Genomic DNA, 57,671 nt, shown 5'->3' on the forward strand with positions numbered 1-57,671 from the left:
CGCCTGATCTCGGACGGCCTGGCGGCGTTCACGTTCTGGGGCTGGCAGGCAATCATCGTGGCAGCAGCCATCACCCTGCCAATGGGCCTGACTTCATCCAAGGAATACGCCGAACTCGAGTGGCCGATCGACATCGCCATTGCAGTGGTCTGGGTAACTTACGCACTGGTGTTCTTCGGCACAATCATGAAGCGCAGCACGCCACACATCTATGTGGCCAACTGGTTCTACGGCGCCTTCATCATCACCGTTGCCGCTCTGCACATCGGTAACAACATGGCCCTGCCGGCCACCGCCTTCAAATCCTACTCTGCATACGCCGGCGTGACCGACGCCATGATGCAGTGGTGGTACGGCCACAACGCCGTAGGCTTCTTCCTGACCGCGGGCTTCCTGGGCATGATGTATTACTTCGTTCCCAAGCAGGCAAACCGCCCCGTCTACTCCTATCGTCTCTCCATCGTCCACTTCTGGGCTTTGATTGCCACTTACGTTTGGGCCGGTGGCCACCACCTGCACTACTCCGCACTGCCGGACTGGGCCCAGACCGCAGGCATGGTTATGTCCCTGATCCTCCTGGCTCCTTCCTGGGGCGGCATGATCAACGGCATGATGACCCTGTCAGGTGCCTGGCACAAACTGCGCACTGACCCGATCCTGCGCTTCCTGGTGGTCTCCCTGTCCTTCTATGGTATGTCCACCTTCGAAGGCCCGATGATGTCCATCAAGACAGTCAACGCACTGTCCCATAACACTGACTGGACCATTGGCCACGTGCACTCCGGCGCCCTGGGCTGGGTTGCCATGATCAGTATCGGCGCCGTCTATCATCTGATTCCCAAGCTCTGGGGTCTGCAGGCCATGTACAGTACGGCCCTTATCAACGTCCACTTCTGGCTGGCAACCGTCGGTACCGTGCTCTACATCGTTGCCATGTGGGTTAACGGCATCATGCAGGGCCTGATGTGGCGCGCAGTCAACGAGGACGGCACCCTGACCTACAGCTTCGTGGAAGCTCTGGAAGCCTCCTACCCGGGTTACTTCGTCCGTTTCCTGGGTGGTGTCATCTTCCTCAGCGGCATGCTGATCATGGCTTACAACGTCTATATGACCGTTCGTCAGAAAGAAGCGGTTGCAGCTGATAACGCAGCGGCTCAGGCGGCGTAACGGGAGAGAGATCAGATGAAACACGAAATTATCGAAAAGAATATTGGTCTGATGATTATCCTGATCATCCTGACCATCAGCGGTGGCTTCCTGGTGGAAGTGGTGCCCCTGTTCTTCCTGAAGCAGACCAACGAGCCGGTAGAGGGCCTTGAGCCGCTCTCGGCTCTGGAGCTGGAAGGACGTGACATCTACATCCGCGAAGGCTGCCACGTGTGCCATACCCAGCAGATCCGTCCGTTCCGTGCGGAAACCGAGCGCTATGGTCACTACTCCGTCGCGGGTGAGTTCGTTTACGACCGCCCGTTCCTCTGGGGCTCCAAGCGTACCGGTCCGGACCTTGCCCGCGTTGGCGGCCGTTATTCCGATGCCTGGCAGCGCCAGCATCTGTATAACCCGCGCAGCGTGGTTCCGGAGTCCAACATGCCGGCGTTCCCCTGGCTGTTCGAGAACCGTGTCGATCATGAAAGTATCGATGACCGGATGACGACCCTGCAAACACTCGGTGTGCCCTACACGGACGAGCAGATTGCCGCTGCGTCCGCCGACATACAGGGTAAATTCGAAATCGAAGCGCTGGTCGCGTACCTGCAACAGCTGGGTACTGTGATTTCAGACAAACGGTGATCCCATGGATATCAATGAGCTACGCGGAATTCACACCCTTCTGGTAATGGCGGTCTTCCTCGGAATCGTCTGGTGGGCCTACAGTGCCCACCGCAAGAAGGCCAATGACGAAGCGGCGCACCTGCCCTTCGACGATGACGAAGTGGAAAAGCGTACTCTCGAACAGGAAAAGACGGAGAAGAAACAATGAGTACCTTCTGGAGCATCTGGATCAGTGTGATCGTGCTCGGTACTGTATTTGGCTGTGTCTGGCTGCTGTGGGCGACCCGCAAGAACCAGACCACTGATGTCGAAACAGACCGGACCATGGGCCATTCCTTCGATGGCATTGAGGAATACGATAATCCGCTGCCGAAGTGGTGGTTCTATCTGTTCATGGCAACCTGTGTGTTTGCCCTGGGTTACCTGGCGCTGTATCCGGGTCTGGGCAACTTCAAGGGCCTGCTGGGCTGGACTTCCACCAACCAGTGGGAAGCCGAAGTTGCCGCAGCTGAAGAGAAATACGGCGAAATCTATGCCCAGTATGGCGACACCCCGGTGCCACAACTGGCAACCAATGAAGACGCCCTGAAAATCGGTCAGCGTCTGTTCGCCAACAACTGCGCAGTGTGTCATGGCTCTGCGGCCCGTGGCCAGGTTGGCTTCCCCAACCTCACCGATGACGACTGGCTTTACGGCGGCACACCTGATGCCATCCTGGAAACCCTGCACAATGGCCGCATGGGCAACATGCCTGCCAAAGGCACCATGCCCAACATGACCAACGAGCAGGTCGATCAGGTGGTAAACTACGTGCTGAGCTTCAGCGGCCGTGAAAAGGACGCCGAAGCAGCCAAGGCCGGCGCCCAGGTCTTCGCCCAGGCCTGTGTGGCTTGCCACGGTCCGGATGGCAAGGGCATGCAGGCAATGGGGGCGCCCAATCTGACTGACAATACCTGGCTCTACGGCTCCACTTATGACTGGATCAAGGAAACCGTCATGAACGGCCGCCAGAACCAGATGCCGGCACAGGCCGGACGTCTGTCCGAGGACCAGATCCAGATCCTCGCGGCTTACGTGTACAGCCTGTCCAACTGAGAATGATCCGGCCAGGGTGCTTTCCTGCCCTGGCGCGGTCTTTTCAACCCTGTGTCTGCCCATGCGGGCACAGGCTTGAAAAGATCAGCAGACCCGCCGAGGCCCGCTCCCCGCTTTATCCTTTCATCGGGAGGTTACGATGAGCAGTGAGATTCCGGTCAAACAGGTTGACCCTTCGTCAGATTCCTCCAACAACAATAAAAAAGCCGAGACCGTCGAGCTCTACGCGAGCCGAAAGAAGATCTATGTCAAGGAAGTGAAAGGCTTCTTCCAGCGTATCAGGAATGTGAGCCTGACCCTGCTCATGGGCATGTACTTCCTGTTCGTCTGGATCACCATCGACGGCCAGCCGCTGATCCATTTCGACCTTCCTGCGCGGGAATTCCACCTCTATGGAATGACCTTCTATCCCAAGGATTTCATTTTGCTTTCGGGCATGCTGATCATCTGTGCCTACGGCCTGTTCTTCATCACCACGCTGTTTGGTCGGGTCTGGTGTGGCTATACCTGTCCGCAAACGGTGTGGACCTTTATCTTCATGTGGGTCGAGGAACGGATCGAGGGCAGCCGCAACAAACGGATGAAGCTCGACAAGGCACCGAATTCCGGTGCGAAAATTGCAAAAAAATCTGCCAAGCATGCAGCCTGGCTACTGATTGCCCTTGCAACTGGCCTCACGTTTGTCGGTTATTTCTATCCCATCCGGGAGTTGATTGCCGATATCTTCACCTTGCATGCCAATGGTTGGGCCTACTTCTGGGTGGCCTTCTTCACTGTCGCCACCTACCTGAACGCTGGCTGGATGCGTGAACAGGTATGCCTGTACATGTGCCCGTATGCCCGCTTCCAGTCAGTCATGTTTGACCCGAACACCCGGGTGGTTTCCTACGATCCGAACCGTGGCGAGCCCCGGGGCAGTCGCAAAAAGGGCATCGACCCGAACGAACTGGGGCTCGGCGACTGTATTGACTGTGGTCAGTGTGTCCAGGTCTGCCCCACCGGTATCGATATCCGGGACGGCCTGCAGTACGAGTGCATCGGCTGCGCTCTGTGTATCGACGCCTGTGACGAAGTCATGGAGAAAATGAACTATCCCAAGGGCCTGATCCGGTACACCACCGAGAATGAGCTGGAGGGCAAGCAATCCAAGCTGCTGCGCCCCCGCACCTTCGGCTACGGCATTATGCTGGCACTGATGATTTCAGCAATTATCTTCACCATTGCTACCCGGGTGCCGGCCCAGATGGATGCCCTGCGTGACCGGGGCGCACTGTACAGCTTCAATGGCCAGGGGAGGATTGAAAACTCCTATACCCTGAAGATTGCCAACATGACCGAGGTGCCCCAGACCTTCTCCATCTCCGTGAGCGGCCTTGAGGGCATCCAGATCCTGACCGACACCAGGGTAACCGTTGAAAGTGGCGAAAATCGCTCACTGCCGACCGTCGTGGACGTTCCACCGGAATCCATCTCTGAATCCAACAACGAGATCCGGTTCCAGGCGGTATCCGAGACAGATTCGTCATTGAAACTTGAAACTGAAAGCCGGTTTGTCGGTCCAACGCGCTGATTTGCAGAATTGGCCCCGACACACCGGTTAGAAAAGAGATGAAGCATTATGAGTGAACACGCTCCGGTCGCACCCTGGTACCGCCAGCCCTGGTTCTGGTTCCTGACCATTTTTCCGCTGGCGGCCATTATCTGGTGTACCGTCATGATCGTTGTTGCCAGCAACATGAAAGACACCATGGTGACGGATGACTACTCCAAGGAAGGGCGTGGCATCAACCTGGCCATTGCCCGTGACCAGCAGGCCTATGATATGGGCATGGTCGGTGAAATGAGCTTTGAAAAGCGCGAGGTTACACTGAAGCTCAATACCGAAGAGGGTCCGGCACAATTCCCCTATGTGGTCCTGAAGCTGTTCCACCCGACTCTGGCCGAGCGGGACCGCACCATTCAGTTCCGCAATGAGGGTGGCGGGTACTACTCCGGTACCATGCTCAACGACATTGAAGGCCGCTGGTATTACGATCTTCAGGGACCGGATAACACTTGGCGCCTGAAAGGGGAAGCCTGGTTGCCCTCCGAAGATGGCCTGACCATTCGGGCGGAAAAACCCGTCAAGGGGTGAGTGCCCTGGATTGTTTCCATTGCGGTGAACCCGCCGAGGGGAACCCGCCGATCACGCTGGAGCTTGAAGGCACCACAAGGCATTTCTGCTGTCAGGGCTGTAAAGCGGTTTGTGAGACCATCCACAACGAGGGTCTCACCGGTTTTTACGACTTCCGGACAGAACCGGCAGTAACACCCCGGGAACTGTCTGCCTCCGAGCTCACCCGTCTGCGCGAGCTGGACCATCCGCTGGTCCAGCAATCCTTTGTCTCGCCCGTCAAAAGTGGTCAGGAAGCAAATCTTCTGATTGGCGGCATCACCTGCGCCGCCTGTATCTGGCTGCTTGAAAACCACATGAAAAAGCAGCCGGGGGTACAGAGTTTCTCGGTCAACCACACGACCCAGAGAGCACGACTTGTCTGGTCACCGGACCAGGCCAGACTGAGCGACCTGCTGATCGCGATCCACCAGCTCGGTTACACCGCTCGCCCCTACCAGGCCGATGAGGTCGAGCAGCAGCTCAAGGCCGAGCACCGCTCCATGCTCATCCGGCTGGCGGTAGCCGGTATCGGCTCCTTCCAGAGCATGATGCTGGCCTTTCCCCTGTATTTTGAGCTGGTCAATGATCTCTCCCCGGAGTTTGTCTCCTTTTTCCGGTGGTTCAGCCTGCTGGTTGCCACCCCGGTGGTGCTCTACAGTGCCCGGCCGTTTTTCCGCAATGCCCGTCGCGATATCCGGAGCCGGTACCTCACCATGGACGTTCCCGTCGCCATCGCCATCGGCCTTGCCTACGCCGCCAGCGCCTGGGTGACGGTGTTCGGAGGCGATGAGGTCTATTTCGAATCGGTATGCATGTTCACCTTCTTCCTGTTGCTCGGTCGCTATGTGGAAGTCCAGGCCCGCTACCGGGCCGGCCTGACCGGCAATGCCCTGGCCGGTTTCCAGCCGGCGGTTGCCGCGAGGGTGAACGGAGACGAAACCGATATAGTTCCGGCCCACGACATCCGGCCCGGCGACGTAGTCCGGGTGCGGCCTGGCGAAACCCTGCCCGTAGACGGGAGCATCGTTCGGGGTGAATCCACCCTGAACGAGGCTGCATTGACCGGAGAGTATTTACCGGAGTCGCGGGGGCCCGGTGAAAAGGTCCACGCAGGTAGTATCAACGGCGAGAATCCCCTCGATGTACTGGTTGAGAAATCCGGCACCCAGACCCGGCTCTCCGGCATCCTGCGGGTCCTCGACCGGGTCCAGTCGGAGAAACCCCCGGTTGCCAGAATGGCTGACCGGATCGCGGGCAAGTTTGTTGGCCGGGTATTGATCCTGGCCCCGCTGGTCTGGATCGGTTGGTGGCTGGCCGGGGCAGACAACGCGTTCGATATCACTCTCTCTGTGCTGGTGGTAACCTGCCCGTGTGCCCTGTCCCTGGCCACACCCACCGCCATCACTGCGGCCACTATGCGCCTGCGGAAACTGGGATTCCTGCCGACCCGGGGGCACACCCTGGAGTCCATGAATACCGTCGATACGGTCATTTTCGACAAGACCGGCACGCTTACACGGGGCGAATTGAGCCTGGTGGGCCAGCAAGGTGTTGGCAGCCTTGATGACGACATTTGCCTGCGCCTGGCCGCCGGCCTGGAAAAATTTTCCGAGCACCCCATCGCCCGTGTCTTCCACGATCGCCCTGCAACAGCCATGGAAGACGTCCGCAATCACCTCGGCGGCGGGCTGACCGGGCGACACGGGGAGCACAACTACGCCATCGGCCATCTGGATTTTGTGGCGGAGCACACCAGCGCCCCTGTGCCGGAACCTGGTCAGCATACCGGCATGGAAATCTGGCTGGCCTCCGAAGCCGAATGGCTGGCTTGCTTCCGGCTCGACGACCAGCCCCGGGCGGATGCTGCCGAAACGATCCGGGCCCTGCAGGATCAGGGCATCCGCACCATTCTGCTCAGTGGTGACCGAAGTGGCCACGTGGCCCGTGTCGCCGAGGCGCTAGGCATCACCGAAGCCATTGGGCAGGCATCGCCGGAACAGAAACTGGAAGTGCTGGAAAAGCTCACCGGCGAAGGGCGCAATGTAATGATGGTTGGCGACGGTCTGAACGACCTGCCTTCCATGGCCGGAGCCGGCCTTTCGGTGGCCATGGGAAGTGCCGCCGACCTGACCCAGCTGAAAGCCGATGCGGTTCTTCTGAATGGCCAGCTCATGCAGTTGGTGGAAGCGCTCAATACCAGTCGACAGACCCGCCGGGTGATCCGTCAGAACATGATCTGGGCCCTGGCCTATAACCTGTGCGCCCTGCCCCTGGCGGCGGCGGGCCTGGTCCCTCCGTGGCTTGCCGCCATCGGCATGTCCGCCAGCTCATTGATCGTGGTACTCAACGCGCTCAGATTGGGCACCAGCCCCGGCCAGGCCCCGACGGAACCAACACCGGTTGGTACTCGGGCATTGTCCTGATAACGTAAAAGACACACTTCATGACGAGGTAAGTGCCGTGCAGATTGTAATGGTCCTCGTACCATTGATGCTCATTCTGGTTGCCGTGGGGATTGCCCTGTTTGCCTGGGCGGTCAAGAACGGCCAGTACGACGACGTGGAAGGCCCGGCTCATCGCATCCTCTATGATGATGACAAGGACATGATTCCCCGGGAGGCCAGAACCGACAAACCTGAACACGAAGGTGAAGAACCGGAGCAGAGTACCGGGGAGGAAGACCGGGACAGCACCGGGCCGAAGAGCTGATGACAGCAGACCTTTACCTGAGCTATCCCAGCGCCTTTCTCATCGGTCTGCTCGGCAGCACCCACTGCCTGGGCATGTGTGGCGGCATCAGTGCCTCCCTGTCCATGGCCCTGCCGGTGGGCCGGGGATTCCGCTTTCGCCAGTCGCTGATGTTGCTGGCCTTCAATTTCGGAAGAATCGGAAGCTATACCCTGATCGCGGCACTGATCGCGGTGCTCAGTACCGGGGCCGCCAGCCAGTGGACTTTGGCAGGGATGGTACTGCGTACCGTTGCGGGGCTTCTACTGATTTTCATGGGCCTGTCCATGGGCCAGTGGTGGCAGGGCATCCGATACGTGGAGAAGATCGGCGCCCCGGTCTGGCAGAAGCTCTCGCCCCTGACCCGACGCCTGATGCCGATCCACCATCCGGGCCAGGCGCTGGCGCTGGGCGCACTCTGGGGCTGGCTGCCCTGTGGCCTGGTTTACAGCACCCTGGGATGGGCTGCACTACAGCCTACCGTTACTTCGGCCGCTCTGACGATGTTCTTTTTTGGTCTTGGCACCCTGCCTTCCATGCTGGCGACAGGCTATGCGGCCAGCTGGGTGCGCGGCCTGCAAAAGCACCAGGCTGTCCGCAAGGTCAGTGGTGCCCTGCTCATCCTTTTCGGACTCTGGACGCTGCCCCTGTTCTGATAAGAGGGACACTAGATATTCAGCACGTCCAGGCGACCGAAATCCTGATTGGATTCCGGCTCCGCGGACTGGACCACCGCCTGGCGCTTACCGCCCAGCCGCTTGCCTTCCTTGAAGTCGTACAGGTTCGGATCCGCCAGGTGGGACGGTTCGACATTACACAGGGCCCGGAACATGGTTTCCAGCCGGCCGGGGTGCTGCTTGTCCCAGGTCTGGAACATGTCCTTGATCACCTGGCGCTGAAGGTTCTCCTGGGAACCACACAGATTGCACGGAATAATGGGGAACTCGCGCAGCGCCGCATAACGGGCAATGTCCTTTTCGCGGGCATAGGCCAGCGGGCGGATCACAGTATTTCGACCATCATCACTGTGAAGTACCGGTGGCATGGACTTGAGCTTGCCGCCGTAGAACATGTTCAGGAACAGAGTCTCGAGCATGTCATCCCGATGGTGGCCGAGGGCGATCTTGGTAACCCCGTGCTCTTCGGCAAAATTGTAGAGAATGCCCCGCCGCAGGCGCGAACACAGGCCACAGGTGGTCTTACCTTCAGGCACTTTCTCCTTGACGATGCTGTAGGTGTCCTTCTCGATGATGTGGTACTCGACACCCAGTGAAGCAAGGTATTCCGGCAGCACTTCCTCCGGGAAACCAGGCTGCTTCTGATCGAGGTTGACCGCAATCAACTCAAAGGATACCGGTGCACTTTTCTGCAGGTTAAGCAGGATATCCAGCATGGCATAGGAATCCTTGCCACCGGACAGACAGCACATGACCTTGTCACCGGCCTCAATCATCGAGAAATCAGCAATCGCCTGCCCCATTTCACGGCGCAAACGTTTCTGCAGTTTGTTCAGCTCCAGTTTCTGGCGCCGATCCTGCTCGGAAGCGGGCGACTGGTCAGCGGCATTGGCGATCATAGCTTCAGACATAACAACCACGTTCGTAAGATCAATGAGGATGCGATTATACGCATCACCGGGTTTCAGGGACAGGATACCGGATAGGGATATACTGCAACCCGGCGACGTAAGGAACAACACAGGAGTCCTTCCTTGTAGCCCCACTCTCCCCTACCATAGCCTCCATGACAGATAGCGCCCTGACCGATTTCAAGGACGCCAAAGCGTCCGGCCCCATTCTAGATCACCAGATCCAGCACCTGCTCGTAGCTGTGGAGCACGAACTGCGCAAAGCACCCCGGGGCACCAGTGAGCTGGCCCTGATCCGCTCCCTGCAGGCGCCCCCCTGGGAACTGATCGGCGACGTCAGCTTCCGCGAGCCGGAAAGGCTCTATCCCGTGCATTTCCTCCTGTTCCATGTGCTCTACCGCCTCCGGGACCAGTTGTCGGAGACTGGCGAGAGCCTGGAAATCTCGCCCCTGGATATCCGGCTGAAACCGCAGTCCGTCATTTCCGGCACCGGCCTGCCTGATCAGGAGGACGAGCTGCGCCGTTTTTACCTTGATCTGGACCGGTACCGAATGCCCGAGGAAAGCATCCGCAAAATGATGGATGACTTCTGGTCAGGGCGCCCAACACGCTCTCCGGAAAAGTCTGAACTGCTCCAGGCAGCACAGGTACTCGGTTTCGACGCTGTTCCGGGGGATTTTGCCACCGTCAAGCACCGCTTCCGGCGGTTCATTATGGAGGTGCATCCTGACCGCGGGGGTGACACAGCCTCAGTGCAGGAACTGAACCACGCCTTTAACGTGCTCAAAACCCACTTCCGGCTTTCAGCCTGATTTACCTCCAGACCAAGGGAGACCCATGATGGCAAGAATGATTGTCTTCGCTTTTCTCACATTGGCGCTCGGCCCATCGGTGCAAGCCGATCTGGTCATCCTCCAGTATCACCATGTCAGCGATGCAACGCCGCCTTCCACCAGTACCTCCGAATCCCTGTTCGAGGCCCAGATGGAAATGCTTGAAGATCTTGAACTGGAGGTAGTGCCCCTGCTCGACGGCACGCAGAACGCGCTGGAGGAAGACGCCATCCGGAACTCCGTCGCCCTGACCTTCGATGATGCCTACGAATCGGTTTATTCCACCGCCGCACCGTTGCTGGAAGCCCGGGACTATCCCTATACGGTTTTCGTCAATACCGATGCGGTCGGCCGTCCCGGCTACATGACCTGGAACCAGCTGGAGGAACTGGCAAGCCGCGAAGGTGTGACCCTGGCCAACCACAGCACCGATCACGGTCATCTTGCCCGGAAACCGGATGAGCCCGAAGATCAGTGGCAACAGCGGATTGAACACAGCCTGGATGGCGCACAGAAAGAACTGCAGCAGCGACTCGGTATCGACACCCCGATGTTTGCTTATCCATACGGGGAATTCGATTCCGCCCTGGAGGATCATCTCTCGGACCGGGGCTGGTATGGCTACAGCCAGCATTCCGGCCCCATTGGCGTCTATTCGTCCCCGACCCGGCTGCCCCGGTTTCCCATGGCCAATGCTTACGGCCAGCTGGGCAGCCTGAAGAACAAGTTACTCAGCCGTGCCTTTCCTGTCGATGCAGGAATCCTGCCTGACGGGGTGATCCCCAGCAATCCACCGATACTGGAGTTTCCGCTGCCGGAGAGATTGTCTTCCGACCGGCTCACCTGTTTTGCCTCAGGCATGGGCAGAATCGAGATCGAAACTCTTGAGGATGGAATGATCAGAGTCCAGGCGCCGGAAGCCTTCAACAGCCGCCGCTTCCGCTACAACTGCACCCATCCGGCCGGCGATGGCCGGTTCTACTGGCTGTCCCAGCCCTGGCTGGACCTGAGCCAGCCGGAGGACTGAAAGGCACTCTGGCTAATCCTCGGCAACCAGCTCAAGTCCAAGCTCACCAGTACTGACGTGGGGAATGGGTTTCGGACCCTGCCCGGTTTCGACCACGGTCTGGTTCCTGAGGTCATCGGACCGGGTGAAGATCACCATCCAGCGTTCACCCCGGGCCGGGAAAGCCGGTATCCAGGCTTGCAGGTAGGCGCGGGAATGCCAGCTCTCGGGTTCGAATCCCATCGCCATGTCAGTCACCACCCGCACAGGCCGCAGCTCCTCATCCAGGAAGGCCAGTGACGGCACAAACAGTCCATCGCGGACAAAAGAGCGCAGCCTGAAGACAAAATCGGGGTGCTGGCGCGCATCAGGCAAGGCAACAAGCGCAAAGGGGCTGGTGCCGGTGGCAAAATCATGCCTGTCCGACGCATCACCGATGTTCACTTCAAACTCGCGGCCACTGATCCAGGACTGGCGCTCAACTGTGCTGAGGTTCTGGCAACAGCTCACGGCAAACTGGCTGAAAAAACTGGCTTCCTCGTCCACGCCCAGAATGGCCATGGCATCCGGATCGTAACCCTCCACGGGTGCCTCCGGTACCGGAGCGGCACCGGGCTGGTGGATGGAGGCAGAGGTGATTTCAACGGGCGGCTGCACCCGCCCTTTCTGGACATCGGTGCGGGTATCCGGCGTGTAGTAGCTCACCCGGATATTGCCTTCGGCATCCCGCCAGGTGAAATAGGGCCTCGGCTCCCCGGGCCGGACATAGCCATCGCGGGCCAGTTGCTCGGCGTCGGGGTAGTTGTCCAGCGTATACTCCTCCTCCGGCTGGAGAGCCGGAGGCTTGGCCGGCTCCTGACCGGACGAATCGGCGTCCTGTGTCACTGCATCCGGCCCCGCTTCGTTATCGTGGCCCTCGGCAGAGGTTTTTTCGGGAATCGGCGAATAGCGTACCCGTCCCTGCTCATCCACCCAGGTGAAATAACCCTCCCGCTCGCTGGCCGGTGAACCGCCGATCTGGCATCCAGCCAGTGCGGCGGCAAGAGCGACAACCATCGGGATCTGGCGGCAGGCTTTACGGGTCACAGAGATTACCTTTCGATGTCCGCACAATGGTCAGAATTTCGTCCGGAAACTGAGGCCGGCCATGACAACCCGCAGCGAGGTCTTGATGTCCAGGCCGGCATAGGGGTTGTAGATGATATTGGTGATGTTATCGCAGTTGACGTTACAGCTGGTATCCGCCGGAATTGTCTCAATGGAGTGAAGGTAACTGAGATTCATGTCGATCTCGGTGTCCTTGTCCCACTTGTAGCCCATACCGACGCTGTACAGGTTGGCACCACCGAACGGCGCCATGACCTGACGCTGGTCGTCGGGAATGACCGAATCCCGGATCTCCACGCCGGCTCGCAGGTCCAGCCGTGAAGAGACATGCAGCTCGGCGCCGAAGGCCCAGTTCCACTGGCTCTTGAAACCCAGCGGCAGGCGCAAGGTGTTGGGTGTGGCGTTGTCCGGAGAAAGAATCCGGGCGGCATTCAGGAACTCCAGGTTACGGTCAAAGCGGAACACGAAGGCATCCCACTGGGCGTAGTCGGTCCAGCCGATGTCGGCATTGAGGGTCAGTTTCGGGTGGACATCCACGCTGATGCCGGTCTGGAAGTGCTGGGGATAAACCAGGTCCATACTGACGTTGCCTGCCTCCCGTGGCGCACCGGACGGCAGGCTGAGAATCGCCGAGGTGATTGCCCCCAGGACCGAGCCGTTGACGCTCTGCCAGAACCCTGACCAATCGTCTGTGTACTCGATCTCGAAGGTGCCCTTCATGTTCATGTCGGCCTCGGAGGTATAACTCGCCCCCCAACTGAACCAGTCCGTGGGCTCCCACATCACCCCGAGCGCGTAGGTGGGCGACAGGGTTTCCTGAACGTTGATATTCAAAGCACCGATATCATCCCAGGGCCCGACATTGCCTCCGCAAAGTGCCAGCCAGGGCTGGAGCGGCTCGTCCCCACTCTCGCAGTTGAAGGCGTCCTGCAGTATTTCGGCAACCCCCAACAGCATGTTCGGCGCCCGCATGTACTGGTCGGCAGCAATCCCCATGTGGGACAGGTGGATGCCTGCCCCCACCGACCATTCGTCATTGATCTCATAGCCAACCGTCGGCGACAGGTAGGTTGTCCGCTGTAATGCGGTGGCCTGGGGCTGATAGCGTCCGGGATCGTCCTTGTCGCGATAGAAACCGGCGGCCAGGGGCAGGTAGAAGGCGTTGGCAAAAGTCAGCTTTGATCCCGGCGGGTTGACACTGATCCCGGCCGAGGGTGCGATAGCCGGCCCCGGCGGTGCCCGGAGAATCCCGTAACCCGGCAGGTAAAGGGCGACATTATTGGTGTGACTATGGGTATTGGCGACAGGATCACGCTGCTTGCCGGTCAGCGGGTCCGTTTCCAGGCCGTCGATCCCGAAGATTTCATAGCCCTCCGGGGCCGTGAAATCGGCATCGATATCCAGGTAGACGCTCATCAGGTTCACTTCGAGCTGACGGCCATCCAGCCTGGTAAGACCCGCCGGATTGTAATGGATGGCCATCACGCCCGGCGGATCGGCCGTGACCGCATTGCCCAGTGCCAGCGCCTTGGGATGAATAGTCAGATTCTGAGCCAGCTGGGCCTGGGCGCCAAACGAGATGGTCGTGGCGATCACCGCCCCGAGGATCTGCCGTTTATGGCTGTTATGTCCCATGACTTCCTTCCCTTCCCGTGGTTCGTGGACCGCAACACTCACTCTTTGAGGCCAGAGAAGTTGATGGGCAGGGATACCCCGAGCGAGAAGTCGGGCGCGTCTTCGGTCAGGCCGATGCCCAGACTGGTGTTTACGATGGTGGTATCACTGACCCGGGTACCAAGCGACATGCTCAGGAAACCGGTCATCTGGTCCTGGGCCACGGCCTGCTCGCCGTTGGAGAAGGTCAGTATGGTTTCGTCGCTGTAGCTCAACTGGGCCGAGATGCTCAGGGAGATGTCGTAGGAAAGCGAGTAGGCAAAGCCGGCAGAACCGGACAGACCGAATCCGGGCTCGACCTCAACCAGCAAACGTGCCCCCCGGACCTGGTTCAGATCCTCGGCCGGCAGGTTGTAAGTGGCACTGACGGAACCGAAAACCACAACCGGATCCAGTACCTTTGAAAGACTCACACCCCCGCCTGCCGAGTAGTACCCGCTGCCCGTGGACAACTGTTCCTTGATGTCGATTTCATAGGGGCTGACGCCGGTCTTGGTGGTCAGCGTACCGAAAAAGGTGGTGGACATCTTGCCGGGCACATAGGCAAACGGCTGCCAGCGGCCGGTGAAGGACACGTCCCCGAAATCGTAGATGCTCAGCTCATCCTCGGTATCGTATTTGACCACCAGGGGGATACGGGTGCCGACGGTCAGGTTATCCAGCAAACCGTAATCGTAGGAAAAGGAATTGGTGAAGTTGTGGGTGGCCGACGGCACCACATCCAGGTTACGCACCGAACCATTGGTGATGGCCAGGTCCAGGCGCTGGTCCGCTGTATAGGAATAGTCGAACGAGTAGTTCAGCGAGTGGGTGCCCTTTTTCTGCAGAGAGTAGTTCTTCTCGGCAGCCTGGAACACTTCTTCCAGCTGTTTGGAGGCATCTTCGTCACCCTCCTGCCTGGCCAGCGCTTCCCTCGCCTGGTCCACGCTTCCCTCCTGTGCCAGCACCGTGCCTGGAAACAGTGCTGTGGCGGAAACAAGGATAAAACCTCGCACAAACCAACGATTCATCCTGACTCCCTTGTTTTATTTGTAGTGATTCTGTGCCGGGTCTTGCGCCCGGAGAATTAGTTACGGCGGTAATGCAGTTGTTTTCGGGTGTTTTCGACACTACCGTCCGGGTTGTTTTTCTGGCGTTCGAGCAAGTTGTTGATGCGTCGTTCCGTGGCCTCGTGGAACACCGGAATCCGTTCCAGAGCCAGCAGGGTCATTGTCTGGTCATCTATAAAGCGCAGGTCTTCTTCTTTCAGCTCGAGGTTATCCAGGGGTTTGTCGCTGCCGGGAAAGACAATAAACAGCACGTTGTCGTCCCACTTCTCCTCGAACTGGGCGAGGGTGAAGGAGATGTTGCCCACCGAGGGGTCCGCCAGGTAGACCCGGCCATCCCGGATGGTGCGCAGCACCACGAAGTGTTTGAAGCCGGCGTGATGGATTGGAACAATCGCCGGGTGATCAAGATCGATCAGATCCTCGATGGTCGCCCGGAAGCCGCCGGACGGATAACCCAGCGCCGTCACCAGCCGTTTCATGTCCAGCATGGAGAAAGCGCGGCGCTGAACGATCCGCTCGCTTTCGCCGTAATGCAGCAGGCCCTCCATCACCTGCCGTTCCGACAGGGTACGGCCGAGGTAGTAGTTGAGCACGGTGGTCAGGGCCGCACTGCCGCAGCTGTAGTCATAGGCCTGACGGACAATGTTGCGGTACTTCTGTTCGACCAGTGGCTCTACACGGAAATCGGAGCGCAACTTCACCGGACTTGCATCCACGTCCTGCTCGATCACAATAGAGCCCTTATCGAACGGCTCGACCAAGGTTGCTTCCTGCACCATGGTGAATGTAAGAATGGATCCGGCGAGCACCAGCAGCATGTCAGATGAAGTCCCTGTTTTTATGACCCGCAGCGTTCATCGGGTTACATGTTGTTACGGTAAGATACCGAAATACCGGACCCCTTAAAGATAACTGTGCCTCAAATCTGTCTCTGCAGAAGCTTCCTTGAAGTAACGTTTTGAGAACTGGTTCATGGCAGAAACAGCAACGCCCCCGGAGGCCATTGAGCCTTCCAGGGGGTGCTCAGCAAGGTTCAGGGGGAAAGCAGCCTCCAGATTGTCAGAGGGTAAAGACCACCCCGAGGAGGGCGTAACACAACAGCGTCACCACCACGATGCCCATCAGGTTGAGGGCAAAGCCGGCGCTGATCATGTCTCCGATTTTCATGTCGCCACTGGAAAACACGATGGCATTGGGCGGCGTTGCCACCGGCATCATGAACGCGCAGCTGGCGGCAATGGCGGCAGGAACGGTAAGCAACAGCGGCGATACCCCCTGGGACATGGCCAGCGCCCCCAGCAACGGCAGGAACGCGGCAGCGGTGGCGGTATTGCTGGTCACCTCGGTCAGAAAGATGATCACCCCCGCCACAATGGCAATGAGCAACAGCGTCGGCAGTGTTCCGGCCGCGCCCAGGGCGCCGGCAATCCACTCCGCGAGTCCGGAACTGCTGATAACACCCGCCATCGCCAGGCCACCACCGAACAACAGCAGGACACCCCAGGGAATGCCCTTGGCGGTATCCCAGTCCATCAGGAACTGGCGCTCACGGGTGTCTACCGGAATCAGGAACATGGCGATGGCCGCTGCGATCGCGATACCAGTGTCGCTGAGCCAGGGCATCAGCCCATCAGACAGCAGCGGTCGGAAGATCCAGGCGGCGGCGGTGATCAGGAACACCACCCCGACCAGCTTTTCCCCTTTGCCCAGCGGCCCCAGTGAGGCCAGCTCGTCACGGATGAGATCACCGCTATCGCCTTGGTGAGCCAGCCCGAAATCACACCGGGTCAGCCACCACCAGGCCAGCGCCAGCATGACCACCGTCACCGGAACACCCAGCAGCATCCATTGGGCAAAGCCCACCGAGATGCCCTGGTTTTCGCTCAGGTAAGCTGCCAGCAACGCATTGGGCGGTGTTCCGATCAGGGTTCCGATGCCACCGATACTGGCGGAGTAGGCAATCGCCAGTAACAGCGCCGTGGCATAGCGACGAACACCTTCAGGGTTGGAACCGTCGGCCATGGCAATCACGGACAGGCCAATGGGCAGCATCATGATTGCGGTGGCGGTGTTACTCACCCACATGCTCAGAAACGCGGTGGCGAGCATGAACCCGGCGATCTGGCGCTTCGGCTTGCTGCCCACCGTTTTCAGAGTCAGCAGGGCAATGCGACGGTGCAGGTTCCAGCGCTGCATGGCCAGGCCGAGGGTAAAGCCGCCGAGAAACAGGAAGATGATCGGATGGGCATAGGGGGATGTGGCCGCCGAAACGGACCCCAAGCCCAGCGCCGGCACCAGCACGATGGGCAGCATCGCCGTGGCGGGTATCGGAATGGCCTCGGTACTCCACCAGGTCGCCATCAACAGCATCAGGCCAAGGGCAGCCCAGGCTTCCTCGCCCATGGTTTCAGGGGCTGGGAAAAACAACGTCATCAACAGAAACAGGGCGCCGAGCACCAGGCCGATCAACTGACTTTTCGGCAGTCCCCGGGACTGGTTCGCGCCGTTTCGGGATTCAGACATAACAACAGGTTTCCGTCAGGTTCAATACAGGTCAGTTTCAACTGGGTTCAGGAGGCCACACGGGCAAGCTGCCGGTCATGGACACGGCCAAGCAGCACCAGCGCCAGAATAGCGCCGGACAGGGCCCAGGCCATATCCGACTGGGTATCCCAGACATAACCCTGGGTACCCAGGAAGGCCTCGGCCGCCTCATCACTCAGCAGCGCCACCCACCATTCGATCAACTCGTAGAATGCGCTGACGGCAAGACAGAAGCAGACGATGAAGAACGAGGACCAGCCGGACCGGGCGAAGACTTCCAGCCTGATGACCACCTCGCGGGCAATCATCGCCGGGATGAATCCCTGGGCAAGGTGTCCGAGTTTGTCGTAATTGTTACGCTCCCAGCCAAACCAGTCGCCCAGGTGACTGAACAGGGGCACTTCGGCATAGGTGTAGTGGCCGCCCACCATCAGGATGACGGCGTGCACCAGGATCAGCCAATAGGCCAGTGACGTCAGGGGAAACCGGAAATAACACCAGGCTACAAGAACAAAGCCGATGGCAGCTGGCAGCACCTCCAGGACCCAGGTCGCCCGGTCCTTGGGGCCAATACCCGACCAGACAAATACTGCCAGAAAAATTCCCACCCAGGCCAGGACAGCCACCGGTTTCTGAGCCATATACGGCACTCCCTCGTCGGTATTTTCGGGTTTATGGTCGCATTGAACTTTAGCCACCGGTCATCAGGATTCAACAGCGGACAAACCCCGACAGACAATCACTTTTATTGATTCAGCGGGCGCGGATACGGACACCCTCGTCCAGTTGCCGATCCGGGTGCCTTACCACCCGATCGCCGATTGTCAGCCCATCGAGAATCTCCGTTTTCAGCCCATTGCTCTGGCCGGTCTGCACCGGCTGGCGATGGACGGTATCGTCCCGGGCGAGGAACACCCAGCTCCGACCCTCAGAGTTGAAAATGGCGGATGACGAGACCCAGAGCACGTCCTCGGCAGACCAGAGTATGAAGCTGGCATCCACGCGGTAGCCATCACCTAGGGATTGCCACTGGTCGATGGGGCTGGTGATATCTGCCACCACCTGAACCCGTTGCTCCTCCACGCCCAGAGCCGAAATATCCTCGAACCCGACCGGCTCAACCCGCCGGACCACGCCTTCCAGCTCGGGCCCACCCCAGCCGCTGAAGCGAACCTCCATGCCGGGCTGCAGCTTCACCGCATCAAAACTGAGCACATCGATGACCACCTCCAGGGCCGCCGGGTCTCCGACCTCGGCTATCGGACTCCCCGCCTGGATGACACCTTCACTCTTGCGCACAACCGACAGTACCGCACCGGCGACCGGAGAGGTCACCGCCACCCGCTCCTTCGGCTGTTCGCCATTACTGCGGGCCGCCGATACCTCCAGACGGGTACGTGCCGCTTCCAGCTCGTGGGCCATGACTTCCTGGTCAAAGCGGGCCGAACGCAGAATGGCCTGAGCCCGATCCGCCGTGGTTCTTGCCTGTTCGACCTGTTCTTCGGAAACAAACCGGTTGTCGTTTCTGGCTCCCAGAGCCTCCAGTCGTTCAAGTTCCTGGCGGGCAAACCGGGCCTCCGCTTCGGCCGCCGCCACCTTCTGCCGCGCCGAATTCAGGGCAGACCGGGCCGACTCCAGTTTCGCCTCCGCTTCGGCACGACTTCTGGCATCCAGGATGGCCGATGGCATCGGATCCACTTCGGTCAGGGTCTGGCCCGCACTCACCGTGTCACCGACATCCGGCATGACCCGGTGCAGATAACCGGAAACCGGTGCCGAAATCAGGTACCGGTCCTTGACCCGAGCCTTGCCCTCCTCGGTGATAGAAACCTCCAGCGGTCCGCGACTGACCTCCGCCAGATCCACCCACACCGGATCCGGGCGGAAAGCAAAGGCGATCGCCGCCACCGCCAGCAGCGCCACCAGTCCCCAAAACAGCCATTTACCCGATAATCGTTTTTTGCTCACACTACCCCGCCCGGAAATCGCTCCATTTGATGTTCTCCCGATTGCTATTCACGGGTTTTGAGGACCGCTATCAGGTCCAGGTTACGCAGACGCCACCAGGCGATCACCCCCGAAGCGATGGCAGATACCACAACCACCGCCGAGGAAATACCCAGCGTTTGCGAGGTGATGGTCAGCGGTACCCGATACAGCTCGGTCTGCATCGCCGTGATAATGGCCCAGGACAAACCATAGCCTGCAAGCCAGCCCAGGGGGATTCCCAGAACCAGCATGACCGCCACTTCCGCGAGAAGAATGTGATTTACCTCATTGTGGGTGTATCCCAGGACCCGCAGGCTTGCCAGTTCCCGCCCCTTCTCAGCCAGGGAAATCCGCACCGTATTGTAGACCACCCCGAAGGCAATGATTCCACCCAGCATGCTGATGAAAAGGGTAAACGTCAGGAAGGTTTTTGCCAGTGTTTCGTAAAAACTATCCAGCATCGCCTGACGGATACTGATACCGAGTATGCGGGGGGTTTCCCGAAGTTCGCGGTAGGTTTCATGAGCTCGCTGGGGGTCAATATTCAGCAGAACCTGATTGACCAGCTCCCCTTCCCCCAGCGCACGATTCAGGGACGCCAGCCGCATGTAGGCACCAACCCCGAGGAATTCGCTCGTTATCCCGGCAACCGGCAATTCGACACGGCGGCGATCTCCCTCCAGAATCTCGATTTCAAGCGTCTGACCCGCGGTCACATTCAGCCGCCGGGCCAGGAAATCCGTCAAGAGCAAGCCGGCCTCCGGCAGGGGAACCGGCTTCATTTCACTGTCGATAACAAACTGGAGGCTGGCCTGATCGGGCATACCGGTGATTGCACCACGCCATTCCCTGTGCCCGTTCACCAGTCGGGCAGTCACCACCCGTCGCCCCTCCGCGTAACGGATACCCGGCTGCCTCTGGAGGTCATACACTGCCGGTGAACTGACCGGGTCAATCAGGGTAGCGGTGACGTCCTGTTGCTGGACCCGGGCAAATTGCGAATGCACCATCAGGGAAACCGCATCGAACTGGAAATTCCCCACCAGGACGATGGCGGAGGCCATGGCAATGCCGCTGACTGACAGTAGCGTTCGCCCCGGTCGCCGGAATAGTTGGCGGACCACCATCCGTGAGGGCTGACTGAATCCGCGCGGGGCAAAGAACCGTTCGGCGGCGGTGATCCGAAACCGAGCCGGCCCCTCGGGGCGCATACCCTCTGCCGGCGGCAGGGCGGCGGCGCGCCGGATAGCCTGCCAGCCGCCCAGCCAGGCCACCAGGAGGGTAACGACCGCAAGCAGCAGGAGCCAGGCCGTATCCAGCCGGAACAACAGCGACGGGAACCGGTAATAATCCATGTAGATCTCACCCATGGCCCGGCCCGCCCAGACACCCAGGGCTACCCCCAGGAACAGACCGATCACCGAAATGGTCAGCACCAGCTGACTGTAATGCCAGCCAATCTGCACATTGCTGTAACCAAAGGCCTTGAGTATGGCAATGATGTCCCGCTGGGTGCTGATCAACCGGTTGATGACCACATTGAGCAGAAACATGGCGACCGTCATGAAGATCGCCGGGAAAACCGTTGCCATGGTCCGCAGCTGGGCCAGCTCATCGTCCAGCATCTGGTGAGAGAAATGATCCTCTCGTCCATAGGCGCCGGTACCACCGTAGCGGTCCAGCACCCGATCCAGGTTGTCGATGACCGATGCCACCGGTACTCCGGGCTCTACCCGGGCAACCAGGCTGTTGAAGGCCCCTTTCATGTCCATGGCTGCAGCCAGGGCCTCCCGCCCCATCCACAGGACGCCATAACGGGGGTAATCCGGTAACATGCTTCCCGGGGCAAGCACATAAATGAACTCCGGAGACTCTGCGATGCCGGTGACCGTCAGCTCCTGGCGACGGCCGTTGATGATCCCGGTAAAGCGATCCCCCGGCTCCAGATGGTGGGCCTCGGCAAAACCCTGAATCACCACCACCTCATGGCCCCGGCCCGCCAGCGGCAGACGGCCGCGGCGCAGGAACAACTGGTTCACCTCCGGCTGGCCGTGCTCAGGCAATGACACAAGACGGGCGGACACCGGATCTTCAAACCCCGGCATCTCCAGTTTGGCGCCCCCCTCCACCCGCGCACTGAAACGGGAGATCCCGGGCATGGCGGCAATCTGCTGGGTGACATGCAGGGGCGCCCGCTTGAGCGAGGTGAACACCTCGGCAAACTGGTAATCGTCGTAATACACTGCGCGTGTGGAAACCAGGGACGAATAGTTGACCAGGGACAACACACACACCGCGACACCGCCGGCGATGACCAGGGCAATGGCCAGCACCTGCCCCCGCATCTGCCAGAGCTCCCGGCGAATCTTGGTGTTGAGTGAGGGGGTGGTCAGGGCCATGGCGTCACCAGGTCACCGGTGCAGAGATCCAAGTCGATGCTCCTGTTTTTGGCTGATTCAATCGCCGGCGCAGTCCACACACATCATGGTGTACGGCAATACCTGCAACCTGCGCGGATAGATTTCTTCCCCGCAGGATTCGCATTCATCGCCGACTCAGTCGTGGATGCAGCCCAGGATAAATAAACGCTTACAGTAAAGCATAAGCTGAACCCGGGATTGATGCTTGTCAAAACTGCGTCATAACTGCTCAGGCAGAATGGAGTTTCATTCAACCTGTATGCAAAGGAGCTGTAGCCATGACCAACGATCTGTTTGAAAAAGCCAACCGTCTGAATGAAACCCTCTTCGAGCAGTTTGGCAAGGCCGCGGAAATGCAGATGAACGCCTTCCGTCGTTATGCGGATGTCACCATGGAGCAGGCAAAAAAAGTGTCCGAAGTCCGCGATCTGGAGAGTCTGAAAAGCCTGACCGGGGACCAGGCGGAAACCCTGAAATCCCTGAGTGAGCAGTTCACCGCTGACTGGAAAGCCTGGCAGGACTACTTCAATGAAAGCCGCGAGCAGATCCAGAAGGTGTTCGAGAAAGAGCCGGAAGAAACTGCTAAACCGGGCCCGAAATCCGCCAAGTAAGGGATAACCATGTTCGGTCTGGATACGCTCGGTAAGGCTGTCGGTCAGCTCGTCAACGGTTTCGAAACCAACGTTCGTCAGGGGCAGCAGCAACTGGAGAAATTGCTTGGAGATGCTGGCGTTCTGGATGATGCAACCCTCTCCACGATAACGGAAATGTCGGATGCCTACAGGACGATGGCAGAGGACCTGCTACTCCATCCACTGCGGTTCGCTGGAGCGGAGCTGGATCTGGCTCGCAAGCATGCCGCGCTGGGGTATTACACCCTCGCCCGGCTGGTGGGCAAGGATAAACCGCCGGTTATCGAGCCGGAACCCGACGACCGGCGCTTCCAGGCCGAAGACTGGCGCAAACACCTGCCTTTCGATGTTCTCCATCAGGCCTATCTGATCAATTCCCGCACGTTCCTGGACTGGGTAGCCGCCATGGAAGGGATGCCGCAGGCAGGGCGGGACCAGATGCTGTTCTATGCCCGGCAACTGACCAGTGCACTGTCACCCTCGAATTTCCCCGCTACTAATCCGGAAGTGCTCCGGATCACCTGGGAACGCAAAGGGATGAACCTTGTAGACGGTGGTCGGCAGCTGATCGAAGACCTGCGCCAGAATCCCTCCCTCTTCAATGTTGGAATGACCGACCGCTCCGCTTTTGAGGTGGGACGTAACCTGGCAACCACCCCCGGCAAGGTGGTGTTCCAGAACGAGCTGATGCAGCTGATCCAGTATTCGCCGACAACGGAAACCGTCAGCAAACGCCCGTTGCTGATTGTTCCTCCCTGGATCAACAAGTATTACATCCTGGACCTGACCGCCAGGAACTCCTTTATCCAGTGGCTGGTGAACCAGGGCCAGACCGTGTTCATTATTTCCTGGCGCAATCCTGGCCCTTCCCTCCGGGACAAAGGCTGGGAAGACTATATGGAGCTGGGGCCATTGGCTGCCATGGAGGCGGTCACCGAAGCCACCGGCGAAGAACAGATGAATGCGATCGGTTACTGCATCGGTGGCACCCTGTTGGGCTCAACGCTGGCCTGGCTCAAGAAAAAACGCCGCAACCCGGTTGTCAGCGCGACCTATCTGACCACCCTGCTGGACTTCTCGGACCCGGGCGGCATCGGTGTATTTATCAACGACCATTCAATCCGGGGTATTGAACGGATGCTTGAGCGCAAGGGCTATCTCGATGGCCGCGCCATGGCGTTCACCTTCAACCTGCTGAGAGAAAACGAGTTGTTCTGGTCGTTCTGGACCAATAACTACCTGAAAGGCCAGAAGCCGGCGGCCTTTGACCTGCTTTACTGGAACACCGATGGCACCAACCTGCCGGCCAGGATGCACAGTTTCTATCTGCGGCAGATGTACCTGAACAACCGGCTGGTGCAGCCGAATTCCCTGAACCTGCTCGGTGAATCCATCAACCTGTCCGAAATTGATGTGCCCTCTTTTTTCCTGTCTGCCCGGCAGGATCATATCGCCAAATGGAAAACCACGTACAAGGGAGCCCTGGCCCACGGTGGCGATGTCCGCTTTGTGCTCTCCGGCTCTGGGCACATCGCCGGCGTGATCAATCCGCCCTGCAAAGAAAAATACGGCTACTGGACCAATGACACCCTGGTGCCGGACGCTGACGCCTGGTTTGAAGGCTCGGAACATCATTCCGGGTCCTGGTGGCCGTATTGGCTGGAATGGATTGCTGCGTTCACTGAAGAGACGGTTCCTGCCCGCACCCCGGGGGACGGAGATCTGCCCGTGCTTGAAGATGCACCCGGCAGTTATGTCAAAGTCAAAGCTGCGGACGCTGCGAAGTTGTGAATACCGGAAAGTCTATTGGTCGGCGAGGCAGGACGGGCGAAATCTGTTCTGGTCGTTCAGCTCTACTGTTACTGAGGAGGTAGTCAGGGCCATGGCGTCACCAGGTCAGGGTCTTCGGGTCCTGCCGTTCGGCATTGCGGGATTCGCCGCTGATCCTGCCGTCGGACATGGTGATTACCCGGTCTCCCATACCGGCGATAGAGGCATTGTGGGTAATGATGACGGTGGTGGTCCCGGTTTCCCGGTTGGCCTTGTCCAGGGCTTCCAGCACCAGTATGCCGGTTGCCGAATCCAGTGCTCCTGTGGGCTCGTCGCAAAGCAGCACCTGCGGGCGCTTGGCGATGGCCCGGGCAATGGCCACCCGTTGTTGCTCGCCACCGGAAAGCTGGGCCGGAAAGTGGTCCATCCGGGATTTAAGCCCGACCAGGCCTAACGCTTCTTCGGGCGTCATGGGGTCGGAGGCGATCTCGGTGACCGCCGCGACGTTTTCCCTCGCCGTGAGGCTCGGAATCAGGTTATAGAACTGGAACACGAATCCGACATGCTCCCGGCGGTAGCGGGTCAGCTCGGCATCGCTGGCACCGCTCAGGTCATGATCCCGGTAACGCACCTCACCGGCGGTGGGCACATCCAGCCCGCCTAAAATATTGAGCAGGGTGGATTTACCGGAGCCGGAAGCACCCAGCATGACCACCAGTTCACCGGAATAGAGATCCAGGTCGATGCCCCGAAGGGCATGCACCTGTACCTCACCCTGGTCGTAGACCTTGGTCACACCCCGGGTGTGGAAGACCGCTTCCCTGTTCACAGCTGGAATACCTGTCCCTGCTTCCGGGTGATTCAATCGCCGGCGCAGTCGACACAAAGCGTGGTGTACGGCAATACCTGCAATCTGCGCGGATCGATGTCTTCCCCGCAGGATTCGCACTCATCGCCGACACCGTTATTGATACGCTCCAGGGCATGCTCGATCTGGGTAAGCTCGGAGCGGGCCTCCGATTCCAGGGAGTCGACCACTTCATCGTTCTGGGTCTGGGTCGCCTGTTCTTCAAAGTCCTTGTCCAGGGCTCCATCCTCGCGGTTCTGGTGGGCGTGGTATCGATTCAGGCGGGCCTGAACGTCGGCTTTCAGGGCTTCCAGTTCGGATTTACGGTCAGTCATGGCGGGTTACTACTCCTTTGAGCTTCCATGGGACATTAACGCCTACCCTAAAGCATAAGCTGAACCCCGGATTGATGCCTGTCAAAATTCCCGTCCGACAAACGACTGAACGTTGCCCCCCCCCCAAACTAATTCAGACCCGGACCCCTGGCGAGGTCCGGGTTAGCTGCATCTCCGCGTTGATTTCTGACGTCAGTCGCCCCGATCCGCGATGTAATCGGTAATGGCGGCGTAGAACTCCATCTCGTCGAAGTTGTCCGGGCCGACGCCGATAACATCCAGATGATCCTGGTTGATCACGTAGCTGGACGACGTCATCTGGGTACTGTTCGGATGGTTGATGTCGCTGACATAACCCAATCCGCGCTGCTCCCAGGCGTAATCAAGACAGCCCCAGCACTCATAGTACTGCATGCGGTAGCCCTGCTGCTGGCTATTGATGCCAACCAGGCCATCGTCATCCCGGTCACCGGCATAGCCATCACCCTGGCCCGCGGCACCGTCACCGTTACAATCATCGTAACAGTAACCATCACCATCGATGTTGTAGATCAGCTCGGACAACAGCCACAACGCCGGATTCACCCCGCTGCCATTCTGCGCCGTCATCATGGACACCGAGTTGGCGACGTAGCTGGTGCTGGAAGGATACTTCTGGTTGAACGCCTTCATGCCGGTGGTTACACCATCGTTGGGATCGTAGTCGTTGTATACCAGCTGCTTGGCACCGGCGATCGCATCGTTGCCACTGCCGTAGACCACATTGCCATAGTAGTTGGCCAGGGTTTCAGTAATCGAATTGATGTAGTGATCCAGAACATACTTGGCCACCGGTGAACCCCGGTGCGGCGATGAGACACTGACGTGGGTCTGAACAACACGGTAACCCTTACGCTCCCGCAGCAGGCGAGCGGCCTTGCGGGAATCGATACCGCCCTGGGAATGAGAAACGATATTCACATGACTGGCACCGGAGGTGGCCATGTAGCTCTCGATGTTGTTCGCCAACTGGTAGCCGCGAACCTCGGAGCTCTGGAACGGAGTCACCGAGGAAACAAAACTGCGCTGGTTATCATTGATATCGCCGTTGCAGTTCACTTCCAGGAACTTGTCACAGGGGTCGAGCACAAACGTGCCGTAGTCATCTCCCCAGTAATCGTATCCCAGAATGTCGTCGAACCCGGCCATGCCATGGGCAAAAACCACCGGGTATTGAGTACGGTTGGCATCCCTTGCCAGGGTCGCAGGGGCGATCACCATCCCGGTGACCAGGAGCATGACTGCGCCCACCCTTGTCAGGGCACTTTCGTTCTTCATGGTATTAGCCTCTTGTTTTTTTTGTGAGCCTGACCACGGTACTGCTGCCTGATCCACCCGGACACAGGCAACCGGGGCGCCTAAATAGCAGGCAACCCATTTCTAGCCCATATCCTTTTGCCCCGTTGTGAGAAATGTCACATCTGCAACAAATAGGTGATACCTTCTCATTTTTTTGTGGTGGCTCACACTGCAAAAAACCGGAGCCTGCTAGGTTTGAAGCCGGTTCATGACAACAACTCAAAACAACCAATGGTGACCGGTGTGAAAGTAAAGCCAATCCCGGTGCTGATAATCGGCTCGGCACTGATCGTTGCCCTGACCTATCAGTGGCTCGAGAGCGAAATGACCATAGCCGCCACCCCGGCTGCGGCCGCGCCACAGGAAACCAGGGAGTCGCAACCCGAAACGCCCTCACCCCGGGCTACTCCGACGCAGGAAGAGCCTGTCCTGAATGATGACCTCGAGGCGTTTCGGGAACGTTTGATGGCCCGGTTCGAGGGCCAGCTTGATCATCCGGGCGGCCAGGTACGGTTGCTGGAAGAATTGATGCGGTATCTCAACCAGTTCGACCCTGAGTACTGGCGAGAGAACCTTTCGGCGCTGTTGCTGAGCTGGTTTCCGGACCGTGGCGAGGAGCTTCTGAACAGAGCCGAGGCAATGATTGCCTATCAGGATTTCATGGAGCGGGAACAGTACTCGCTGCGTGCCATGGGGCCTGAAGAACGTCGCGACTTTATCTGGGCCAAACGGAGGGAGCTTTTCGGCGTGGATGCCGATGAGATCTGGCAATCGGAGCTGCGTAATTATTCCCTGGGCCAGTCACTCAAGAACCTGGACCAACAGCCTGGTCCCACCCTCGCCAAGGCCGAGGCGTACGCCCAGGCCATTCAGGACGCCTACGGCGACGAGGCTGCTCGGGTAATGGAGCGACGGCGCCAGGAACTGACCGATCGCTTTCTTTCTCTATCCACCGTTCAGCAATCATTACACGAGCAGGGACCGGAACAGCGTTACGAAACGCTACGTGGGATCCGCCAGCAACTCGGCATGGAAGAGCAGGCCCTCAACCGCTGGGATCAGCTCGACCGGACCCGGGACGACCGCTGGGTCCGGGGCGAAACCTATGAAACCAAACGGCAGGCCATCGTCAAAAAATACCAACCGGGACCTGAACGGGAAGAAGCTCTGGACAGCCTGAGCCGGGAAGTTTTCGGGGACGAAATGGCGACGATTATCCGGGATGAGGAGGCCGCCGGTTACTTTCGCTTTCAGGAAAGCCGCGTTTACGGTCAGAACTAGCGGAAAGGACTCGGCCCGACATGAACTGGTCAGCTATTGAATCCAGCAAGAGGTGTGGCATCCTTGAGCCTTTGCGCAAGCTCGGGTGGTCATCGCCGTCGGGAGGAAATAATCATGACATCACAGGCTACCGGTTACCTGGCCGACACACCGCTGATACTCGGGATGATGCGACTTCTGGATCACCCGCAACTGCACGCTCCCAAGACCCTGGCGGCCTGGATTGAAAGCCAGCTGGAACGGGGCCTGGATGTTTTCGATCACGCCGACATCTATGGCGATGGCGAGTGCGAACGCCTGTTCGGTGAGGCATTGGCAGCTTATCCGGGCCTGCGTGACAAGATTCGCATCATTACCAAGACGGGGATCGTGCTGGCTGACCAGGACACCAGCCAATGGCAGACCAAACACTACCGGGCCGAAGCAGACCATGTATCCGGGGCCATAAACCGGGCTTTGGGGAGACTCCGGGTTGAGCAGGTGGACACCTTCCTCATCCATCGCCCGGACCCGCTGATGGAAGCCGAGTCCGTAGCCAGGGCGCTGGAAGACGCCGTCAGTTCCGGGAAGGTCCGCCATATCGGTGTCTCCAATTTCCGACCAGAGCAGTGGCGATGGCTGCAGAAGAACACCGATCTGCCACTGGTCTGCAACCAGGCCGAGCTGTCACTTGCCCACGCAGAGCCTTTGTTTGACGGCACCCATGAGGCCCAGCTCAACGACCGGTTGCGCTGGTTGGCCTGGTCCCCCCTGGGCGGCGGTAAACTGGCCGGGCACCTGCCCGGGGATCTATTGGAAACAGCACGGGAGCAGACCGGGCTGTCCGAAACCTCCCTGGCAATCGCCTGGATCGGCCAGATTCCTGGAAAACCGATTCCGGTTCTCGGAAGCATGAACGAAGAGCGGATCAAGGCGGCTCTGGAAGGCTGCGGCTCGGCATTGCCACGGCCCCTCTGGTTCGCCCTGCTCGAGGCGGTTCGTGGCCGGCGGGTGCCCTGATCGGACCAAACAAGGACGTTTGATATACATCAACTGCCTACAAACTGTTACGGAAATTTCCACCTTAGTCCCATTGTTGGCCTTATTATCTGCGTTGACACTAACGTGCGCGTAAAAACAACAATCAGAAATCACCTTTCACCCTATCGGTGAATTTGCTTCTGGAGGCCAATTTCCATGACTTTGAGAAAAGTCCTGTTTTCTGCGTGCCTGCTTATGCTGGCAGGCTCCACTGTTTATGCCGAGACCCTCAAGATCGGGCTGAACTATCCCCAGACCGGGCGCTACAAGGATCAGGGCCTGCAGCAGCGGCTTGGCGCCTTCCTGGCCGTGGACGAAATCAACAAGGCCGGCGGCGTGATGGGACAACCGCTGGAGCTGGTCATCCGCAACACCCGGGGTGAACCCAAGCAGGGGGCGGAAAACACCGCCGAACTGATTGACCGGGAGGGCGCGAAGATGGTGTTCGGCGGCGTATCCAGCGCCGTTGCCATCGCCTCGGGCAAGGCTGCCCGTGACCGGGACACCATCTACTTCGGCACCCTCACGTACTCCAATGCCACCACCGGCGCTGAAGGCCACGAGTACATGTTTCGTGAGCCCTACAACGCCTGGATGACCGCCAAGGCCCTGAGCCAGTACCTCGGCCGCAATCATGCCAATGAGGAGTATTTCTACATCACCGCCGACTACACCTGGGGCTGGTCTGTCGAGGAATCCGTGCGCAAATTCTCGGGCACAGAGGATACCAACGCCCACCAGGGCGTGAAGACCCCCTTCCCCCGCGCGCTGATCTCGGATTTCCGCGGCGCCCTGGAACAGGCCATGGCAAGTGACGCCAAGGTCCTGATGCTGGTGCTGTTCGGTGATGACATGGTCCGGGCCCTGAACGTGGCGTACGAGATGGGCGTTCTCGACAAAATGCAGGTTGTGGTGCCGAACCTGACACTGGGCATGGCACGGCAGGTCGGCCCGACCATCATGTCCGGCATCGTCGGCGCCTCACCCTGGGTCTGGAACCTGCCGTACGAGAAGAACTATACCCGTGGCAAGGAATTTGTCGAAGCCTTCTCCCAACGTTACGAGATGCGCCCGTCCACCTCTGCCGCCTCGGCCTATAGCATCATCTATCAGTACAAGGATGCCGTGGAGCGCGCAGGCACCACCAACAGCAGATCGGTCATCGGCGCCCTGGAGGGTCACCATTACACCCTGCTGAAGGACGAGCAGTACTGGCGCGAGTTTGACCACCAGAATGTCCAGACCGTGCACGTGGTGAAGGTCAAGGACCGGAACACCATCGTGGCGGACGAGTACAGCTCCGATTACTTCGACATCATTGACTCCATGCCCGGAGATGAAGCCGCCCAGACCCGCGAGGAATGGGAAGAGCGCCGCCGCGAGGCCGGCAAACCCACCCGCCTCTGAACCCGGCTACTCCGTCCACGGAGTAACGCACCGGGCGGGGCATCAGTCCCGCCCGCCTCTTCCTTCCGGTCTTCCTCCCCGCAATCATCGGTTAAGTCGTTAAAAAGCTGCAGAACGCCTCCCGAACCACTAAACTCGATGCAGATTCCATACAGTCGACTGGCAGGAGGCAACCGGATAATGACAGGGAAGCAGGATGACTACGATGTGGTGGTCGTTGGTGGTGGTGTCAACGGTACCGGCATTGCTATGGATGCCGCCGGGCGGGGGCTGAACGTCCTGCTGTGCGAAATGAACGACCTTGCCTCGGCCACGTCGTCCTCCAGCAGCAAACTCATCCACGGTGGCCTGCGCTATCTCGAGCACTACGAGTTCAGGCTGGTGCGCGAAGCCCTGGCAGAGCGCGAAGCCCTGCTGCGCAATTCACCCCATATCATGTGGCCCATGCGCTTCCGCCTGCCACACCAGCCTCACCTGCGCCCGGCCTGGATGATCCGTACCGGACTCTTCCTTTACGACCACCTGGCCAAGCGGGAACTGCTGCCCGGCTCCCGCGCTATCAGTTTTGATGAGAGCGACCCGCTGAAGCCGGAAATCACCCGCGGCTTTGAATACTCCGATGGCTGGGTGGATGACGCCCGACTGGTGGTCCTGACTGCGCGCAAGGCACAACAATGCGGTGCAACCATTCTGCCCCGGACCAAATGTGTCAGGGCAGACCGGGGTGCTGACTACTGGTCCGTCACCCTCCGCAACACCCTCGACGGAAGCGAACGCCAGGTTACCGCCAGGGTGGTGGTCAACGCCACGGGTCCCTGGGTCAGCCGGTTGTTCCGGGAAACCCTTTCCATGCCGGCACCGAAAATGATCCGCATGGTCAAGGGCAGTCACATCGTAGTGCCCCGGCTCAACAAGGGAACGGAAGCCTACATCCTGCAGAACGAAGACGACCGCATCGTGTTCGTGATCCCCTACGAGGACAGCTTCTCGCTGGTCGGCACAACGGATGTGGATTACGAGGGTGACCCCCGGGAGGCCAAGATTTCTCCGGAGGAAACACACTACCTTCTGAAAATCGTCAACGATTATTTCAAGCGGCAGCTGTCGCCCGAGGATGTCGTCTGGTCCTACTCCGGGGTGCGGCCGCTGATGGACGACGAGGAAGGTGACGCCCAAAAAGCTTCACGGGACTATTCGTTCGAAGTGACCAGGGAAAAGGACAAGGCGCCCCTGATTTCCGTATTCGGAGGCAAGATCACAACCTACCGAAAACTGGCTGAGGCAGCTACGGACAAGCTGTGCCAGCTCTTCCCCGGGGCCGGCAAGCCCTGGACCCGGAATGCGGTGCTGCCAGGAGGTGACTTCGACGATCACGAGTCCCTCAGTCGCAAACTCCAGTCCGACTTCCCCTGGCTGGCACCGGACATTATCAGCCGTTATGTGCGGACCTATGGCACGGCTGCCTACCAGTTCCTCAGTGACTGTCAGTCCATGGAGGACCTCGGGGTATGCTTTACCGGAAACCTCTTCCGGGTCGAGGTGGACTACCTGATCCGATACGAATGGGCCATGACATCAGAGGATATTCTCTGGCGCCGCACGAAACAGGGACTGTTTGCAACAGAGGCCGATATTCAGTCGCTGGACCAATACCTCGGCCAACTACGCCAGGAGCAGGAAGCAATCCGGAGCTCAGACCAACCGGTACCGGCCGGTCACTGAGTGTCGTCGCCGTCAAGCACCTCGCTGATCCGTTCCTGCATTGCCGGCACCACGTCCTGCTCGAACCAGGGGTTGTTCCTCAACCAGAGATTGTTCCGTGGGCTGGGGTGTGGCATCGGGATGATATCGGGCCAGTACCGGCGCCATGCCCGAACATTCTCTGTCACCGAACGGTGTTGATCTTTCAGGTGCCAGGCATGGGCGTACTGCCCGATCAGGAGGGTCAGGCGGATGTCGGGTAACCGCGCCAGCAGGGCCTCCCGCCAGGCATCAGCACACTCCGGGCGCGGAGGCAGATCGCCGGATCTTCCGGTGCCCGGATAACAGAACCCCATAGGCAGGATCGCCATTTTCTGTTCGTCGTAGAAGGTATCCCGAGTCACACCCATCCATTGCCGGAGCCGGTCCCCGCTGGGATCGTTGAACGGCAGGCCGGTCTCATGGACCCGCCGCCCTGGCGCCTGTCCCACCACCAGAATCCGCGACGATTCGCTCAACTGGACCACCGGGCGGGGGCCAAGTGGTAATACATCGTTGCAGATCGTGCAGGCACGCACCCGCCGTACCAGTTCATCGAACGCTATTCTACCCAGATCATCCGTCATGCTAGCCGCCTGTTATCCAAGTAGGCTCAGACCTCGGGATTGCCCAATGCCTCGGCGGCTCCGAGCAGGCCGGTATAAGGTTCCGTCACTACGTATACCGGCGTGTATTCGAGCAACGGGCGCATCCGGCCCTTATCCTCGAATCCGTTCCGGAACGGGCTTTCCAGGAAAAAGTCCAGGAACCGCGGCAGTATGCCACCGCACAGGTATACCCCGCCCAGGCTGCCGAGGGTCAATACGCCGTTACCTGCGGTACGCCCAAGGATCTCACAGAAATGCCGGAGCGTTTCCCGCGCCAGCGGTTCATTTTCCCCGGTGGCTGCCGCCGTGACTTTCTCCGGAGCATCCAATGGGGCAGCGACCCCCTTTATCTCGGCATGGGCCTGATAGAGATTGAGCAACCCCTGACCACACAGGATCCGCTCCACGGAAACCCGTCCGAAACGGGCCTTGAGAATACGGAGAATGTCCATTTCGACATCATCCGTGGGGGCAAAATCCACATGGCCACCCTCCGTCATCAGCGGCACCCACCCTTTCTTGATCGGCACCAGGCCGGAGACACCCAAACCGGTACCCGGCCCCATCACCAGACGCGGCCGGCGCGGATCGCCCGGGCCACCGCACACATGCACCAGGTTGGCCTCGGACACGTGCGGCACACCCAGCGCCATGGCGGTGAAATCATTGATCACCTTGAACGCGGACCAGCCGAACTGCTGGCGAACTTCCTCGGTATCGAACCGCCAGTGGTTGTTGGTCATCCGGATCTGCGTGCCGCGAACCGGCGAGGCCACCGCAAGACAGGCCTGGCTGACGGACTGGACGCCAACCTTTTGCAGGTAGTCGACGACCGCCTGATCGAGGTTGTCGTAATCGCCGCACGCCAGGACTTCGATGGCCTGCGGCTGGACATCCCCCTGCTCCACCAGGGCGAAACGCGCGTTGGTGCCCCCGATATCGCCAACCAGGGAATAGTGTTTTGCCGTCATGCGTCGTGATTCCAGAAAAAGCTTGCGCCTTCTTCGGGGGTGCTGGCCGACCGGCGCAGCCAACCAAACAACTCCCGCCCATAGCCGTGATGATACGCGGACAGATCCGCTTTTGCAGACTCCCGGGCAGAGAATTCCTGCTCATCCACGCAAACCGACAGAGAACCCCGCTGGGCGTCGAGGCAAATCACGTCCCCTTCGCGGACCCGCGCGAGCGCGCCGCCATCAAGTGCTTCCGGGTATACGTGAATCGCCGCGGGCACCTTGCCGGAGGCGCCGGACATCCGGCCATCGGTCACCAGAGCAACCTTGTAACCACGGTCCTGGAGCACGCCGAGATACGGGGTCAGCTTGTGCAACTCGGGCATACCGTTGGCTTTCGGGCCCTGGAACCGGACCACCACGATGCAGTCCCTGTCCAGCTGACCCGCCTCGAAGGCCGCCTTCAGCTCACTCTGGTCATCGAAGACCACCGCAGGTGCCTCGACCCGGTGATGCTCCGGCGCCACTGCCGACACCTTGATGACGCCGCGGCCCAGGTTGCCGTCCAGGACTTTCAGCCCGCCATTCGGCGCAAAGGGTTCGGAGGCGCTGCTCAGCACTTCCGGCCATTGGCTCTTCTCGACCGCCGGCTTCCAGACCAGCTCGTCGCCATCCAGCTCCGGCATCTGCGCATACCGCTCAAGGCCGTGACCTACCACGGTCTCGACATCGTTGTGCAGGTAGCCCGCATCCAGCAGTTCGCGGATCAGGAAGGGCGTGCCGCCGGCCTCGTGGAAGGCGTTCACATCTTCCTGGCCGTTCGGATAGATCCGCGTCATCGACGGCACGACGGAGGAGAGCTCCGCGTAGTCATTCCAATCAATGATGATACCGGCGGCCCGGGCAATGGCGATCCAGTGTATGGTGTGGTTGGTGGAGCCGCCGGTAACCAGCAGTGCCACCAGGGCATTGACGATGGATTTTTCATCCACCATGTCACCCAGTCCCAGCTCGCCACCATGGGGTTTGGAAAGCCGGATTACCTGCTCCGTGGCCGCGCGGGTGAGCGCATCCCGGAGGGGGGTGCCGGGATTGACGAATGCAGCCCCGGGCAGATGCAGCCCCATCACTTCCACCAATAGTTGATTGCTGTTCGCGGTGCCATAAAAGGTGCAGGTGCCGGGGCTGTGGTAGGACTCGCTCTCGGCCTCCAGCAACTCGTCCTTGCCCACCTTCCCTTCGGCGTACAGCTGGCGAATGCGCTGCTTTTCCTTGTTGGGCAGGCCCGAAGGCATGGGGCCTGCCGGCACCAAAATGGTGGGCAGGTAACCGAAGCTCAGGGAGCCGATCAGCAAGCCCGGAACAATCTTGTCACAGATGCCCAGCAACAAGGTGCCATCAAACATGTTGTGGCTGAGCGCCACCGCCGTGCTCATGGCAATGGTGTCCCGGGAAAAGAGACTAAGTTCCATGCCGGGCTGCCCCTGGGTCACACCATCACACATCGCCGGTGTACCGCCGGCAAACTGGGCCACCGAGCCCATGCCGTGGGCAGCCTCGCGAATGATATCCGGGAACTTTTCATAGGGCTGGTGGGCCGAAAGCATATCGTTGTAGGCAGACACCATGGCCACATTGGCCTTGTTCATGAACTTGAGGGTGTCCTTGTCGGCCTGGCTGCAGGCGGCAAAGCCGTGGGCGAGATTACCGCAGGATAACGAACTTCGATGCGGCGACTGCGCTTTCAGGGCACTCATCCGGTCCAGGTAGTCCTGCCGTGTGGCGCGGCTGCGCTCAATGATTCGCTGGGTGACCTTGTCGATGGTGGGGTGCATGGCGAACTCCATTGCTTCGCTTATAAAGTTGTCATTAATGGATGTAATTTTACTTACTTTTTTTGATCATTCCACCCGATAACGTTCATTTATTATTTTTTTGTTGTTATATTTACTACATCTCAAGGAGCAATCGAACAATAAACAGGCAAAAAAGGAGTCAGAACATGACTATCCGCATCGCAATCAACGGTTTCGGCCGCATTGGCCGCAACGTTCTCCGCGCACTTTATGAAAATAACTACCGGAATCAACTGCAGGTAGTGGCCATCAATGACCTCGGTGACGCGGAAACCAACGCCCATCTCCTCAAATATGACAGCGTACACGGGCGCTTTGACGGCGTCGTCAGCCACGATGCCGAATCCCTGACCGTGAACGGTGACCGGATTGCCATAACCGCCATCCGCAACCCGGAAGAACTGCCCTGGAAAGACTTCCACGTGGACGTGGTGTTCGAATGCACCGGCCTGTTCACCAGACGGGATAAGGCTGCAGCACACCTGAACGCCGGCGCCCGAAAAGTCATTATCTCGGCCCCCTCTCCCGACGCCGATGCCACGGTTGTTTATGGCGTAAACCACAACATCCTCGAAGCCGGGCATGATGTAATTTCCAATGCCTCCTGCACCACCAACTGCCTGGCGCCAGTCGCAGAGGCCCTGCACAAGGCCGTCGGAATCGAGAGTGGCCTGATGACCACGATCCATTCCTACACCAACGATCAGAAACTCAGCGACGTCTATCACACCGACCTGTACCGGGCCCGTTCCGCCACCCAGTCCATGATCCCGACCAAAACCGGTGCCGCGGCAGCGATCGGCAAGGTGATTCCGGAACTCGATGGTAAACTGGACGGGCTGGCGGTCCGCGTTCCCACCATCAATGTATCACTGGTGGATTTCGGCTTCATTGCCGGCCGGGAGACTTCGGCTGAAGAGATCAACGAAGCGGTGCGGGCGGCCGCGAAAAGCAACCCGATCCTGGGTTTCAATACCGAAAAACTGGTCAGCATCGATTTCAACCATAACCCGTTGTCGAGCGTGTTTGATGCAAATCATACCCGGGTGCTTGGCCGTCATGTAAAAGTCATGGCCTGGTATGACAATGAGTGGGGCTTCTCCAACCGGATGCTCGACAACGCCATCGCACTCGTCAAAGCCAGTCAGTAACCGAACCAAAGGACAGATACCATGCTCAGGCGTACCAAGATTGTCGCCACCCTAGGCCCTGCCACAGATACTCCGGAAGCCCTCGCCTCCATCATCAGGGCCGGCGTTGACGTGACCCGCCTCAATTTCTCCCATGGCAGTGCCGATGAGCATATCGCCCGGGCCAGCCGGGTTCGCGAGGCAGCTGCCTCGCAGGGGCGCTTCGTCGCCCTGCTGGCCGATCTTCAGGGGCCAAAGCTGCGCATCGCCCGCTTTGCCCAAAACAAGGTCTTTGTGGAAGCTGGCCAGACTTTCGTGCTCGATGCTGCCATGGACAAGGAGGCAGGCACCTCCGAACGGGTTGGCATTGACTACGAGCAGCTGATCTCGGATGTCTCTCCCGGAGATATCCTGGTGCTGGACGACGGCCGCATCGAAATGGAAGTGGAATCGGTGGACGACCACAGCATCACCTCCAAGGTTCTGATTGGCGGACCGCTGTCGAACAACAAAGGCCTGAACAAGCGTGGCGGCGGCCTGTCCGCCGAGGCGTTGACCGAAAAAGACAAACAGGACATTGTGACTGCCGCCAAACTGGGCGCGGATTACGTGGCCGTCTCCTTTGTGCGCACCGCTGAAGACATGCACACTGCCCGCCGACTGTTGAGCGAAGCCGGTTCCGATGCTGGCCTGGTCGCCAAGATCGAGCGTGCGGAACTGGCCCATGACGAAGCCGCGCTGGATGCGGTGATCGAGGCCTCGGATGCAGTCATGGTCGCCCGCGGCGATCTGGCTGTGGAAATCGGCGATGCGGAACTGGTTGGTGTACAGAAACACATCATCAACCGGGCACGAACCCTGAACCGGGTGGTCATTACCGCAACCCAGATGATGGAATCGATGATCACCAGCCCGATGCCCACCCGCGCCGAAGTGTCGGACGTCGCCAACGCGGTCATGGATTACACCGACGCGGTCATGCTTTCCGCTGAAACCGCCGTAGGTGACTACCCCACCGAGGCCGTCGAGGCGATGGTGCGGATCTGCCTGGGGGCCGAAAAGCATCCGTCCATGCACCAGTCCAAACACCGTATCCACGAGAGCATGGAGCATGTTGACGAGGCGATCGCCCTGTCTGCCATGTATGCCGCCAACCATCTGGATGGCGTGACGGCGATCATCTGCATGACCGAAACCGGGGCCACACCCCGATTGATGTCCCGCATCAAGTCGAGCCTGCCAATTTTCGCCTTTTCACGCCACCACACCACCCAACACCGGGTGGCATTGTTCCGGGGCGTACAGACCGTGCCTTTCGATTCCGCCATGATTCCGAACGAGCAGACCAATGCTCTCGCCGTGGCCCAACTGGTCGAGCGCGGGGTGGTCAATGACGGAGACCTGGTGGTGATTACCAAGGGTGATTACGTCAATGCCCAGGGTGGCACCAACACCATGAAGATCGTGCGTGTTGGATCAGACATTCGCTGATCACCCCACCAATACGGAAAAGCCCACCTGACACGGTGGGCTTTTTTGCGGACCGGTTCCGGCTCAGAGGCCGGCCAGGCTCTGCCTGGCAATGTCGGTCACCTTACCCCAGTCCTTTTCAGCAATGGCATCAGCCGGCGTCAGCCAGGAGCCGCCAACCGCCTTCACATTTTCCAGGGCCAGATAATCTTTTGCCGTGGTGCGATTGATTCCACCGGTCGGGCAGAAAGTCACATCCGGAAAGGGGCCAGCGAACGCCTTCAATGCCGGCCGGCCGCCGGCCACCTCCGCCGGGAAGAACTTGAACTCCCGGTAGCCGAAAGCGTAGCCCATCATCAACTCCGAGACGGTAGCAATCCCTGGCAGAAGCGCCGCTTCGGAGGTGACGCCGAACTCCAGGATCGCTTCGGTCACACCCGGAGTGATGACGAACTGTGCGCCCGCCGACTCCACCTGACGATACTGGGCAATGCTGGTGACAGTGCCGGCCCCCACCCAGGCATCCGGAATGGCCTTGCGCACCTCCTCAATGGCACGCACTCCGTGTTCGGTGCGCAGGGTGATCTCCAGCACGCGAATGCCGCCGTCCACCAGCGCCTGGCAGAGGGGAACGGCGTCGTCCGGGTCATTGATCGCAATAACGGGCACCAGTGGGCAAGCATTGAGAACGGCCTGAACCCTGTCCCGGTGATAGTCGGATAGTTGATTCATCGGTTATCTCCAGAATTCTTTCAAGACGGGATTTCAGAGCCGTCACGGGCTCCAGAAGATTTGCAGGCCGGGCTTGAGAAAGCCGCGAATCGGCATGGCCATCACCTCATCCGGATTCGACACTGCCTTTTTCAGGGTTTCCAACTTATCCTCACCCTTGAGGTGCAGGGCGGTGAACCGGGCCTCCGCCAGCACGGGGTAGGTCAGCGTGATCCGGCTCCTGGACTGGGAGGGCGGCGTCATGGCGGCCACAATCTCGGGATTGGAAGTATCCATGGCCCGGGACAACTCCGGTGCGTCCGGGAACAGGGAGGCGGTATGGCCGTCGTTCCCCATTCCCAGGATCAACACATCAATCGGCAGGGCCAGATCCCTGAGCTCGCGCTTGACCGCCTCAAGACCTTCCTCCGGCGTTTCACCCGGCTGCTTCAGGGACAAAAACCGCGACCCGGCGGCATGATTCTGAAGTAGATGCGCTTTTACCAGCGACGTGTTGCTGGCCGGATCGCCCTCCGGAACCCAGCGTTCATCGGCCAGGAGAACATCCACCCGACTCCAGTCCAGCGGCTTCTCCGACAAGGCCCTGAAAAAAGGCAGGGGCGTCGAGCCGCCGGACACCACCAGGCTCGCCCTTGGCGCCTCTGCCAGACGCTGCTCAAGAAACCGGCTCACCGAGTCCGCGAGCGCCCTCGCGACCTGATCCGGCGTTTCGTCAAAGCAGGATTGAACCCCTTCGGGCAGTTTGATATCAGGCATCTTCATACCAGCTCCTCCCGTCCCTGGTGATCATGGCAATAGAAGCCACCGGCCCCCAGGTACCGGCGGCGTAGCGCTTTGGCGGTTCGCCACTGTCTTTCCAGTTACGGATGACCTGATCTACCCAGCGCCAGGCGTACTCCACCTCGTCCCGACGGACAAACAGGTACTGATTGCCCTTCATGACCTCCCAGAGCAGACGCTCATAGGCATCCGGAATCCTGTCGGTTTCAAAGGTCTCGGAGAACGTCAGCTCCAACGGGCCCTGACGCAGGCGCATGCCTTTGTCCAGGCCCTGGTCCTTGGTGAGAATCTTCAGGGACATCCCCTCATCGGGTTGCAGCCGGATAATAAGCTTGTTGTTGGCCAGGTGCTTCTGGTCCGGGTCAAAGATGTAGTGCGGCGCCGGCTTGAAGTGGATGATGATCTGGGAGAGCTTCTCCGGCAGCCGTTTGCCCGTGCGGATATAGAAGGGCACCCCGGACCAGCGCCAATTCTCGATCTCGGCCTTGAGGGCCACAAAGGTTTCCGTGTCACTGCCCTTGTTGGCGCCCTCTTCTTCCAGGTAGCCCGGAACCGGCTTGCCGTCACTGGTGCCGGCGGTGTACTGGCCGCGAACCACGTAGCGGTCCATGATGTCCGGGGTGATCTGCTTGAGCGCCTTGAGCACCTTGACCTTTTCATCCCGGATGCTGTCCGCGGACAGATCCGCCGGAGGATCCATGGCGATCAGGCACAGCAGCTGGAGCAGGTGATTCTGAACCATATCCCGAATCTGCCCGGCCTGGTCGAAGTAACCCCAGCGCCCCTCAATGCCGACGCACTCGGCAACGGTGATTTCCACGTGAGAGATGTGGTTCTGATCCCACTGGGAAGCAAAGAGGTTGTTGGCGAAGCGCAGGGCAATCAGGTTCTGGACAGTTTCCTTACCCAGGTAATGGTCAATACGGAACAGCTGGTTCTCGTTGTAGACTGCGCCGAGCTCGTCGTTGATGACTTTTGACGACTCCAGATCATGTCCGATCGGCTTCTCAACCACCACACGGGTCTTTTCATTGCAGCAGCTGGCCGCCTTCAGATTCCGGGCGATAACCCCGTACATCGATGGGGGCGTTGCCATGTAGACGATCAGCTCGTTGGCCGGAGTGTCGCGCCAGGCCTTCAGGGCTTCGTAGCCATCGGGATCATTGAAATCCAGCAGCTGGTAATCCACTCGCTCAAGGAAACTGTTGGCAACGTCAGCGTCGAACTCCGCGTCCTTTACATGATGCTTCAGCCTGTCGAACAGCTGTTTGCGAACAGTCGGCGTATCCGCCTCGGTACGGGCAATTGCCAGAACCCGGCTGCCCTCCGCCAGCAATCCAGCCCGATCGAGCTGATAAAGTGCCGGGAACAGCTTCCTTTGGGCGAGGTCCCCCAGGGCGCCGAACAGCATAAGGTCACAACGGGTGTTGATATTATTGACCATTGGTTCCTTCTCTCTGGTATTGGACAGCAGTCACAGCTTAACCAACTCCAACCGCTGATGTAGTAATTTTAAACAAATAATGACAGCTGAAACTCGTTTTTCCAAGGAAAATTTGGCTTAAATGATATTTTTACTACCCAAATCCCGGACAAAAAGCGGTATAATCACCTCGATTTTCTTATAACCATTGCACCTGATGCAGGGAGTATCCACACCATGGCCGCGAACCAGTCGCACCGTGACGACAATCTGCTTGAAGATATACAGGCACGGCTGGACAGCCTGAATAAATCCGAGCGCAAGGTGGCCGAAGCCATCCTCCGGGACCCCAGCGCTGCTACCCGCTACAGCATCGCGGCTCTGGCCCGCGCCGCAGACGTGAGCGAGCCCACGGTGAACCGTTTCTGCCGCGGCTTCTCCGCCACCGGCTTTCCGGACTTCAAGATTCGCCTGGCCCAGAGCATTGCCACCGGCACGCCCTATGTGGGCCAGAATGTGGAGCCAGACGACACCGTCGCCGAATTTGCCGACAAGATCATGCTCAGCACGATCGCCAGTCTGGACAAGGCTCGCCAGTCCCTGGACCCCAAGGCCCTGGCGACCGCCATCGACTATCTGATCCAGGCCAAACAGATCAACTTTTTCGGCATGGGCGGCTCCGCCTCCGTGGCCCTGGATGCCCAGCACAAGTTCTTCCGGTTCAACATTCCGGTCATGTCGTACGACGACGCCCTGATGCAACGCATGGTGGCCGCCGGCGCCCAGGTGGGCGATGTGATCGTACTGATCTCCTACACCGGCAGGACCAAGGAAACCGTCGAAATCGCCAAAGTAGCCCGGGAGAATGGCGCCACCGTGATCGGGATCACAAATCCGGAATCCCCCCTGGCCGAGTGCTGTACCGTGGTCCTCGGGGTCACGGCACCGGAAGACACCGAGGTGTACATGCCCATGTCGTCACGGATCATCCACCTGACAGTGATCGACATCCTGGCCACCGGCGTCACACTCAAGCGGGGCGCGGATTTCCTCGGCCACCTCAAGAAAATAAAAGAAAGCCTCAAGGCGACCCGCTTCCCCCAGAGCTGAACGTCCAGCCTACCTTGTTCAAGTTAGCAGACACTTCCAGACGTGAGAGGAACATGATGTCCGAATGCCGGGCACAAAAAAGGGGAGCCGACCTGGCTCCCCTTTTTCATGCTTCAGCACGAGTGTTACGGGCGCTCGACTTCCGCCTGGTCCCGCAGGTACTGCTGATAAGCAGTGTACTCGCGCTGGCCTTCCAATGACGCCAGGAACTGACGGATTTGCTCGAACTCCTGGCCATCACGGTCCGCCTCGCCAGCGTTGACCGCATCGAGGGCCACCACCGCTGCCTGCCGGGCACTTACGGTGCTGCCATAGCTCGCAGCCCCCTCATCCGGACGCGGCAGTGAAAAGGCTGTCTGCATGACCGCCGGAGCAATGCCCCCGGCGTTACGGCCCTGTGCCTCATAGGACTGCCACTGGCCCGCTTCAATGTCTGCTGCAGGCTCACCCTGCTCAAGGCTTGCGATGATCGCTTCTGCACGCTCAGCCAGTGCCTCACGGGTTTCCTGCGCTACCAGACGCTCACGGATCCGATCGCGAACCTCTGCCAGCGGAAGTTGCTGCGCTTCCCGATGCTCACGGACACGGGCGACCACGGACAGGTTGTCACCTACATCGATCAGCTCGGTATTGTAACCACCATTCAGAACGTCGTCAGAGAAAAGCTGGCGCACCAGTCCGGCATGGTCAAACGGTGCCTGCCCGCCATCGCGGGTTACTCCACTGATCTGGCGAACTTCCAGACCCAGTTCTTCGGCAGGGCCGGCAAGGTCATCGGCCGCATAGGCAGAATCCGCCAATTGCGAGCGCACTTCAGCGAAGCGCTCTTCAGCCTTTTCCCGGGCCAGCTCGCTACGCAGCTGCTCTTCCAGCTCTGCCAAGGGCGGCACCTCGGAACGACGAACATCCTCAAGCTTGATCAGGTGAACACCAAAACTGGTTTCCACCGGCTCGGAGACCTCCCCCTCTTCCAGGGCAAACAGGGCTTCTTCAAAGGCCTCGTCATAGACACCACGACCAGCATAGCCAAGGTCACCGCCTTCCTCTGCGGAGACGGTATCAATGGAGTATTCCCCGGCCAGTGCCGCAAAGGATTCACCCGCGGCCAGGCGCTCCTGAATGGTCGCCATGGTCTCAGCGGAGTTCTCACCATCCTCGATCAGGATATGGGAAGCACGACGTTCCTCCCGTGCCAGGTCATCGGAACGCTCCTCGTAGTATGCCTGCAGCTCCTCGTCAGTGACTTCGGTACTGTCTGCAAGGGAACCAAGGGAAAGAGCGATATAGGCCGCATCCACCTGTTCCGGCTGCTGGAAGCTGCTGGCATTTTCCTCGTAGAAAGCCTCGATCTCCGCGTCGGTAATCTCTACCTGGTCCGCAACCGCACTGGCGGGAACGGTGAGCACCCGGAAATCACGGGTCTGGTTCTGGATCTGCAACAGCTGGGCCGCATTCTCCTGGCTGGAGAATCCGCTTTGAACGATCCCGGCACGAATCTGGTTGACCACGTACTGCTTGCGCATGGCTTCGCGGAATTCACCCACACCCATGCCCATGTTGCGAACGGTTGCCACGAACCGGTCCCGGTTGAACTTGCCATCCACCTGGAACTGCGGCATCTGGGTAATCAGGGAATCAATATCGGCATCTGACAACGCCAGCCCCTGGTTGGCGGCATCCTGCGTCAGAACCGACTCCTGGATCAGGGATTCCAGAACATCTTTCCGGATCCGATCCTCATTCAGAAGGGAAGGATCCGGCGTTTCCATCTGTGACAGGCGACGCTGGCTTTCGAGCTGCACCAGGCGAAGGAACTCGCGCTCGGTAATATCTTCGCCATTGACCGTTGCCACCTCCGGCTCACCGGAGAATCCGCCGATGATGGCGTCCATCCCCCAGATGGAGAGGGATACAATCAGCAGCCCGATGATGATCTTGGCAATAGTGCCCTGGGCATTTTCCCGAATATCTTGAAGCATGTTACTCCCGAATCCCCGTCGAGGTCGTGCGGTATTGTTACAACGTAAAAAGGCGCACCCTGTCCGGAATGCGCCTTCAATTCTTCTTGGCGGCTGGCACGAGCCAGGCCGCCGGAGAAAGAACCGTTACTTGACGGCGTCTTTCAGGGCCTTGCCTGCCTTGAAACCAGGCACTTTGGAGGCCGGAATCTTGATCTCGGCACCAGTCTGCGGGTTACGACCGGTACGAGCAGCACGCTCTTTGACAGAGAAGGTACCAAAGCCAATCAGGGTAACCTGATCACCTTTTTTCAGGGCACCGGTGATGGAGTTGGTCATTGCGTCCAGAGCACGGCCAGCGGCGGCTTTGGAAATATCTGCGGACTCTGCAATTGCATCGATAAGTTCGGACTTGTTCACACTAAACCCCTTCGATTTCAGGTTGAAGATGTTATAGGTTGGTTTATTTTTCGCGGACGTTCTCGACTATCGCATAAGCGTTCCGAGAATTCCATTCTTCAGTTTTATTATTCCTTGCGGCTGTTAACCGGTGTTCGGAATAGGCACTTACTGCGCGGGAGCCCTTGGTATTGGCTGCTTCACGGCGAAACAGTTATACCAACGGGCTCTCAGGCATGTCAACAACTCATCAAGGCTTTAATGTGTATTTATGCGCTCGGCAGCATCGCCGTCTTCGTCCCGGGGTTTTCCGGAACCTGCTTCTCCGGAAGCCGATTCGGCGTGAGCCTCGGGCGGATATGCCAGGGCAATATCCAGGACCTCATCGATCCACTTGACCGGACGTATCTCCAGTGACTCCTTGATATTATCCGGTATCTCCTTGAGATCACGGACATTTTCCTCAGGGATCACGACCGTTTTGATGCCACCGCGATGGGCTGCCAGCAGCTTCTCCTTGAGGCCACCAATCGCCAGCACACGGCCCCGGAGGGTGATTTCACCGGTCATTGCCACATCGGCGCGAACAGGAATCCGGGTCAGAGCAGAGACCAGTCCGGTGCACATGCCGATACCGGCACTCGGGCCATCTTTCGGCGTGGCACCCTCGGGCACGTGGATGTGCAGGTCATGTTTTTCATGGAAGTCAGCCGGAATACCGAGTCCGGCCGCTCGGCTGCGCACCACGGTCAAGGCGGTCTGGATCGACTCCTGCATGACATCGCCGAGTGAACCGGTTTTGACCACACGGCCCTTGCCCGGCGTAAGCGCACATTCGATGGTCAGCAATTCGCCACCAACCTGGGTCCAGGCAAGGCCTGTCACCTGGCCGATCTGATCGCTTTCCTCGGCAAGACCATACTTGAATTTCTTGACCCCGGAGTAATCTTCCAGCATCTCAGGTGTCAGCGTTACAGACGCCTTCTCACCGGCTTCCACGTGCTCTCGAACCACCTTGCGACAGATCTTGGCGATCTCACGCTCCAGGCCACGCACACCGGCTTCCCGGGTGTAATAGCGGATCAGGTCCCGCAGGGTCTCTTCCGGTATCTTCAGCTCGTCCTTGCGCAGGCCGTTAGCCTTGATCTGCTTGGGCAGCAGGTAACGGAGGGCGATGTTCACTTTCTCATCCTCGGTGTAACCCGGGATGCGAATGATCTCCATCCGGTCCAGCAGAGCCGGCGGAATATTCATCGAGTTGGAAGTACACACGAACATGACGTCCGAGAGGTCGTAATCCACCTCGAGATAGTGATCATTGAAGGTATGGTTCTGCTCCGGGTCCAACACCTCCAGCAACGCGGAGGCCGGATCGCCACGATGATCCATGCCCATCTTGTCGATCTCGTCAAACAGGAACAGCGGGTTTTTGACCCCTACCTTGGACAGCTTCTGGACCAGCTTGCCAGGCAGCGCGCCGATGTAGGTCTTGCGGTGACCACGGATCTCGGCTTCATCCCGTACACCACCCAGAGCCATTCGGGTGTATTTACGGTTGGTTGCCTTGGCGATGGACTGGCCGAGCGAGGTTTTACCCACGCCGGGAGGCCCTACCAGGCACAGCACCGGCCCTTTCACCTTCTTCACACGGCTCTGGACCGCAAGGTATTCGAGAATCCGCTTCTTCACCTCGTCCAGGCCGTAATGGTCGCGATCGAGAATTTCGCGGGCTTTCTCGATGTCATGACGAACCCGGCTGCGCTTCTTCCAGGGCACTGCCAGCATCCAGTCGATGTAGCCACGTACCACGGTCGCCTCGGCGGACATGGGTGACATCATCTTGAGCTTGTTCAGCTCGGCCTCGGTTTTCTTGCGGGCCTCTTCCGGCAGGCCAGCTTCCTCGAGCTTGTTCTCGAGTTCTTCAAAATCATTATTGCCCTCACCGAGCTGGCCCATCTCTTTCTGGATAGCCTTCATCTGCTCGTTCAGGTAATACTCCCGCTGGCTGCGCTCCATCTGTTTCTTGACGCGGCCACGGATGCGCTTCTCGACCTCGATCAGGTCGATTTCGCCATCCAGCTTGCCCAGCAGCAGGTCCACACGCTTGCGCACGTCCAACGCTTCCAGCAGTTCCTGCTTTTCGGGAATGCGCATCTCGAGGTGTGCTGCCATGGTGTCGGCGAGGCGCTCCACCTCGTCGATGCCGGTCAGGGAATTGGAGACCTCGGACGGTACCTTTTTGGAGAGCTTCACAAACTTCTCGAACTCATCCATCAGGGTCTTGACCAGCACCTCCTCTTCCCGGGCGGGAAGGGATTCCTCTTCCAGCAGCACAGCGCTACCGGTGAGGTAATCGGCCTCGTTGATGTTACTGATGGAGGCCCGGGCGTTGCCCTCTACGAGTACTTTCACGGTACCGTCAGGGAGCCGCAGCATCTGCAGTACGGTCGCCAGGGTGCCCATTTCGAACACATCTTTGGCGCCCGGTTCGTCGGTGGACGCGTCGCGTTGGGCCACCAGCAGGATTTCCTTGCTGCCCTCCATAGCCGCTTCCAATGCCTGGATGGATTTTTCACGGCCGACAAACAGGGGCACCACCATGTGCGGGAACACCACCACGTCCCGCAACGGGAGCAACGGGTATTCTTGCACAGTATCTTCGGGTATCAGGGTCATAGGACTTCCTCTGACGGTATTTCTTTCAGCATATCACCCTTCATTGGGGCGCTGATTAAAATTGCAATCTTTTTACGGGGGAAAAACGGATTGGAATTCGAGTTCACGTGGAGGTGAAGATGGGGTCAGATGAAGGCCTTCATCTGACCCCGGGTTCAGGGGTGAAGGTAGGGTCAGTCCTCGGGCACAGCCTTGGCGTGGTCGCTGCTGGCGTAGATCTTGAACGGCTCGGAATCGCCGTTGATCACGCTCTCGTCGATGACCACCTTGGTGACGTCATGCTCGGACGGGATCTGATACATGGTATCCAGCAACGTCGCTTCCATGATGGAACGCAGGCCCCGGGCACCGGTCTTGCGCTCCATGGCCTTGCGAGCGACCGCTCGCAGGGCGTCTTCCCGGAAGTCCAGCTCAACGCCTTCCATATCAAACAGCTTCTGGTACTGCTTGGTCAGGGCGTTCTTGGGCTGCGTGAGAATCTGTACCAGGGCATCTTCGTCCAGCTCGGTCAGCGTCGCCACCACCGGCAGACGGCCAACAAACTCGGGAATCAGGCCGAATTTCACCAGATCCTCGGTTTCGACATCCTTGATGACATCACCGGCACTCTTGGCGTCATTCTGGCTCTTCACCGTGGCGGAGAAGCCAATGGAGCTGCGCTCGGAACGTTCCTGGATCACCTTCTCCAGACCGGCGAAGGCACCACCACAGATGAACAGCATGTTCGTGGTGTCCACCTGCAGGAATTCCTGCTGCGGATGCTTGCGGCCGCCCTGGGGCGGAACCGAAGCAACGGTGCCTTCGATCAGTTTGAGCAGCGCCTGCTGCACGCCCTCACCGGATACATCGCGGGTGATGGACGGGTTGTCCGACTTGCGGGAGATCTTGTCGATCTCATCAATGTAGACAATGCCGCGTTGGGCCTTGTCCACATCATAGTCGCACTTCTGCAGCAGTTTCTGGATGATGTTCTCGACGTCCTCACCCACGTAACCAGCTTCGGTCAGCGTGGTAGCATCGGCGATTGTGAACGGAACATTCAGCATGCGGGCCAACGTCTCGGCGAGCAGGGTCTTACCACTACCGGTCGGGCCGATCAGCAGGATATTACTTTTGCCCAGCTCGACGTCGTTCTTGCCCTCGCCATAGCGCAGCCGCTTGTAGTGGTTGTAAACCGCGACGGACAACACCACCTTTGCACGATCCTGGCCAATGACGTATTCATCCAGGGTTTCCCGGATTTCCGCAGGCGATGGCAGGCGATCACTGGCCTCCTCCTGGGAATTCTCCTGGATTTCCTCCCGGATGATGTCATTGCACAGATCTACGCACTCGTCGCAGATGAACACCGAGGGCCCTGCAATGAGCTTACGGACTTCATGCTGGCTCTTTCCACAAAACGAGCAGTACAGCAACTTGCCGTTATCGTCGCCTCTGCCGTTTCTTTCATCTGCCATTGAATTACCTCTGTTCGTCAACTGCCGGCGTTACTGGCAGGTACGCCGGCCAAGGTTGATGCGATTACTTTCAGTATTATGTATTCGGTACGCGCTTATCAAGTACCGAATCGATCAGGCCGTACTCTTTGGCCTGGTCCGGATCCATGAAATAGTCGCGGTCCGTGTCCTTCGAGATGGTCTCCAGATCCTGGCCGGTATGCTTGGCCAGAAGGGAGTTCAGGGTGTGGCGGATCTTCAGGATCTCACGGGTGTGGATCTCGATGTCCGTTGCCTGCCCCTGATAGCCACCCAGCGGCTGGTGAATCATTACACGGGAATGCGGCAGACAGGCCCGCTTGCCCTCGGCGCCACCCGCCAGCAGGAAGGCACCCATGCTGGCCGCCTGACCAATACACAGGGTCGCGACATCCGGCTTGATGAACTGCATGGTGTCATAGATGGACATACCGGCAGTCACGGAGCCGCCCGGGCTGTTGATATAAAGATGAATATCCTTGTCCGGATTCTCGGATTCCAGGAACAGCAACTGGGCCACGATCAGGTTCGCCATGTGGTCTTCGACCGGCCCGACCATGAAAATCACCCGTTCCTTGAGCAAGCGGGAATAGATATCGAAAGAACGCTCGCCACGGGCAGTCTGCTCGATAACGATTGGCACCAGGCCGGAATTGGTAACCATTGCGGGACCATCAATTGGTTTCTGCGTCATGTGCGCCTGAACTCCTTATGGACAATGGATCGTGGACTCGCCCCACGACATTTTCTGATGTCTTTACACACCTTACTGTGCCACCAGTCGGCCCAGATGAAAACAGCCGGACAAGCCGGCTGTTTTCTGGTTCGGCCAACGCGACCGGCCTCGCGAACCGGTCACGGCTGATCAGCGCTGGGGCTGACCCGCAGCAACGGCCTCTTCGTATTTCATCTTCTTCTCTTTGACCTTGGCCTGCTCCAGGACATGGTCAACAACCTGATCTTCCAGTACTGAAGACTCGATCTGAGACTTCTGATCCGGGTTGTTGTTGAAGTGTGCAACAACTTCCTCAGGCTGTTCATACGTAGAAGCGATCTCCTGGATCTTTTCCTCTACCTTCGCGGGATCGGCTTTCAGGTCGTTCTGTTTGACCACTTCCTGGAACAGCAGACCGGTCTTGACGCGACGCTTGGCCTGTTCCTCGAAGATTTCCTTGGGCAGCTGCTGGAAGTCAACCTGGCCGCCGAAACGCTGCACCGCGTCCTGGCGCAGACGATCGATTTCCTGGTCTACCAGGGCAGCCGGAACGTCCAGCTCGGTGGTTTCCAGCAGGCCATCGACCACGTCGTTCTTGACCTTGTTGGATACCGCCTGCTTCAGCTCGCGCTCCATGTTCTTCTTCACTTCCTCACGGAAAGCGGCTTCGTCTTCGGCCTCGATACCGAACTTCTGGAAGAACTCGGCGTCCAGCTCAGGCAGCTGAGGCTCTTCAACCTTGTGAATCTTGATTTCGAACTTCGCCGGCTTACCCGCCAGGTCTTCGTTCTGGTAGTCCTCGGGGAAGGTCACCTCGATTTCCAGCTCTTCGCCGGCCTTGCCACCAACAATGCCCTTCTCGAAGCCCGGAATCATCTGGCCGGACCCCAGGGTCAGGCGGTGACCTTCGGCAGAACCACCCTCGAATTCTTCACCGTCGATGAAGCCCTTGAAGTCAATGGTCACAACGTCCTTGTTCTTGGACTTGCGCTTGACTTCCTTCATGGTGGCCTGCTGACGACGCAGGTTATCGATCATGGTATCGATATCCTTGTCGGTCACTTCGGACTGGGGCTTTTCGATTTCGATCTTGCTCAGATCGCCCAGTTCGATTTCCGGCAGCACTTCGAAGGTAGCCACGAACTCGAGGTCTTTGCCCTCTTCCATGGTCTTCGGCTCGAACTGCGGCCAGCCTGCCGGGTTGATGTCCTGCTCCTGCAGTGCCTTGATGTAGTTGTCGCGCATAACCTCGCCAACAACTTCCTGGCGGATGCTGTCACCGAAACGACGCTTGACCACGCTCATGGGCACCTTGCCAGGGCGGAAGCCGTTCAGGCGCACAGTCCGAGCAGTTTCCTGCAGGCGTTTCTGGACCGCCTGGTCGATTTCCTGGGCGGGCACACCAATCGTCATGCGACGCTCGATGTTGGAGGTCGTTTCAACAGACACTTGCATGGAAGATCCTCAAATTACAGGTTCGGTATGTGAATGAAATCTATAACAAAAGTCCGTTTCCAGGTAGTTCGCCCCGGAAGGACTGAAAATTAAAAGCCGGTAGTTTATCACGGTTTGCACCGCCGAGAGAATCACCTGTATGGCACGGGCTCGGAGGCGCGGATCACAGCTTCTCAGGTCAGCAGGGGATATGGGGATGAAAAACGAAAAAGAAAGGGGGTGGTGCGAGCGGAGAGACTCGAACTCTCACGGGTTGCCCCACTGGAACCTAAATCCAGCGCGTCTACCAGTTCCGCCACGCTCGCATACACAACGCTGAACGGAGGTTCGATAAACACTACCAAAGTTCAGACTTTGCGGAAAATCACTAAAGGGGAAAAGTGGGGTGGACGAAGGGGTTCGAACCCTCGACCGCAGGAGTCACAATCCTGAGCTCTACCAGCTGAGCTACGTCCACCACATCGGGAATTGCCTTGCGGCATTTTCGACATTTTCGCCGAAATTGCAACCTTGCTGATCACGGTGGCCCCGGAACCGTCCTTACCGACGGCTTTATGGCGCGCCCGGCAGGACTCGAACCTGCGACCCACGGCTTAGAAGGCCGTTGCTCTATCCAGCTGAGCTACGGGCGCCTGACCGTTCGCCCACCTGAACACACAGAAAATTGGTCGGGGTAGAGAGATTCGAACTCCCGACATCCTGCTCCCAAAGCAGGCGCGCTACCAGACTGCGCTATACCCCGTCTGTCTGAACAACTAGTGCCTCAGCAAAGTTGGCGCGCATATTACCGGCGCCGGGCGGTGCCGTCAACACGCTTTCGAAAAAACCGGTGGATCGGGCACTGAGAGAGACCCTGCGCGTGATGAAAAGTTCCCCTCCCCGGGTCCAATTGGAGTTCGGGCGGAAGCATGAGACAATTGCCGGCCTTCATTTATCGATGCCCAACCGACAAGACGGAAACATGAGCGCCAAACTGATTAACGGAAAAGAAATTGCCGCCCAGGTGCGACAGCAGGTCGCCGCCGGTGTTGAAGCCCGAAAGCAGAAGGGCCTGCGGGCACCTGGCCTGGCGGTTGTACTGGTCGGCAACGATCCGGCCTCCCAGGTTTACGTTGGCAACAAGGTCAAGGCTTGCGAGGAGGCCGGCATCCTGTCCCTGTCCTACGACCTGCCGGCAGACACCTCCCAAGAAGCCCTGGAAGCCCTGGTGGACGAACTCAACGAGAACCCCGCCGTAGACGGCATCCTGGTCCAGCTACCGCTGCCGGAGCACCTGGACGCGGACCCGATCCTCATCAAGATTCGCCCGGACAAAGACGTGGATGGCTTCCACCCCTATAACATCGGCCGCCTGATGCAGCGCAAACCCACACTGCGCCCGTGCACACCGGCAGGCATCATTACCCTGCTCGATTCGATCGACACGCCTTACAAGGGCCAGCACGCGGTGATTGTGGGCGCCTCCAATATAGTTGGCCGCCCCATGAGCATGGAACTGCTGTTAAAGGGTGCCACCACCACCGTGTGTCACCGATTCACACCGGACCTGGCCAAGTTTGTGGGCGAAGCCGACATTCTGATTGCCGCCGTGGGCAAACCGGGACTGGTCAAGGGCGAGTGGGTAAAGCCTGGCGCGACTGTCATTGATGTCGGGATCAACCGGATGGAAGACGGCAAGCTGAGGGGCGATGTTGAGTTTGAGGCCGCAGCTGAGCGGGCAGCGTACATCACGCCTGTGCCCGGGGGTGTGGGACCGATGACGATTGCCACGCTGTTGCAGAATACGCTGTATGCGGCGGATGTTTTGCATAAAGACTGATGAAGATGGGGTCTGACCCCGTTCGGGGTCAGACCCCGGAGATAGAGTCAGACCGCATTTTCAGGCTTCAACAAAAAACCCGCGGGAAACCGCGGGTTTTTTGTGTCTAGCGAGAGACTTACTGGCCGTACTTGGCCTTCGCCTTCTGACGGTACTCGTGCAGAAGCGGCTCGGTGTAGCCGTTCGGCTGCTCACAGCCCTTCAGGACCAGAGCCATGGCCGCTTCGAACGCCACGCTGTCATCGAAGTTCGGAGCCATGTTGCGATAGGCCGGGTCGCCAGCGTTTTGCTTGTCGACCACCGCCGCCATACGCTTCATGGTTTCTTCGATCTGCGCTTCGGTGCAGACACCGTGGTGCAGCCAGTTGGCCAGCAGCTGGGAGGAGATCCGCAGGGTGGCGCGGTCTTCCATCAGGCCGACGTTGTTGATGTCGGGCACCTTGGAGCAGCCCACACCCTGATCGATCCAGCGCACCACGTAGCCCAGGATACCCTGTGCGTTGTTATCCAGCTCCTGCTGGATGTCCTCGGCGCTCAGGGAGGACGGATCCTCCATAACCGGCACGGTCAGGATATCTTCCAGAGCGGCCCGCTCGCGCTTGGCCAGCTCTTTCTGCACATCAAACACATTTACCTGGTGATAATGGGTTGCGTGCAGGGTTGCAGCGGTCGGAGACGGAACCCACGCAGTGTTGGCGCCGGCCTTCGGGTGGCCGATCTTGGCTTCAAGCATGCCAGCCATCAGGTCGGGCATGGCCCACATGCCTTTACCAATCTGGGCAACACCGGAGAAACCGGTTTCCAGACCAATGTCCACGTTCCACTGCTCGTAGGCGTTGATCCAGGTAGCCTGCTTCATCGGGCCCTTGCGAATGAATGGACCCAGCTCCATGGAGGTGTGGATCTCGTCACCGGTGCGGTCCAGGAAGCCGGTGTTGATGAACACCGCACGCTCTTTGGCCGCATGGATACAGGCCTTCAGGTTGACGGTGGTACGGCGCTCTTCGTCCATGATGCCGACCTTCAGGGTAAAGCGCGGCAGTCCGAGAGCATCCTCAACGCGACCGAAGAATTCGTTGGTGAACGCCACCTCTTCCGGACCGTGCATCTTGGGCTTGACGATGTACATGGAGCCCTTGGTGCTGTTCTGGAACTTGCTGTTGCCCTTGAGATCGTGGATAGCGATCAGCGAGGTGATCAGGCCGTCCATCAACCCCTCGGGGATCTCGTTACCGTCGCTCAGCAGGATGGCCGGGTTGGTCATCAGGTGGCCGACGTTACGGATGAACATCAGACTGCGGCCCTTCAGTGCCAGCTCGCTGCCGTCAGCGGCGGTGTAGGTGCGGTCCGCATTCATCTTGCGGGTCAACTGCTTGCCGCCCTTCTCGAAGGTTTCCTCGAGATCACCCTTCATCAGGCCGAGCCAGTTGCGGTACGCCAGGGCCTTGTCGTCGGCATCCACAGCGGCAACAGAATCTTCGCAGTCCATGATGGTGGTCAGCGCGGACTCCATCAGGACATCCTTCACGTTCGCACCGTCGTCCTTGCCGATCGGATGACTGGCATCGATCTGGATCTCGAAATGCATGCCGTTCTTGACCAGCAGCACACCGGTGGGCGCATCGGCAGCGCCGGTGTAGCCCACGAAACCGGACTCGTCTTTCAGGCCGGTGGTCTCGCCATTCTGAAGCTTGACGACCAGCTTGCCGCCCTCAACAGAATACCTGGCGGCGTCCTTGTGGCTGCCGGAAACCAGCGGCGCGGAGCTGTCCAACAGGTTGCGGGCCCACTCGATAACCTTGGCACCACGAACCGGGTTGTAGCCCGGGCCCTTGTCGGCACCGCCTTCTTCGGAGATGGCATCGGTGCCGTACAGGGCATCGTACAGGCTGCCCCAGCGGGCGTTCGCCGCATTCAGGGCGAAACGGGCGTTCATGATCGGAACCACCAGCTGCGGGCCGGCCATGGTGGCCACTTCCGGGTCGACATTGGAAGTGGAGATTTTGAAGTCAGCCGGCTCTTCCACGAGGTAGCCGATGTCTTTCAGGAAAGCCTTGTATTCGGCCATGTCCAGCTTCTGACCCTTGTGGTCACGGTTCCAGCTGTCCATTTTCTCCTGGATAGCGTCACGCTTTGCCAGCAGTTCGCGGTTGCGCGGGGCCAGTTCGTTCACAATCTTGTCGAACTCTGCCCAGAATTTGTCAGAATCGATACCGGTACCCGGAATCGCTTCGTTGTTTACGAAATCATACAGATTCTTCGCGACCTGAATGCCGCCAATTTGTACGCGTTCTGTCATCGTTGTCTGCCTCAATGCGTTTGATTTCCCGACTCACATTTATAGTCGGAGCCTGGATCCCTGTTTACCCCCGGCGCCAGGTCGTGCCTTCCCTGGAATCATCCAGAATAACGCCTTTCTCCGCGAGCTCGTCGCGAATCCGGTCGGCCTCGGCAAAGTTTTTCGCCTTGCGGGCGTCGGCCCTGGCCTGAATCAGCCCCTCGATTTCCTCGGCGCTCAGCTCGCTTCCTGGATCAGCCTGGAAAAAGGCTTCCGGGTCCTGCTGCAGCAGACCAAGGACAGCACCGAGGCGAACGAGGACGGCAGCGCTTTTCTTTGCCTCTTCCTCGTTACCGTCACGACGGTACTGATTAATCTCGTTGGCCACACCGTGCAGCACGGCAATCGCGCCGGCGGTGTTGAAGTCATCATCCATGACTTCAACAAATCGGCGGTCATGCCCGGTTTCGGGCGCATCCGCCTCCTTCGCCGGGACAATGCCGCGCAGAGCGTGGTAAAGCTTGGTCAGCGTTCGCCCTGCCTCGGCCAGATTGTCTTCCGAGTAGTCCACCTGGCTTCGGTAGTGGCTTGATACCAGGAAGTAACGCACGACTTCGGCCGGATACTTGTCCAGAATCTCGCGGATTGTGAAGAAGTTCCCCAGGGATTTGGACATCTTCTCCTTGTTCACGCGAATGGCGCCAGCGTGCATCCAAGTATGAACGAACTTGTGCCCGGTAGCGCACTCCGACTGGGCGATTTCGTTTTCATGATGCGGAAACAGAAGGTCCGGCCCGCCCCCATGGATGTCAAAGGTGTCACCCAGGCACTGGGTCGACATGGCGGAACACTCGATGTGCCAACCCGGACGACCATCCCCCCAGGGCGACGGCCAGCTGACCTCGCCCGGCTTGGCCGCTTTCCAGAGCGCAAAGTCGGCCGGGCTGCGTTTGGCTTCCTGGACATCCACCCGGGCGCCAGCCACCAGGTCTTCCAGTTTCTTTTTGCTCAGCTTGCCGTAGTCCGGAAAGGACTCCACCGCGAAGTAAACATCGCCATTATCCGCTGCGTAGGCATGACCACTGGAGACCAGCTTGTGGATCATCGCGATGATCTCGTCAATGTAGGCAGTGGCCCGGGGCTCCTCGTCCGGAGACAATACGCCGAGCTTGGCCTCATCTTCGTGCATGGCACGGATCATACGCCCGGTCAGGTCCGAGTAGACCTCGCCATTCTCATCGGCCCGACGCAGGATCTTGTCGTCAATATCGGTGATGTTGCGAACGTAATGAACGTCGTAGCCCCGGTGGCGCAGGTACCGGGTGATCACATCGAAAGCCACCAGCACCCGCGCGTGGCCCAGGTGGCAGTAGTCATACACGGTCATGCCGCAGACATACATGCGCACCTTGCCCGGTTCGATGGGCCGAAGCTCTTCTTTTTTCTGCGTGAGCGTGTTGTAGATTCGGATCACTTGCCCCCCTTACCCCAGGAGTCCCGCAGGGTGACGGTACGATTGAACACCGGGTGACCGGCGGCGGAGGTCTGCTCCTGATCGCAGAAGAAGTAACCCTCACGCTCGAACTGGTATGGCAGGTCCGTGCGCGGGTCCGCCAGACCTTTCTCGACCCGGGCGCCTTTCAGAACCACCAGGGATTCCGGATTCAGGTGGTCAATGAAGTCACCATCCTTGTCACTGTCCGGAGACTCGTGGTTGAACAGGCGGTCATAGACGTTGATGTTCGCTTCCACGCTGTCTGCGGCGGAGACCCAATGGACTACACCGTTGGGCTTGTAGCCATCGGGGTTCACGCCGAGCGTATTCGGATCGTACTCACACTTGAGCTCAACGATCTCACCACTTTCGTCGCGGATGATTTCCCGGCAGGTCATGACATAACCACCACGCAGGCGCACCGCCTGGTCCGGCGCCAGCCGCTTCCACTTGCGTGGCGGCTCCTCGGCGAAGTCTTCCCGGTCGATATACAGCACCTGACTCCAGGTAACCTCCCGCTCGCCCATATCCGGGTTCTGCGGGTGAACCGGCAGGGTCAGGGTTTCGGTCTTGTCTGCCGGATAGTTGGTGAGCGTGACCTTGAGCGGACGCATGACACACATGGCGCGCGGGGCACGGATATTCAGATCCTCCCGAATGGCATGCTCGAGCATGCCCACATCCACCGTGCCGCCTGCCTTGTTCACGCCGATCATGTCGCAGAAGCTGCGGATGGATTCCGGGGTGTAACCACGGCGCCGCATGCCTGAGATGGTGGGCATGCGCGGGTCATTCCAGCCATCCACGTAGCCCTCGTCCACCAGGCGCTTGAGCTTGCGCTTGGAGGTGATGGTGAAGTTCAGGTTCAGCCGGGCAAATTCGATCTGGCGCGGATGACAGGGAACGGAGATGTTATCCAGTACCCAGTCATACAGCGGCCGGTGATCCTCGAACTCCAGGGTACACAGGGAGTGAGTAATCCCTTCCATCGCATCAGAGATCGGGTGGG

The 57,671-nt window shown here is 59.1% G+C and carries 48 protein-coding genes, 4 tRNA genes and 1 pseudogene (2 of these 53 only partly in view); 21 read left to right on the forward strand and 32 right to left on the reverse strand.

What is annotated here, in order from left to right; all coding sequences use genetic code 11:
- From ccoN to ACQUTG_RS08815, 9 genes are all read left to right on the forward strand, one after another.
- Positions 1-1,167, forward strand: partial view of a cytochrome-c oxidase, cbb3-type subunit I gene (gene ccoN / locus ACQUTG_RS08775; RefSeq protein ID WP_428919034.1) — the 3' portion only. It extends 264 nt beyond the left edge of the window; only the last 1,167 of its 1,431 coding nucleotides appear in the window; the start codon falls outside the window, past its left edge; its stop codon occupies positions 1,165-1,167.
- 15 nt (positions 1,168-1,182) lie between these two features.
- Entirely contained in the window at positions 1,183-1,791 is a 609-nt protein-coding gene (gene ccoO, locus ACQUTG_RS08780; RefSeq protein WP_343810288.1) for a cytochrome-c oxidase, cbb3-type subunit II, read from the forward strand.
- A gap of 4 nt (positions 1,792-1,795) precedes the next feature.
- On the forward strand, positions 1,796-1,981 hold the full coding sequence (locus ACQUTG_RS08785) for a cbb3-type cytochrome oxidase subunit 3 (RefSeq protein ID WP_183705609.1): 186 nt from the start codon (positions 1,796-1,798) through the stop codon (positions 1,979-1,981).
- Positions 1,978-2,868: a cytochrome-c oxidase, cbb3-type subunit III gene (gene ccoP, locus ACQUTG_RS08790; protein WP_428919035.1), complete on the forward strand. Its 891-nt coding sequence runs from the start codon at positions 1,978-1,980 to the stop codon at positions 2,866-2,868. Before ACQUTG_RS08785 ends, ccoP begins: the two co-directional genes overlap by 4 nt.
- Positions 2,869-3,007: 139 nt before the next feature.
- A complete protein-coding gene (ccoG, locus tag ACQUTG_RS08795; protein WP_428919036.1) occupies positions 3,008-4,438 on the forward strand; it encodes a cytochrome c oxidase accessory protein CcoG in 1,431 nt (476 codons plus the stop codon).
- Between the two features lie 48 nt (positions 4,439-4,486).
- Positions 4,487-5,002: a FixH family protein gene (locus ACQUTG_RS08800; RefSeq protein ID WP_428919037.1), complete on the forward strand. Its 516-nt coding sequence runs from the start codon at positions 4,487-4,489 to the stop codon at positions 5,000-5,002.
- Positions 4,999-7,446, forward strand: coding sequence for a heavy metal translocating P-type ATPase (locus tag ACQUTG_RS08805; protein ID WP_428919038.1), 2,448 nt, complete (start codon positions 4,999-5,001; stop codon positions 7,444-7,446). The genes ACQUTG_RS08800 and ACQUTG_RS08805 overlap by 4 nt, the downstream gene beginning before the upstream one ends.
- A 37-nt stretch (positions 7,447-7,483) precedes the next feature.
- A complete protein-coding gene (ccoS, locus tag ACQUTG_RS08810) occupies positions 7,484-7,732 on the forward strand; it encodes a cbb3-type cytochrome oxidase assembly protein CcoS (protein ID WP_428919039.1) in 249 nt (82 codons plus the stop codon).
- Positions 7,732-8,406 carry a sulfite exporter TauE/SafE family protein gene (locus ACQUTG_RS08815; RefSeq protein ID WP_428919040.1) on the forward strand — a complete coding sequence of 225 codons (675 nt, stop codon included), beginning with the start codon at positions 7,732-7,734 and terminating at the stop codon, positions 8,404-8,406. Before ccoS ends, ACQUTG_RS08815 begins: the two co-directional genes overlap by 1 nt.
- 11 nt (positions 8,407-8,417) lie before the next feature.
- On the opposite strand, the gene ttcA is transcribed toward ACQUTG_RS08815, so the two are convergent.
- Complete coding sequence (ttcA, locus tag ACQUTG_RS08820; protein ID WP_428919041.1) at positions 8,418-9,338, reverse strand: tRNA 2-thiocytidine(32) synthetase TtcA; 921 nt, start codon at positions 9,336-9,338, stop codon at positions 8,418-8,420.
- Between the two features lie 155 nt (positions 9,339-9,493).
- Between ttcA and ACQUTG_RS08825 the strand changes: the two genes are divergently transcribed.
- Together ACQUTG_RS08825 and ACQUTG_RS08830 are read left to right on the forward strand one after the other, a co-directional pair.
- A complete protein-coding gene (locus ACQUTG_RS08825) occupies positions 9,494-10,150 on the forward strand; it encodes a DNA-J related domain-containing protein (protein ID WP_428919042.1) in 657 nt (218 codons plus the stop codon).
- A 37-nt stretch (positions 10,151-10,187) separates the two neighbouring features.
- Positions 10,188-11,198, forward strand: coding sequence for a polysaccharide deacetylase family protein (locus ACQUTG_RS08830; RefSeq protein WP_428919262.1), 1,011 nt, complete (start codon positions 10,188-10,190; stop codon positions 11,196-11,198).
- Positions 11,199-11,210: 12 nt separating this feature from the next.
- Here ACQUTG_RS08830 and ACQUTG_RS08835 read toward each other — a convergent pair whose 3' ends face one another.
- From ACQUTG_RS08835 to ACQUTG_RS08875, 9 genes and pseudogenes are all read right to left on the reverse strand, one after another.
- Positions 11,211-12,263, reverse strand: a complete 1,053-nt coding sequence (locus tag ACQUTG_RS08835; RefSeq protein ID WP_428919043.1) for a MalM family protein — start codon at positions 12,261-12,263, stop codon at positions 11,211-11,213.
- 30 nt (positions 12,264-12,293) lie between these two features.
- Complete coding sequence (locus ACQUTG_RS08840) at positions 12,294-13,919, reverse strand: OmpP1/FadL family transporter (protein WP_428919044.1); 1,626 nt, start codon at positions 13,917-13,919, stop codon at positions 12,294-12,296.
- A gap of 38 nt (positions 13,920-13,957) precedes the next feature.
- The gene (locus ACQUTG_RS08845) at positions 13,958-14,968 is read right to left on the reverse strand and encodes a transporter (RefSeq protein ID WP_428919045.1); all 1,011 of its coding nucleotides are present in this window, start codon (positions 14,966-14,968) and stop codon (positions 13,958-13,960) included.
- 56 nt (positions 14,969-15,024) lie between these two features.
- Positions 15,025-15,825, reverse strand: coding sequence for a C39 family peptidase (locus ACQUTG_RS08850; RefSeq protein WP_428919046.1), 801 nt, complete (start codon positions 15,823-15,825; stop codon positions 15,025-15,027).
- 241 nt (positions 15,826-16,066) lie between these two features.
- Entirely contained in the window at positions 16,067-17,530 is a 1,464-nt protein-coding gene (locus tag ACQUTG_RS08855) for an SLC13 family permease (RefSeq protein ID WP_428919047.1), read from the reverse strand.
- Between the two features lie 47 nt (positions 17,531-17,577).
- Positions 17,578-18,192, reverse strand: coding sequence for a DUF2238 domain-containing protein (locus tag ACQUTG_RS08860; protein WP_428919048.1), 615 nt, complete (start codon positions 18,190-18,192; stop codon positions 17,578-17,580).
- 112 nt (positions 18,193-18,304) lie between these two features.
- On the reverse strand, positions 18,305-19,519 hold the full coding sequence (locus ACQUTG_RS08865; RefSeq protein WP_428919049.1) for an efflux RND transporter periplasmic adaptor subunit: 1,215 nt from the start codon (positions 19,517-19,519) through the stop codon (positions 18,305-18,307).
- Positions 19,520-19,563: 44 nt separating this feature from the next.
- Positions 19,564-21,939 (reverse strand): ABC transporter permease, encoded by a 2,376-nt coding sequence (locus ACQUTG_RS08870; protein WP_428919050.1) that lies wholly within the window; start codon positions 21,937-21,939, stop codon positions 19,564-19,566.
- A 57-nt stretch (positions 21,940-21,996) separates the two neighbouring features.
- Positions 21,997-22,080 (reverse strand): annotated as a pseudogene (locus ACQUTG_RS08875) (TraR/DksA C4-type zinc finger protein); the annotation flags it as partial.
- A 158-nt stretch (positions 22,081-22,238) separates the two neighbouring features.
- Here ACQUTG_RS08875 and ACQUTG_RS08880 point away from each other — a divergent pair.
- Positions 22,239-22,571, forward strand: a complete 333-nt coding sequence (locus ACQUTG_RS08880) for a phasin family protein (protein WP_428919051.1) — start codon at positions 22,239-22,241, stop codon at positions 22,569-22,571.
- Between the two features lie 9 nt (positions 22,572-22,580).
- A complete protein-coding gene (locus tag ACQUTG_RS08885) occupies positions 22,581-24,383 on the forward strand; it encodes a PHA/PHB synthase family protein (RefSeq protein WP_428919052.1) in 1,803 nt (600 codons plus the stop codon).
- 97 nt (positions 24,384-24,480) lie between these two features.
- Here the strand turns inward: ACQUTG_RS08885 and ACQUTG_RS08890 are convergent, their stop codons facing one another.
- The 3 genes from ACQUTG_RS08890 to ACQUTG_RS08900 all read right to left on the reverse strand — a co-directional run bounded on the left by ACQUTG_RS08890 (position 24,481) and on the right by ACQUTG_RS08900 (position 26,861).
- A complete protein-coding gene (locus ACQUTG_RS08890) occupies positions 24,481-25,191 on the reverse strand; it encodes an ABC transporter ATP-binding protein (RefSeq protein ID WP_428919053.1) in 711 nt (236 codons plus the stop codon).
- 32 nt (positions 25,192-25,223) lie between these two features.
- A complete protein-coding gene (locus tag ACQUTG_RS08895) occupies positions 25,224-25,544 on the reverse strand; it encodes a TraR/DksA family transcriptional regulator (protein WP_428919054.1) in 321 nt (106 codons plus the stop codon).
- A gap of 192 nt (positions 25,545-25,736) precedes the next feature.
- Positions 25,737-26,861 carry an esterase/lipase family protein gene (locus tag ACQUTG_RS08900; RefSeq protein ID WP_428919055.1) on the reverse strand — a complete coding sequence of 375 codons (1,125 nt, stop codon included), beginning with the start codon at positions 26,859-26,861 and terminating at the stop codon, positions 25,737-25,739.
- Between the two features lie 264 nt (positions 26,862-27,125).
- On the opposite strand from ACQUTG_RS08900, the gene ACQUTG_RS08905 reads away from it, so the two are divergent.
- The 4 genes from ACQUTG_RS08905 to glpD all read left to right on the forward strand — a co-directional run bounded on the left by ACQUTG_RS08905 (position 27,126) and on the right by glpD (position 32,312).
- Positions 27,126-28,163: a hypothetical protein gene (locus tag ACQUTG_RS08905; protein WP_428919056.1), complete on the forward strand. Its 1,038-nt coding sequence runs from the start codon at positions 27,126-27,128 to the stop codon at positions 28,161-28,163.
- 114 nt (positions 28,164-28,277) lie between these two features.
- A complete protein-coding gene (locus tag ACQUTG_RS08910) occupies positions 28,278-29,162 on the forward strand; it encodes an aldo/keto reductase (protein WP_428919057.1) in 885 nt (294 codons plus the stop codon).
- Between the two features lie 177 nt (positions 29,163-29,339).
- Positions 29,340-30,590, forward strand: coding sequence for an ABC transporter substrate-binding protein (locus ACQUTG_RS08915; RefSeq protein WP_428919058.1), 1,251 nt, complete (start codon positions 29,340-29,342; stop codon positions 30,588-30,590).
- 180 nt (positions 30,591-30,770) lie between these two features.
- Positions 30,771-32,312, forward strand: a complete 1,542-nt coding sequence (gene glpD, locus ACQUTG_RS08920) for a glycerol-3-phosphate dehydrogenase (RefSeq protein WP_428919059.1) — start codon at positions 30,771-30,773, stop codon at positions 32,310-32,312.
- On the opposite strand, the gene ACQUTG_RS08925 is transcribed toward glpD, so the two are convergent.
- The 3 genes from ACQUTG_RS08925 to edd are packed head-to-tail and all read right to left on the reverse strand — an operon-like array spanning position 32,306 to position 35,726.
- Positions 32,306-32,917, reverse strand: coding sequence for a uracil-DNA glycosylase family protein (locus ACQUTG_RS08925; RefSeq protein WP_428919060.1), 612 nt, complete (start codon positions 32,915-32,917; stop codon positions 32,306-32,308). The genes glpD and ACQUTG_RS08925 overlap by 7 nt on opposite strands.
- Positions 32,918-32,943: 26 nt before the next feature.
- Positions 32,944-33,909, reverse strand: a complete 966-nt coding sequence (locus tag ACQUTG_RS08930) for a glucokinase (protein ID WP_428919061.1) — start codon at positions 33,907-33,909, stop codon at positions 32,944-32,946.
- Positions 33,906-35,726 (reverse strand): phosphogluconate dehydratase, encoded by a 1,821-nt coding sequence (gene edd / locus ACQUTG_RS08935; protein ID WP_428919062.1) that lies wholly within the window; start codon positions 35,724-35,726, stop codon positions 33,906-33,908. Before edd ends, ACQUTG_RS08930 begins: the two co-directional genes overlap by 4 nt.
- 167 nt (positions 35,727-35,893) lie before the next feature.
- Here edd and gap point away from each other — a divergent pair, with 167 nt between their 5' ends.
- Positions 35,894-36,898, forward strand: coding sequence for a type I glyceraldehyde-3-phosphate dehydrogenase (gap, locus tag ACQUTG_RS08940; RefSeq protein WP_428919063.1), 1,005 nt, complete (start codon positions 35,894-35,896; stop codon positions 36,896-36,898).
- 21 nt (positions 36,899-36,919) lie between these two features.
- Positions 36,920-38,368 carry a pyruvate kinase gene (gene pyk / locus ACQUTG_RS08945; RefSeq protein ID WP_428919064.1) on the forward strand — a complete coding sequence of 483 codons (1,449 nt, stop codon included), beginning with the start codon at positions 36,920-36,922 and terminating at the stop codon, positions 38,366-38,368.
- Between the two features lie 63 nt (positions 38,369-38,431).
- Here pyk and ACQUTG_RS08950 read toward each other — a convergent pair whose 3' ends face one another.
- Genes ACQUTG_RS08950 through zwf form a run of 3 tightly spaced genes read right to left on the reverse strand, consistent with a single transcriptional unit; the run spans position 38,432 to position 41,303 of the window.
- Positions 38,432-39,079 (reverse strand): bifunctional 4-hydroxy-2-oxoglutarate aldolase/2-dehydro-3-deoxy-phosphogluconate aldolase, encoded by a 648-nt coding sequence (locus ACQUTG_RS08950; protein ID WP_428919065.1) that lies wholly within the window; start codon positions 39,077-39,079, stop codon positions 38,432-38,434.
- 42 nt (positions 39,080-39,121) lie between these two features.
- On the reverse strand, positions 39,122-39,835 hold the full coding sequence (pgl, locus tag ACQUTG_RS08955; protein ID WP_428919066.1) for a 6-phosphogluconolactonase: 714 nt from the start codon (positions 39,833-39,835) through the stop codon (positions 39,122-39,124).
- Positions 39,828-41,303, reverse strand: coding sequence for a glucose-6-phosphate dehydrogenase (gene zwf, locus ACQUTG_RS08960; RefSeq protein WP_428919067.1), 1,476 nt, complete (start codon positions 41,301-41,303; stop codon positions 39,828-39,830). The genes pgl and zwf overlap by 8 nt, the downstream gene beginning before the upstream one ends.
- A gap of 216 nt (positions 41,304-41,519) precedes the next feature.
- On the opposite strand from zwf, the gene ACQUTG_RS08965 reads away from it, so the two are divergent.
- Complete coding sequence (locus tag ACQUTG_RS08965) at positions 41,520-42,392, forward strand: MurR/RpiR family transcriptional regulator (protein WP_428919068.1); 873 nt, start codon at positions 41,520-41,522, stop codon at positions 42,390-42,392.
- 125 nt (positions 42,393-42,517) lie between these two features.
- On the opposite strand, the gene ACQUTG_RS08970 is transcribed toward ACQUTG_RS08965, so the two are convergent.
- The 10 genes from ACQUTG_RS08970 to ACQUTG_RS09015 all read right to left on the reverse strand — a co-directional run bounded on the left by ACQUTG_RS08970 (position 42,518) and on the right by ACQUTG_RS09015 (position 51,812).
- Positions 42,518-44,371, reverse strand: coding sequence for a SurA N-terminal domain-containing protein (locus ACQUTG_RS08970; RefSeq protein ID WP_428919069.1), 1,854 nt, complete (start codon positions 44,369-44,371; stop codon positions 42,518-42,520).
- A gap of 126 nt (positions 44,372-44,497) precedes the next feature.
- A complete protein-coding gene (locus ACQUTG_RS08975) occupies positions 44,498-44,770 on the reverse strand; it encodes an HU family DNA-binding protein (protein WP_008174603.1) in 273 nt (90 codons plus the stop codon).
- A gap of 237 nt (positions 44,771-45,007) precedes the next feature.
- Complete coding sequence (gene lon, locus ACQUTG_RS08980) at positions 45,008-47,425, reverse strand: endopeptidase La (RefSeq protein WP_428919070.1); 2,418 nt, start codon at positions 47,423-47,425, stop codon at positions 45,008-45,010.
- Positions 47,426-47,598: 173 nt separating this feature from the next.
- Positions 47,599-48,882 (reverse strand): ATP-dependent Clp protease ATP-binding subunit ClpX, encoded by a 1,284-nt coding sequence (gene clpX / locus ACQUTG_RS08985; protein WP_092000054.1) that lies wholly within the window; start codon positions 48,880-48,882, stop codon positions 47,599-47,601.
- A 76-nt stretch (positions 48,883-48,958) separates the two neighbouring features.
- A complete protein-coding gene (gene clpP / locus ACQUTG_RS08990) occupies positions 48,959-49,594 on the reverse strand; it encodes an ATP-dependent Clp endopeptidase proteolytic subunit ClpP (RefSeq protein ID WP_092000058.1) in 636 nt (211 codons plus the stop codon).
- A gap of 171 nt (positions 49,595-49,765) precedes the next feature.
- Positions 49,766-51,070: a trigger factor gene (gene tig, locus ACQUTG_RS08995; RefSeq protein ID WP_428919071.1), complete on the reverse strand. Its 1,305-nt coding sequence runs from the start codon at positions 51,068-51,070 to the stop codon at positions 49,766-49,768.
- Positions 51,071-51,290: 220 nt separating this feature from the next.
- Positions 51,291-51,375, reverse strand: a tRNA-Leu gene (locus tag ACQUTG_RS09000).
- A 76-nt stretch (positions 51,376-51,451) separates the two neighbouring features.
- A tRNA-His gene (locus tag ACQUTG_RS09005) sits at positions 51,452-51,527 on the reverse strand.
- Positions 51,528-51,625: 98 nt separating this feature from the next.
- A tRNA-Arg gene (locus ACQUTG_RS09010) sits at positions 51,626-51,702 on the reverse strand.
- 33 nt (positions 51,703-51,735) lie between these two features.
- Positions 51,736-51,812, reverse strand: a tRNA-Pro gene (locus ACQUTG_RS09015).
- Positions 51,813-52,031: 219 nt separating this feature from the next.
- Between ACQUTG_RS09015 and folD the strand changes: the two genes are divergently transcribed.
- Positions 52,032-52,889 carry a bifunctional methylenetetrahydrofolate dehydrogenase/methenyltetrahydrofolate cyclohydrolase FolD gene (folD, locus tag ACQUTG_RS09020; protein WP_428919072.1) on the forward strand — a complete coding sequence of 286 codons (858 nt, stop codon included), beginning with the start codon at positions 52,032-52,034 and terminating at the stop codon, positions 52,887-52,889.
- A 118-nt stretch (positions 52,890-53,007) separates the two neighbouring features.
- On the opposite strand, the gene ACQUTG_RS09025 is transcribed toward folD, so the two are convergent.
- From ACQUTG_RS09025 to ACQUTG_RS09035, 3 genes are all read right to left on the reverse strand, one after another.
- Positions 53,008-55,188: a malate synthase G gene (locus ACQUTG_RS09025; RefSeq protein WP_428919073.1), complete on the reverse strand. Its 2,181-nt coding sequence runs from the start codon at positions 55,186-55,188 to the stop codon at positions 53,008-53,010.
- Positions 55,189-55,252: 64 nt separating this feature from the next.
- Complete coding sequence (cysS, locus tag ACQUTG_RS09030) at positions 55,253-56,641, reverse strand: cysteine--tRNA ligase (RefSeq protein ID WP_428919074.1); 1,389 nt, start codon at positions 56,639-56,641, stop codon at positions 55,253-55,255.
- Positions 56,638-57,671, reverse strand: partial view of a glutamine--tRNA ligase/YqeY domain fusion protein gene (locus ACQUTG_RS09035; protein WP_428919075.1) — the 3' portion only. 646 nt of this gene lie beyond the right edge of the window; only the last 1,034 of its 1,680 coding nucleotides appear in the window; the start codon falls outside the window, past its right edge; it ends in the stop codon at positions 56,638-56,640. Before ACQUTG_RS09035 ends, cysS begins: the two co-directional genes overlap by 4 nt.

This window comes from Marinobacter sp. DUT-1, from assembly GCF_050379415.1.
In the GTDB taxonomy this organism is placed as follows: Bacteria; Pseudomonadota; Gammaproteobacteria; order Pseudomonadales; family Oleiphilaceae; genus Marinobacter.

Coding starts and splice junctions, on each gene's coding strand:
- pgl (WP_428919066.1), bottom strand. CDS start 39,835: ATGCCTGATATCAAACTGCCCGAAGGGGTTCAATCCTGCTTTGACGAA.
- pyk (WP_428919064.1), top strand. CDS start 36,920: ATGCTCAGGCGTACCAAGATTGTCGCCACCCTAGGCCCTGCCACAGAT.
- ACQUTG_RS08870 (WP_428919050.1), bottom strand. CDS start 21,939: ATGGCCCTGACCACCCCCTCACTCAACACCAAGATTCGCCGGGAGCTC.
- ACQUTG_RS08855 (WP_428919047.1), bottom strand. CDS start 17,530: ATGTCTGAATCCCGAAACGGCGCGAACCAGTCCCGGGGACTGCCGAAA.
- ACQUTG_RS08950 (WP_428919065.1), bottom strand. CDS start 39,079: ATGAATCAACTATCCGACTATCACCGGGACAGGGTTCAGGCCGTTCTC.
- ACQUTG_RS08785 (WP_183705609.1), top strand. CDS start 1,796: ATGGATATCAATGAGCTACGCGGAATTCACACCCTTCTGGTAATGGCG.
- ACQUTG_RS08970 (WP_428919069.1), bottom strand. CDS start 44,371: ATGCTTCAAGATATTCGGGAAAATGCCCAGGGCACTATTGCCAAGATC.
- ACQUTG_RS08885 (WP_428919052.1), top strand. CDS start 22,581: ATGTTCGGTCTGGATACGCTCGGTAAGGCTGTCGGTCAGCTCGTCAAC.
- ACQUTG_RS08830 (WP_428919262.1), top strand. CDS start 10,188: ATGATTGTCTTCGCTTTTCTCACATTGGCGCTCGGCCCATCGGTGCAA.
- folD (WP_428919072.1), top strand. CDS start 52,032: ATGAGCGCCAAACTGATTAACGGAAAAGAAATTGCCGCCCAGGTGCGA.
- ccoP (WP_428919035.1), top strand. CDS start 1,978: ATGAGTACCTTCTGGAGCATCTGGATCAGTGTGATCGTGCTCGGTACT.
- ACQUTG_RS08910 (WP_428919057.1), top strand. CDS start 28,278: ATGACATCACAGGCTACCGGTTACCTGGCCGACACACCGCTGATACTC.
- ACQUTG_RS08895 (WP_428919054.1), bottom strand. CDS start 25,544: ATGACTGACCGTAAATCCGAACTGGAAGCCCTGAAAGCCGACGTTCAG.
- ACQUTG_RS08915 (WP_428919058.1), top strand. CDS start 29,340: ATGACTTTGAGAAAAGTCCTGTTTTCTGCGTGCCTGCTTATGCTGGCA.
- ACQUTG_RS08840 (WP_428919044.1), bottom strand. CDS start 13,919: ATGGGACATAACAGCCATAAACGGCAGATCCTCGGGGCGGTGATCGCC.
- ACQUTG_RS08845 (WP_428919045.1), bottom strand. CDS start 14,968: ATGAATCGTTGGTTTGTGCGAGGTTTTATCCTTGTTTCCGCCACAGCA.
- lon (WP_428919070.1), bottom strand. CDS start 47,425: ATGACCCTGATACCCGAAGATACTGTGCAAGAATACCCGTTGCTCCCG.
- ACQUTG_RS08825 (WP_428919042.1), top strand. CDS start 9,494: ATGACAGATAGCGCCCTGACCGATTTCAAGGACGCCAAAGCGTCCGGC.
- ACQUTG_RS08800 (WP_428919037.1), top strand. CDS start 4,487: ATGAGTGAACACGCTCCGGTCGCACCCTGGTACCGCCAGCCCTGGTTC.
- zwf (WP_428919067.1), bottom strand. CDS start 41,303: ATGGTCAATAATATCAACACCCGTTGTGACCTTATGCTGTTCGGCGCC.
- ACQUTG_RS08900 (WP_428919055.1), bottom strand. CDS start 26,861: ATGAAGAACGAAAGTGCCCTGACAAGGGTGGGCGCAGTCATGCTCCTG.
- edd (WP_428919062.1), bottom strand. CDS start 35,726: ATGCACCCCACCATCGACAAGGTCACCCAGCGAATCATTGAGCGCAGC.
- ACQUTG_RS08930 (WP_428919061.1), bottom strand. CDS start 33,909: ATGACGGCAAAACACTATTCCCTGGTTGGCGATATCGGGGGCACCAAC.
- ACQUTG_RS08965 (WP_428919068.1), top strand. CDS start 41,520: ATGGCCGCGAACCAGTCGCACCGTGACGACAATCTGCTTGAAGATATA.
- ACQUTG_RS08860 (WP_428919048.1), bottom strand. CDS start 18,192: ATGGCTCAGAAACCGGTGGCTGTCCTGGCCTGGGTGGGAATTTTTCTG.
- clpP (WP_092000058.1), bottom strand. CDS start 49,594: ATGACGCAGAAACCAATTGATGGTCCCGCAATGGTTACCAATTCCGGC.
- tig (WP_428919071.1), bottom strand. CDS start 51,070: ATGCAAGTGTCTGTTGAAACGACCTCCAACATCGAGCGTCGCATGACG.
- ACQUTG_RS08925 (WP_428919060.1), bottom strand. CDS start 32,917: ATGACGGATGATCTGGGTAGAATAGCGTTCGATGAACTGGTACGGCGG.
- clpX (WP_092000054.1), bottom strand. CDS start 48,882: ATGGCAGATGAAAGAAACGGCAGAGGCGACGATAACGGCAAGTTGCTG.
- ACQUTG_RS08880 (WP_428919051.1), top strand. CDS start 22,239: ATGACCAACGATCTGTTTGAAAAAGCCAACCGTCTGAATGAAACCCTC.
- ACQUTG_RS08850 (WP_428919046.1), bottom strand. CDS start 15,825: ATGCTGCTGGTGCTCGCCGGATCCATTCTTACATTCACCATGGTGCAG.
- gap (WP_428919063.1), top strand. CDS start 35,894: ATGACTATCCGCATCGCAATCAACGGTTTCGGCCGCATTGGCCGCAAC.
- glpD (WP_428919059.1), top strand. CDS start 30,771: ATGACAGGGAAGCAGGATGACTACGATGTGGTGGTCGTTGGTGGTGGT.
- ccoG (WP_428919036.1), top strand. CDS start 3,008: ATGAGCAGTGAGATTCCGGTCAAACAGGTTGACCCTTCGTCAGATTCC.
- ttcA (WP_428919041.1), bottom strand. CDS start 9,338: ATGTCTGAAGCTATGATCGCCAATGCCGCTGACCAGTCGCCCGCTTCC.
- ACQUTG_RS09025 (WP_428919073.1), bottom strand. CDS start 55,188: ATGACAGAACGCGTACAAATTGGCGGCATTCAGGTCGCGAAGAATCTG.
- ACQUTG_RS08815 (WP_428919040.1), top strand. CDS start 7,732: ATGACAGCAGACCTTTACCTGAGCTATCCCAGCGCCTTTCTCATCGGT.
- ccoO (WP_343810288.1), top strand. CDS start 1,183: ATGAAACACGAAATTATCGAAAAGAATATTGGTCTGATGATTATCCTG.